Consider the following 57671-nt stretch of genomic DNA (forward strand, 5'->3'; position numbering starts at 1 on the left):
GACGACCAACGAATACCGACGCCGACACCAACCTTTGTCTCAGTATCAAAGTTTTCGTCATAAGCATTACCCACATCCGTAAAGAATGCTGCACGAAGACCCGGTTTGAACTCATAGTTATACTCTGCACTACCCACCGCGAGAATTTGACCACCTGTCAGATAGCCGTTCTCTAGTGGTGATAAGCTCTCATAGTCATAGCCACGGATACTCTGGTCACCACCTGCAAAGAAGCGTAATTTATAAGGCACTTCGTAAAAATCATCTGCCCAGATATATCCAGTATTCAGACTGCCCAATACTTGATGCTTATCGGCATCGCCGAAGCTATAAAGACCACTAACACCTGCACGAACGATTGCCATATTGGTATCACTAGCAACTGATTCACTGCCTGCTTCAATAGAGTAAGACTGACGTATGCCCTGAGTCGGGTTGGTCACACTATCTATACTGGTTTTACTCATGCCATAGCCAAATAACAACGCTTGCTGACTAGGGTTGGAAGACGTAAAACGTATAGGCAGATCATCCAACTCTGTTTCATCGACCCCTGTTTCTAACTCATCCAAACGGTAGCGCACAGAATAGCTACGATTCCATCCGTTATCTTGACGGATGTTACGTGCCAATGCTGCTTTTAGTGTTCTGGTAGACAGGTCAAAGTTACCTTCACCTTGGTCGATCACCTCTTCCTCATAAGTCAAACGCGCATCTAGCTTATCATTGAGTGGATGCTTCCAAGGTCTACTGGCATAAACCGCCACATTTTTAGCAATTCTTGAAACTTCTGTTTCCGCACCAGCCTGATAGCCTTGACGATTTATCAGGTTGTAATCTATTTTTGCCGTTGCTCTCACGCCAGTATCCGTACCGTAACCAAGACCGACTTGGGCGTCGCGCGGTTTGTCAGAGGCAACAAAAACATACAACGGCACTTTTTTACTTTCTGCCACTTCTTGCGGTGTTTTACGTCCTGCTAATGTCGGTGGTACAAAGCTTTCATCGGAAAGCAGGCTTTTTTCATCAGGCAGTATTTTTTGAGCGACATTACTGATTGAGTCACTGATTTTACCTAACAGGTTGTCTGCTTCTTGAGGTTTTTCATCTAATACCCGATCGTTTGGCAAACGGCTTAAACGATCTGCTTTTTGTTCAATGGCTTGCAGCTTATCTAGGGTTGCTTCATCAGCCTCGAACTCGATAGCAGCAATATCGTCTTCATTGACTGTGTTTTCGCTAACCACGCTGCCGTTATTAGAATCGCTGACGCCACTAACAAGTGCCTCGTTCGCCGTCATTAGAGAGTCATTACCATTATTAATAACATCAGTAATGCTACCGCTACTAACGTCTTCATCTGACTCTGACGTACCGTCGCTATTCACTGGGGTATTATCAAAAGCCAATGTACTGGCTTCACTACTCTCATTTGGTGGTAGTATCGACTCAACGTTCACTGTATTAAAGTAACGAGTCGCTGATAAATCATTACTAAATTTGGTCACATCAGGCGCATAAAATGGATCGCCGGGTTTGAAATCAAGCAACTGCTGCAATAATGGCAGCTCAACAGGCAGCTTATCAGGGTCTTCCGTTAACGTATTAGTCTCTCGGTCATAGGTAAAAAACACAACGTCATCAAATTGGTAACGACTGCCCGTGTCATAAACTAAAGAAACATCTGCTGTGTTGTCCGGCAAGATAATATCAACCGATTTGTTTAGCCAATATTGGTCAAAATAGCCATAGGTATTACTCAGTGACTCTAGCGCAGCTTTGCTGTTTTTGTAGACACGGTGATTGAAGATATCTTCTTCTTGTGGTGGGAGTTCTTTTTCAAAGTTTGCAAACTCCTCTTGCTCACTACCCTCGCCACGAATCTCAATAATACGGCTATCGACACGTACTGGCTCACCCAACTCTTCAATAACCACATCCAAAGTATCGCTACTAGGCTGGCGCAGACTCAACGTAACCTCATAGTAGCCCACGGCTTTTGCAGCATCCAGTGCCGTCTGACGCAAGCGTGGTAAAGCAGCAGTAAAGTCAGCAACGGACTGAACCGTGGTGTTATCCAGTGCGGCTTTAATGTTTTTCATTGGCTGGATATCGTTATCCGCCTTGGTTTCTTTTGGTTCGCTATCGTCCGTATTTTCAGACGTGGCTTCCTGTAAGTAGATGGTCGTTTCAACATTAGGTATAGCAATGGCGCCATCATTAAAGAAACGATTATAAAGGCGCTTTACGATGTTGCCTTTGTTACGTTCCCGAGGCCCAGGTCTATTGGTTTGTTCGACATTTTCAACGGCTACCTGAGTATCTGTTTGATAATCTGGCAGATAATCACCTGGATCGATAATATTTGCTGTCGCATCCTTTACATCCGTCACATCACTAGTATTCGCGACTAGCTCATTACTATTATCAAGAGCATCGCTGTCGCTATTATCATCACTATCACTGTCACCATCCACACTTTCAGCACTGACAGAGCCGCTGACATTTATCGGATTCGACACCGATTCAGTCGTGTCTGTTGATTCAGTGGCGTTTTCACTCTTACCCAATGTATCAAGATTACTAGGTAATGGTAGGCTGTCAGCATCAAGATCCACATCTAAGCCAATAGGCGGTGCGGTATCATTCAACGTCGCGATTGGCGCTGTAAAATCGCTATCAACATCACTATTACTGATGCCATTGGCATTATTACGGTTATTACCGCTATCTATCGTATTAATGTCTTGGGTATTTTGCGTATTCAATTCAGCCAGTTCACGATCTATCTGCGCAGGCGTCATCATCTGATAACCCTGCTGCTGTATCGCTGTGGCTTGTTGCAACAACTCATCATCCGAACTATCAAAAATATTGCGCTGAGCATCATCATTTGAATCTAAAAGTGTGGCTAACTGACTGGCCGCTACTTGATTGGTCATGGATTGAGCAGGAGTATTTGCATTGATAGCAGTATCAGCCAAAGCTGCAGGTGCGATACCAAAACCGACAAAGCTGGTTGCTAAAGCAGAAAAAATCGCAGAGCGTGTAAAGTGAGTGCGCGGCGTATCACACGTAGCCATACGAGGGCGGTTTTGAGTTTGGCAAGTTTGAGTATGGCAAGGTTGAATATCGCAAGCTTGAGCATGGCAAGTTTGCATGCGTTGGGCACTGATACTATCTGACACATTTATAGGAGTATCACACGGATTAACCGATACAGGACGCGCTAGAGTTGAAGGCTGGTGGTTCATGTTTATTTCCTATCACCTCACGCGGCACAATGTCATTAACGAGGGCAATCGCTAAGTCTTACCGGTGAATAAACTTATTAACAGTTGGCTGAGATTCTGATTGACTACCTTTGTTCTTGATAATGACAGTCTACGGCCTATAGTGCAAACTTTAGCCCTGAGTGACGTTATCGTATCAATAGGTAGGTAGACTGTATTGATAGCGGGGCTTGCCATCACTTATATATGACAGTAAAACCCTGTAAAATTCACAAATCATAACGTAGATAATTATGAAATCATAGCGTCGGGCGCATGTATTTATACCAAAGCCTTGCTATTATACGTCCTAATATTGATAAAACCTATGCTATATTTCGATAAGTTTTTGATACTATTAATAATTACCTTTATCTTAAAAGCCGCACTCCGTATGTCCTTTTAATCTATCAGCCGCGATCTATCTGTAGGAACTTTCATGGCAAATCAGTTTCAGTTATTTAAGCACCGCCGGTTTAATGCCATGTTTTTTACCCAGTTTTTGGGCGCGTTTAATGACAATGTTTTTAAGCAAGCGCTCATACTGGTTCTGACTTACACCGCTGCAAGTCAGTTGGGGATGGAAGTCAGTATTTTAAATAACTTAGCCGCGATGTTATTTATCTTGCCCTATTTTTTGTTTTCAGCACTGGCAGGGCAAATTGCGGATAAATACGAAAAGTCAAAGCTAACGCAATTGATCAAACTGCTTGAGCTTGTGATCATGGCAATCGCTGCGGTTGGTTTCGTGTTTGAGTGGTATGCTCTATTATTTGTAGCATTGTTTTTAATGGGTACCCATTCAACTTTTTTTGGACCGATTAAATACGCCTACTTGCCGCAAGCGATGAAAGAAGACGAGTTGGTTGGTGCCAATGGTTTGTTTCAAATGGGCACCTCATTAGCTATTCTGCTGGGGATGATTATCGCGGGCGTCCTCACACAACTGTCGCAGTCGCTGTATTGGATTAGTGTGACCGTTCTGATCGTAGCCGTGTTGGGCTATTTGGCAGCACGTTACATTCCAACCATGCCAGCGATGCAGCCCAGTCTAAAAATCAACTGGAATATTTTTACCACCAGTTTGGCCACGGTTCGCTACTTATATTCATTACCTTTTCTATTCTGCGTCATCCTTGGCAACAGCTGGTTTTGGTTTTATGGTGCGACGTTCTTGACCCAAATGCCAGAGCTTAGCAAAGTCATTTTGCATGGTGATGAGTCAGTGGTGATTTTCCTATTGACGCTATTTTCGGTTGGCGTATCGATTGGTTCATTACTGTGTAAATCATTGACCAAAAACCAAGTCAGTTTGCGGTTATTACCTTTTGGTATTGCTGGATTAAGTATTTTTGCAATCGATTTATATTTCTCACTATCAGGTCTCAATATCAACGTGAGCAATGGCACTTTCCTCAGTGTCGGTGATTTAGTGGGTATGAGTGGTAGCTGGCGAGTATTTGCAGACTTGTTCTTTTTGGGCTTTAGTGGCGGTCTATATATTGTGCCTTTGTATGCGTCTATGCAGGCGTATGCACCCAAAAGCCATCGTGCGCGTATCATTGGTGCTAATAATATCTTTAATGCGATATTTATGGTTACCTCAGCGATTTTCGCGATTGTTATCTTAAATACGTTGGCGTTGAGCATGCCTCAACTGTTTTTGGCAACAGGACTGCTCAATATTGCATTTGGCGCGTTTTTATACATCAAGCTCAATAGACATATTAAAAGCGCTGTGATTCAAACGCATGATGAAGTCGTTCCTTAAGTATGCTAAAGCTGAATTGAGTATTACTATAGTAATCAGTATGTTTTGAGCCGATAATATTCGTGCTGATAATTTAGATTGTTTGCTATAGTAATGCTTGTGAAGCTGAGACTATAATTGTCTTAGAAAAACGGACAACCTTATTTTTTGATAGTGCTTTTTAACAATAGCACCTTTTAACAGCAGTATTTTTTAATAACAATATCTTTTAATAACAATATCTTTTAATAACAGTATCTTTTGATAGTACATAAAGCCATTAGGAGTGAATTATGGCCCTACGTCCCTTATCCAAAATCGACCAGTTGTTACTCGGCGTCGATAAGGCATTACGAGCTGTCGTACCGCACTCAAACCCTAGTACGCGTCCATTACCAGTCAGCAACGACGAGATTCCTGAGCTGACCATCACTGAAGCACGGCATGTCGCAGGGTTGATGCGTATCAATCATACTGGTGAAGTATGTGCGCAAGGGCTTTATCACGGTCAAGCCTTTGCGGCGAAAGACCACGGCGTCAAGCAAGCCATGCAACACTCTGCCGAAGAGGAAGTTGACCATCTGGTTTGGTGTGAGACTCGTCTAAGTGAGCTTGGCAGCCACGCCAGTCTCTTTACGCCACTATGGTACGGCATGTCTTTTAGTCTTGGGGCAGTAGCTGGTGCTATCTCTAATGAATTCAGCTTGGGGTTTGTCGCAGAGACAGAAGCACAAGTCAGTGAGCACTTGCAAGATCATATCCAGCAACTGCCTGAGCATGACAAACGCTCAAAGGAGATACTGGCACAAATGGATATCGAAGAGTTGCACCATCGTGAGCTAGCACTTGCCAGCGGCGGCGCTGCATTGTCACCGCCTGTACGCAAGACGATGCGCTGGATGGCCAACCGTATGAAAGCCACTGCTTATCATTTGTAGTAGTAAACGATGTAGTTGCCAGCTCTAGATTAATAGAGACTATAAGCTTGATTATTGCATCTACTATCGAGTTTTTGACGTTTATTATTAACAATCCTACTACTGATAGCGTAAAGCTTAATTTGCTACGGTATGAGAAATTTGTACGATTTTGCAGCAAAGACACAACCTATATGACCATTTAATTGCTAAATAACGACTAAATAAACAAGGTAACAATATTTATGAAAACCATTAAAAAATCAATGCTCTCTAGCAGTGTGTCTACCAAGTCTTCGAAACTGGTCACGATGACCGCACTGGCAGCCGCATGCACAATGTTGCTATCAGCGCCTGTCAATGCAGCTGAAACCAATGCAGCAGCCACATCCGTCCCGAGTGCTGTAGACTCTAGCAAACGCGTGATTCGTTTGGCACAGCCTAAAGCTGCTAGTACAGCTCAATCAAGCACTCAACCAGCGCCACAAACTAATGCACCTGTCGCTGCTACTCAACAAAGCGCTCCTACGCAAAGTCTTTTTCCAATGAGTTCTGGGCAGCCACAAACCGTCACACCTGCCCCAACCAAGCCGGTGTACACAGGTAGCACTCATGTCTATGAGCCAGGTCCAATGACGACATCTGGTATCGACCTGCGTAGTGGTCAACTTGCAAACATTCCAACGCCGAAAGTGCAATTGTCAGACGTGAGCTTTTTAAAGACCGTATTGATTCCACAACAAACAACCGCTAACTCTGACAAATTAGATGTGAGTCTGCTTGATGACTTTATCCAAGAGGCGTCACCTAATGCCCGCCATTATCCACCAAACTTCCCTAACCGTACACAACGATATAATGTTCGTGAAAAAATCAAAGTATTAGCTGAATGGATTGAACCTTATGCCCTGTCACCAAATGCCTCTTATGATGTACTGCTTCGTGCAGCAAAGCTTAACGGCATGGGACGTAACCTAGATTTGGGTTCAGACTATACGATACGCGGTGGAAAATATGTAGACCGTGCCATCAAGCTCCAGCCTGATAGCGGTGAAGCTAACTTCTTGTATGGCATGATGCTATCAGAAGGCGGTGGTTTTAAAGAAGGTCAAAAATACTTAGATAAAGCCGTCTCTCTAGGCTATACCGAAGCAGAGCAAAGCTTGGCACAGTCAGACGTCTTAAGTGACCGTCGTGATAGCGCGTTAGAGCGTCTGCGTCGCCTTGAGAGTAAAAACCCCAACAATGCTATGATTGGTCAGCAGATAAAACTTGTTGAAGAAGGTAAGTTCTACATTTGGGACATACCAGCACCTGACATCAACGTTAAACCAGGTGTCTAAAATGGTTTTATGTATTAATCAAAATGATTGATACATAATCTACGACCAAAGCAGTCAGCGTCTTCATTTTATATCGATATTATTTCAATATAAAATGGAGACGCTTTTTTGTATCCACTAATAAACCAGTTATTCTAATTAGCCTCTTATCCCGCTTAAATGAATAATATATTCAATTAATGAGATGTAAATATGATTAGGCAATATCGATAGTAGTATCAATGACAGATAGTCTTATTCCTTCGATATTACTTAATGACAAAGCCCTAACGACAAAGCCTAAAATAAAAAAGCTTAATCGCAAAAGTTACGCTACACTCTCTCTTGTACACCGCTTACTGACTCATACCTTGATGACTAACTGGACTGAACTATGACTTTCGTTAACCCTATAAAAAATATGGTAACGCACGCCAATAAAAAAAGCATACCGATCGCTTTAATAGCAGCGATGGCATTATTGCCTGCATGTAGTACAGTCTCGGTGAATAAACAAGCTTCAGCAAAGACCATTACGGCACAGCGTGGCAACATTGTCACGGACAACAAGCTCAGTAGTGATACCGCATCAGCACTTCTATCAGCAGGGCTCAATGAGCAAGCTTGTATGCAGCAGTTTGATTTATGTTTGACCCAGCTCACCGATAGCATCTTAGATGAACACCACCGTTCCTCACTGGCTATTTTTTCTGAACTACATTACGCAAAGGCTCGACAGCTTGCCAAATCGCAAGACTGCCTCAATGCGCTTTCTCGCCCGCCACTCGACCCTTATTATGCCAATGCACCGTTAAGTGATACCGAGGCCAATACTCAACAAGAAAACACCAGTCGTTGCCTAACTGGCTACCAAGAGCGATTGTTTAATGCGATAAAATACAGTTATACCTATCTATTTTATGACAGCTTAGCGCATGATTTTGAAGGTAGCGCTCAGGATAGTAGCCATTCTAGTACACCAAACCGCATTCCAAACGATACCGATATTCAGACCCAAGATATTTATAATGCCGCGAGCAATGATGTCATCACTCAGCTCTACAAGGCAGTGGATGGTTCAGATAAACTGATGGGCGACCCACAGATAGAACATTTACCAATAGCCTCCACTGAACGTGATAACAGCACACAGGCGGCTATTGCCAATCGTGCACCTCTAGAAGGCAAGACTACCGACCAAGTCAAAGTCATGAAGATACAAGTCGATGGCTATGATCTAGGCGTTTATTTGCCCAATGAAAACAGCTATCTGCAAAATGCACATAAGCAAACCTCTGCTCTAGCAGACTTGGTCTCCACTTATGACTTACGTCTCTCTGGGCTCAACTCAATCAGTAAACGTCCAGGCTTGGGCATTAGCTTGGTTGCGTCATTGGATGATCGCTACACCACCACGATTCGCCAATTATTGGTATCCTCACTGTCAGGTCAATCGGATGATAAAAAAGACAATATCGACGATAGCAAACCAAGTTCGCGCATTTATCCCACAGGCCATTTACTATTAACGGGTCTGATTGAACCCAGTGGCGATAGCGTGCTAGAAGTACTAGACAGTCGTAAACTCGACATCCACCTGTATAATCCGTATCAAAGCGAAAGCGTTAACATCCTCAATAATGACTATCCACTGGCAGCCAACTTCTCTGCCGGTTATGGCTTGTGGCTATCAGAGAACCAATTAGATGGCGTCGGCTATCTAAATTTGATTACTCGCCAACCAGAGGAGAGACTGCCCAAACTGTTTATGCTAGAGCCTTATGACCCCAATAAGCGTGTGCTGATTATGCTGCATGGCTTGGCCTCTAGCCCTGCAACGTGGGTGAACTTGACCAACGATATTCTCAATGATGATAAGTTACGTGACAACTATCAGGTTTGGCAAATATTTTATCCAACCAACTTACCTATTTTAGAAAACCGTTACCAAATCCAACGTCTGATTGACAGCACTTATCAGCAGACGGATCCGACAGGACAAAATCTCGCCAGCAAAAATAGCGTGATTATCAGTCATAGTATGGGTGCTGTGATCGCTCGCATGATGCTTTCTGATGAAAACTTAGTCGATGACTTAGACAATCTCGATGATCAAAACATACTCTCTAGTAGCGAAAAACGTAAAGTCCGCGACGCACTCAAAGCTTCTTTTGGTGAAGCACAACTACAAGAACGTTTTAAGCTAAAAACATTACCACAAGTAGATACCGCTGTCTTTTTGTCTGCGCCGTTTCGTGGTACTGATTATGCAGACCGCTGGTTCACGCGTGCCCTACGCCGTGTTGTCTACTTACCCGTTGGTTTAGTGAAAACCGTCACTGAAAATTTAGCGACGATTGCAACGAAAGGCGATTTGGCAGACAACCCATTAGGCGCGCTATATCTACAAAACGGTGCTAGCCAGCTCAGCGATAAATCTTCCTTTATACAGCTCACCAAAGATCTCGCCATCAATGACCGCATTACTTATCACTCAATTATTGCCAATAACGATGCTGACATCACCAAAGGACTGGCAGAAATGCAGCCGGGTGGTGCCAGAATCGACTTGTCACAAGCGATAGAAGAAGAAGACGCAAGAGGTGAGGCTATCAGTGCAAGTGAAAACGCTGATTCTGATAACGCTAAACTGACAGATGAATCGCTTGTAGCGGCCGTTACCATCGATGAAAATATCAGTCAGGCATTAACTGAACGCTTGTCTGACGGTATCGTACCTTATACCAGTGCCCATCTAGACGGTGCTGCCTCTGAGACAGTCATTAACGGTGGTCACAGCATTCAAGAAAACCCTCAAACTATTTTAACTTTAAGGCGTATACTGCATCAGCAGCTCAATCAATAGTTTAAGGTCTTTTGAACATTGATAATATTGAACACTGCTGAGTACGATAAAACACCTTCTTTATACTTTATTACAATATATAATATTGTATAAGGAATATAGCATTAACTTATTCTTACTAATTTATATTTACTAGTAAGTATGCGTTACATGGCCTTACTTGTAGCGATAAAGCTGCAGGCGCATAATGAAGCATCAGTAACAGTAATTGAATGAACGACTATTTCTTAATTTGTATGGATATAAATTATTTATTCAGTTGAATCGCTTTAGTCATAGCATAAATAAAACGGTTTAACTCGCTAATATTCACAGCTAAAGAAAACCTGATTATTGACCGCGATACTCGTATAAAAGGTTGCGGGCAGTTACTTGAGCGTATCATGGAAGCTTGCGCTACTTGGCTAACAAATAAAGGTAAGCGCTTATGTTCGCTGCATTTATGATCGACCAAATGGACGCGTTGTTACTCGCGCGTATTCAATTCGCTTTTGTTATCTCATTTCATATTGTATTTCCTGCTTTTTCTATTGGACTAGCCAGTTGGTTGACGGTGCTTGAGTTCCGTTGGCTTCGAACGGGCGATCCTATCTATGCCGAAGTTTATAAGCATTGGATTAAGATATTCGCTGTCGTCTTCGGTATGGGTGTCGTATCCGGTGTGGTAATGTCTTACCAGTTCGGCACTAACTGGGCGGTATTCTCTGACAAAGCCGGTAACGTCTTAGGCCCACTACTCGCCTATGAAGTATTGACTGCATTCTTCTTAGAGGCCTCTTTCCTAGGGATTATGCTGTTCGGTTGGGGACGTGTGAGCAAACGCATGCATTTTGCTGCAACCGCTATCGTCGCCATCGGTACGCTGATTTCAGGTTTTTGGATTTTAGCTGCAAACAGCTTTATGCAAACGCCGCAGGGCTTTATGGTGGGCGCAGATGGCTTGCTATACCCAACCAACTGGCTTGAGATTATCTTCAATCCATCTTTCCCTTACCGTTATGCTCATATGATGACAGCAGCATTTTTGACAACTGCATTCGTCATTGGTGGTATCGGTGCTTATTATTTACAATCCAAAAAACATACCGAGCACCGTAAGCACGGCCGTGTCATGCTAGGCATGGCGATGATTATGGCCATATTTGTAGCGCCAGCTCAGGTGTTGATTGGTGATGAGCATGGTCTAAATACTTTAGAGCATCAACCAGCCAAAGTCGCTGCGATGGAAGGTATCTGGGAAGATGAGCGTGGCGCAGCATTACGGTTATTTGCGATTCCCGACCAAGAAAACCAAACCAATAAATATGAAGTTAAGATTCCATATGTCTCTGGTTTGATTCTGACACATTCATTAGATGGTGAAATCAAAGGTCTCAAAAACTGGGCACCCGAAGACCAACCGCACGTTATGATTGTGTTTTGGGCGTTCCGTATCATGGTCGCTATTGGTATGTTAATGGTGCTGGTCGGTTTATTCAGCATATACAAATACTTCAAAAAACAGCAATTCAATCCCGAAAGTGTCTGGTTCCACCGTGCGTGGATGATGATGACACCGCTTGGTTTTATTGCATTATTGTCTGGTTGGTTTGTGACTGAAACGGGTCGCCAACCATGGACCGTGTATGGCGTGATTCGTACAGCTGAGAGTATGTCACCAGTCGCTGCACAGCAGGTCGCCACCACATTGATTGGTTTCATTGTGTTGTATATCTTTGTCTTTGGTGCAGGCAGTTTCTATATCCTACGCTTGATTGCTCAAGGGCCAAAACCCTACTCAGACCCTTCTGAAGATAACTTCTATGAGCATTCTGTCACAGAAGGTCAAGGTCGCACGTTGACTGGCGATACCAGTGCTGGCGACAGAATGAGAACAGACCTTGATGAACCTGCAGATGACATCGATGAAGGAGGGTTACGCTAATGTTTAACTACGGTGATGTATTAGACTTACCTTTGATCTGGGGCGGACTTATCGCTCTCGCAGTCTTCGTCTATGTTTTACTGGACGGCTTCGATTTAGGCTGTGGTATTTTATTTCCATTTGCAGGCTCCGATAAAAATCGTAGCCGCATCATGAACTCTATCGCACCGTTTTGGGATGGTAATGAGACATGGTTGGTATTGGGCGGTGGTGGCTTGTTTGCCGCTTTCCCAGTCGCCTACGGCATCATTATGACGGGTCTTTATTTACCTGTGACAGCGATGTTATTTGGTCTTATCTTGCGCGGCATAGCATTTGAGTTTCGATTTAAATCCTCGACACGTCGTCATGTTTGGGATACTTGCTTTTTTGTCGGTTCAGTGCTTGCTACTTTTTCTCAAGGGATTATGCTTGGGGCATTGGTACAAGGCCTTGAAGCGAGCAATCGCTTATACTCTGGTGGACCGTTTGACTGGCTAACACCTTTCTCTATCGTCTGCGGTTTTGCAATGATTATCGGTTATGCCCTACTTGGCTCTACTTGGCTGATTATCAAGACAGAACACAAACTACAAGTTTGGGCACGCAGAGTTTCTGGCTGGATGCTATCTGCTTTAGTCGTCGCCATGATTGTCGTGACAGTATTTATGTATTTTTCAGATATCAATGCACTCGACGGATGGTTTCATTTCCCAGATTTATTATATCTGGCTCCCATGCCTATTATCGTCATGGTGTTATTCTTTATTATGCGTAAAGACTTGAACACTGAACGTGAATATCGTCCATTCTTATTGACTGTCGCGCTATTTTTGATGGGTTATATCGGTGTTTGTTCTGCCATGTTCCCTTATATCGTACCGTATCAAATGACGATTTATGAAGCAGCCGCAGCAGATACGTCACTGTCCTTTATGCTCGTTGGTGCCGGTATTATGCTACCCATTATTTTGAGTTACACCGCTTTTGCGTATTACACCTTTAAGGGTAAGACGGATCATGAGCATATGTACTGATAAATAAGAACGTTAAGCATGGACATGTGAATTGATAAAACAGTCACTGGCTATTGCTGTCCTTAGCAGTAGCTATACTGATGTTCAAAAGCGTATCAACACGCAAATGGGAGACGAGCATGAAAAAGCTCAGTAAGAAAAAGTCACAATGGCTATGGTTTGTCGGTCTATATGTGGCAGGATTTTTGGTCGTGTTTACCATTGCACAGCTAATCAAACTAGCAATGGGTGTTTAATATTCATTGAGATACACGTATAAAAAAGCAGCGTTGATTAAATCAACGCTGCTTTTTTATGCATACTTATATAAGAATTTATCGAGCTTATACACCTAAATGGTTTTTAGCACCTTTACTTTCAATAAAATCGTTTACCTGTTCCAAGCGCTCAGGCGTGCCCACATCTATCCAATTGTCAGTAATAACTTCAGCGGTAATCTGAAACTTGAGCATCGCTTGTTTAAGCAATGGTGCCAACGCTGCTGGCTGACCTGATATCAAGCCATCAACCAATCTAGGTGACATCACACTGATGCCAGCAAAGGTATATTTATCACCATCACCTACGGGTTGCTCACTAGCAAGACCATTATTAATCGCAAAATCTCCGCTATCATTGTGCGCCGGATTATCAATCAAGAGTAAATGCGCACGCTGATCAGCACCCAGTGTATAGTCTTGCAACTGAGTAAAATCATATGTCGTCCAAACATCAGAGTTCACTAAGATAAACGGCTCATCACGCAACTTACCAGTTTGTAATGCTTGAAAGATACCACCCGCTGTTTCTAAAGGTTCATCGCCTTCTACTGACCAATGCAATTTTACGCCATATTGTGTGCCATCGCCCAACGTATCGATGAGCTTATCAGCCAACCACGACGCATTGATCGTAATGTCAGTGATACCTGCCGCCTGTAGCGCTTTGATATGCCAAACAATCAGTGGCTGACTCGCAACTTCCACCAAAGGCTTGGGCGTCTCAAGCGTCAACGGGCGTAGACGAGTACCCTTGCCCGCTGCCAAAATCATGGCCTGTGTAATCGTAGAGGTAGACATGTACACTCCTATAATGTGTGAGTTTTAAGCTCTTAAAAGACTAATATGATAAATAGATTTAGATATACTGCTGTGCAAACTTATGCTGATATGCAGGCAGCACGGTATCCACAAACCATTTATTAAATGGTAGTAGTGCTTGTTGCAAGCTATCATTACCATGTTTGCCAAGCCACTCTAGCTCAAAAACTAAATCACTCATCACTTTAGGAATATCTGCTAAATAGCGATCTTTGCCATCACGTTCAGACAAACGGATAAAAATTCCCAGTACTTTTAGATGACGCTGTACGCCCATTACATTGACATCATTTTCAAACTGTTGCGCACTAGCAGCTGTGGTTAGTCCTGCTTGCTGCTGTAATTGCCAAAAGTCTTTCATCCATTCAGATATTTGACGCTCCGGCCATTCAACATAAGCATCACGTACCAATGACACCAAATCATAGGTGTAAGAGCCAACCACTGCATCTTGAAAATCAATCACACCCAAGCGCGAATGGTCTGCTTGATCTTGCATCAGATTTCGGCTGTGATAATCACGATGAACGATGACTTGTGGCTGCTGCAAAATCTCTTTCGTCAATGCTACTTTTAAATTGTCCCACAACGTTTGATCAAGCGCTATTCCGACATACGGTATAAACCAATCCGTAAACAGCTCCATTTCACGATCTAATAACGCCGTATCATAATCTGGCAATTGGTGCTGAGATTTTGCTGTCTCAACAGGTACGGTCTGTAGTGCGACCAACGTCTGCATTGCCAATTGATAGTACTCGTTCACTTGAGTAGAGGGTGTATCAACAAGCAAATGGGCGAACTCTACCGCACCAAAGTCTTGTAAGACTAAAAAGCCTTTGGTCACATCTTGTGCGACAATCGCTGGTACATTAATAGCAGGTGCCATCAATTTTGCGACGTTAATGAACTGACGCATGGCTTCTTGTTCGTCAGCAGAATCCATGACAATGTAATTCAACGCTCCATTACCATCATCTTTTGGTAGTTGAATACGGTGATATTGGCGGGCGCTGGCATCACCAGGCAGGCTATCTAAGTTAAATCTTTTACCTGTAAATATCTGCTGCAACCAGCTCTCTAGCTGCTGTAGGCGACTATTGGTTTCGGTATCAGTCATGTTCGGCTCTAAAGTTAGTTTGTCAGTCATAATGGGCATCGCAGGTTAAATATAAGTCGTAAACAATTAAAGTAGTGATAAGTCAGGCAAAACCTTGTTAAAATGGTGAAATCTTGAGCCACAATAACTGCTATAACAAGTATATTGAGTTATCATTCAATATTTAGCGCTAAGCATAATCTCGGCAATCATTCGAAAAGCAGCCTAGCTATATTATAAATTTTGGTAAATAGTGTAGCTGATTTGGTTTTTTTTGACTATGATTAGTCGTCATTATATGTAAAACACTCAAATTCTTGAGATCGCTATTAGCAATTAGTGATTTTTTAGTCGTTTATTAACTGCTATACCTTGTTCAATAATGCGGCTACTAAGCTCAGTATCGCAATCCAATAGGCTCTGCAATCATAGGTGTGCCCTTGTTATATTCTCCGCTTTACCAAAGCATTCGCGTGATCTTATTTGGCGCCTTAGGCTTATCTAGCCTAGCCGTTAATGCTGCAATCAGCGATGCTGACACACAAAAAACTGCGCCGATCCTCACCGATAGTAGTACACGTTACATATCTAAAGCAGCGCCTAATGCTAATAGCAATATCAATCAAACGCCTGATTATAGTGATATTAACTATCAAGCGAGTCAGAGTCCAAAGACTACTGCTGCAACCAAACAATCGCAACAGGCAGCCGTCGCCGCTAAAGCTACTATTGATGACTCAACGTTAACCAACGGCATTAATAGTATTGATACGGCTGCAAGTGTTAGCACTTTAGATAGCAGCTCTTTTAACGATAGCGACTTCAATGATAGCTCTGTCAATAATGACAGCTTTTTCAATACTGAGAGCGCCATTAGTAAAGACACCCTAGATGACAGCTCTCTAGAAGTCACTGCCATTAAAGATAGCGACAATAAAGACGGCGATAATCAAGACAGTAACAATTCAGCTTTTGTACCAGCACTCGATACTCAGAAAAGCATTGCCGCTACACAAAGTAATGATACCAGCACGCCTAAAGCTGCAAAAAACACCAACAAGCTTGATTTAAATGATGAAAGCATTCAAGACAGCTTAATGCGCTTGGCAGAGTTCTATGAGCTAACACCTGATACTGAGGTTCCAACCGCTGACAGTATGGTCGACACAACCAGTCCTCAAGTCATTCCTAAAGTCGGTAAGAACTTACAGATACCGATACGTACTGTAGATAGCTCACAACGCTGTGAAGGTCAATGGGTATATCCACATAGCAACCCTAATTATCAGCGTGCTGTCAATGAGGCTGGAGCAACTAATAGCCTCGAAAATAACCGAGCACCTCTGTTTACAGAATCGGACTATGGTTATTACGACAGCGTTGACTACGCTGAGCTCTCGGGTAATGTCATCATTAATCAAGGCACTCAGCAAATAGCAGCAGAAAAAGTCTCGCTAGATTTGAGCAAAGGTGTGGCAGCAGCCCAAGGCAGCGTCATGTTTACTGACCAAGCGACAGGGCAAAAAGTACCACTGAACAATGTACCCAATCAGGCTATGAATAATACTCAAGCCAGTTTAAGTGAAAGAGCGTCACAAGGCGGCCTAATTGGCGTCGCTGACAGCTTGAACTACAACACGGAAACGGGACAATCAACCGCTGAGAATGTGGCTTTTGCTAGTGTCGACCTACAAGCACATGGCTATGCTAAGCGCTTAAATAGACCCAATGACAGTCACTATGAATTAGATAATGTCATGTTTAGCACCTGCCCGCCCATGAATCGAAAATGGCAGTTTGATGCCAAAACTATTGATTTAGATACAGAAACAGGGCGCGGTGAAGCTTACGACACAACGTTCCGTATCGCTGACATACCAGTATTCTATCTGCCCTATTTTAACTTCCCAATAGACAGTCGCCGCAGTAGTGGCTTCTTATTACCGAATGTCGGTATTAGTAGTGAAACTGGTCTTGAAGTTGATGTACCTTATTATTTAAATTTGGCACCCAATTACGATGCCACGCTCAATACCCATATTTATACTGATCGCAATCCCATGTTATCAGGTGAGTTTCGTTATTTGACCGAAAACTATGGGAAAGGTACGGTAACTGGTTCATACCTCCCTAATGATAACGAGTACGATGACGAAAATCGTAGCAGTCTGTTTTATGATCATACTTGGGAATCCAAGAGTATTCCGCGTTTGAGCGGAGATCTCAAATACAGCTATGTATCAGATTCGGACTATCTGGATGACTTTGATACCCTTGGTTTATCCGATAGTACGGTAAATTTACCGAGACGTGCCCGCCTCAACTATTATAACGACTATGTCACTGGTGAGCTAAAACTCGAGACCTTTCAAACACTGGATGCTTTTGATAGCGATGGTGACGCACTAGAGGATAAAGACAAACCTTACTCTCGCCTGCCACAACTGACTCTGAACTACCGTATACCGACAAATAATAACTTTGAAATTACGGGTGTTAGTGATTCAGCATACTTTAAAAAATCTATCGACGATGGTTCTGAGACTGAAAAAAGCGGTACACGTCTTTATAATAAAATTAGTGCCTCTTACCCGATCGAATCTTCGTGGGGCTATATCAAACCAAAGCTGAGCCTACAGCATCTCTATACAGCATACGACGAAGACAGCTTAGAAGATAACTCGCTAAGTGCAGAAGATGGCAGTCTATCAGCGTTTGTACCGCAAGCCAGCATTGATGCTGGATTGCACCTATACCGTGCCGGTTCACCATTTGGTGCGTTTGACGATACCATGGGTGGCTATCAGTTGCTCAATCCGCGATTGAAGTACACTTATGCACCATACGAAGACCAGAATGACATTCCTAACTTTAATACCCGTATTGCCTCAACCAACTATGAGCAGCTATTTTCAGACAGTTGGTTTTTAGGTCATGACCGCTTGCAAGACTTGCATGCTGTTACGCCAGGGATTAATTATCGTTACATCGATGCAACGGGTGTGACACGTTTCGATGGTAGTATTGCAGAGCAGTTTTATATCGATGATGGTCGCGTCACGCTTGCTGATGATGAACCTGTGTTTACGACGTCATCATCAGGCATGGTTTGGGATGCGAGCATCCAACCATATAATAACGTTTGGGTTGATGTGAACGGTGCATTGAGCAATAGCTATGACTTAAACTTTATCACAACCGAGCTACGTTACCAGCCAACAGACAACAGCTTATTTAATGTCGGCTTCGTAAAGCGTCAAAGTGATACAAACACCAATCAGCTACCATTATCTGCCATTACTGCATCGGCTATATTCCCCATCAATAGCAAATGGCGAATATTGACACAAGGCCAATATGATTATCGCAACAGTAAGATGCTTGATGCGCTTGTTGGTGTCGATTACGAAGACTGCTGCTTTGGTTTTGCCGTTTATGGCCGTCGTTATTATAATGACTTGGATGTTACCAATGAGCCGACACAAGCAATTATGGCAGAGCTTAGACTAAGTGGTCTTGGCAGCGGTAATGGTAGTTTGACGCGTTTGCTGTCTGAGAAGATACGTGGCTTTGATACTGTGCAAACTGCGTGGAAAAACTAGGATTTCTTACAAGGTCTGTTATAAAGCCAAAATTTATGACAGACAGATAAGCTATTTAGCTAGACAAATTAAGAATGAGCGGCTAAATACAGTCAGCCTATCCCATTACTCGCGTAGCTATCTATTTACGTGATACTATTTATCACATTATTATGGACAAGATTATTCAGTATATGATTATTAAAATATAATGGATATGGTTGACCAACTACCATCCGATGCGATGACATTGATGAGGAGCATCATGAGATTTTTTTCTGTACGTCAAACCAGCCGTGCTGTACTGTTTTCGATGGGTATGAGTGCAGGCCTTGTGCTTAGTCTCAGTGCCCAAGCTGCCACCGTAAAGCCTGCAGCGGCTAAAGCAACAACCAATGCTGAACAAAGCAACGTGAATCGCCTGACCCCAGCCAATAGCACAGACGGCATCATTGCATTGGTCAATGAAAATGCTATCTTAAAAAGTGAATTGGTTGCTGCTATTACGCAAGCTCAAGCACGTGCTCAAGCTGCTGGCGAGCCAATTGCCAACTCAGCTCAACTACAGTCTGAAGTGTTAAATGCACTTATCTTACGCGAGCTACAGCTGTCTATGATCAAGCGCTCAGGCCTAAAACCTGACGATGCCGCTATCAATCAGCGCCTAGGTCAAATTGCACAAGCAGAAGGACTGGGTAGCATCTCAGCATTGCAGCAACGTCTAGATGCAGCAAGACCCGGTAGCTATGCTGCTCTGCGCGCTCAGTTGATCGAAGATGCCTCTATTCAAGCATTGCAGCAACGTCAAATCAGTGATCGTGTCCGCATCAGCGAGCAGGATATCGATGCATTTTTGGCATCGCCTGAAGCCAAGCGTTTGAACCAAAGTGACTATCAAACCATTCATGTACGCGTGCCTTACATCGATGACTATAGCCGTTTATCAGAGGCGCAGCGTGCAGAAGCATTAAAGGTAGCGGAAGCATTACGCACTCGCCTGCTCGTATCAGATGTCAATGTCACGGAAGCTGTGGCTGCTAGCCAAGGTAGCTATCCTATCCCACTACAAGGTGGCGATATGGGCTTTCACAAGGCGGCCTCATTGCCTACAGAACTATCAAGCCAAATTACCAAGCTTGACGTCGGTGCGGTTAGCGAGCCATTAGTTACCCCTGAAGGCATCGATATCATTAAGCTTGCTAATAAAAAAGCCAGTGATACCATGCTGATACCGCAGTGGCAAACTCGTCACATCTTGGTGAAAGTTGATGAGCTCCAGACTGATGCGCTTGCTGAACAAAAAATCAATGACTTATATGAGCAGCTACGCAGTGGCGCTGACTTTGCGGGTTTAGCATCGACCTATTCAGATGATCCAGGTTCAGCTGGTCGCGGCGGTGATCTTGATTGGGTTAGTGAAGAGGACATGGTCGGTCCGTTTGAAGCTGTTATGAAAAATACAGCAGTCGGTGATTATTCTGCTCCCTTCAAGACCCAGTTCGGTTGGCATATCTTAAAAGTTGACGGTAAGCGTGATCAAGATGTTAGTGAGCAATATCGTCGCAGTATGGCACGTCAAGCACTGTACCAACGCCTAGCACCACAAGCTCAAGAAGACTGGCTACAAGAGTTACGTTCTAGCGCTTATATCCAAGTACTTGGATAAGAAGCTACCGAATAGATTAACAACATAAATAGTCTTTTTGAAAAAGGGTACATGCCAATGCATGTACCCTTTTTTATTGATAAGCTCCCATTTTTAAACGCTATAGTCAAAGAACTCTAAAATGGGTACAAGGCAGCCGACTGCAGATTGTACAAGTAGTACATCTAAGGATGGGTAACACCGTAGCGGTTTAGTAGTTCACCGACTATATCGTTTGAGAATATTTTCTGATTCCTGATATTCTAATTTTTTATCAAACCCAAAATTTAATCTTTAACGAATGAATTTGACACACAAAGAAAAGCCCCGAACCTAGGGCGATTGGTTCGAGGCTTTAACGCTTCATGTTGTTATTATTATCTCTTCCATGTTGACTCATCCTAAGTCATGAACAGTAACCTATAAGACAGCGGGCTGACCTGAACTTTTATTGATACTGTCTCAACACTGCATCCTTGCATATCCTTGTGTTGATGGTCGTATTGTAGGGCAATCAGTTTGATACAACTAGAGGCTAAAGACCTTATTTGACGTAAGCATATGCTTACGCTTTTAGAGGAAGCTTAACAGCGCAATAAGCTATCAAACTAGTATCTGTTGGCCCAAAACTCTTCATTCTTTTGCGTGTTCTTTTGATACCTTCTTACCTTCTTTTTTACCTTCTTCTATTTTGTGATCTGTCTCTCTAATATCTTCTGCGTCCTTAGTAGGCGCGTTTTGCGCTTGTTGGCTGGTCTTTTCTGGCTCATATTGTAGCGTTGTCATAACAGGAAAGTGGTCAGAGCCAATAGAAGGCATACGCTTAATATCTACGACGGTAAAGCAGGCGCTATGAAAGATATGATCCAACGCCCAACGTAAAAACGGGTAGTTGACATGGAAAGTATTGATAAAATGTCTGCCGATACGCGGGTCTAGTAACCCAGATATACGCTGAAAACGTCGAGTCGTCTTTGACCATGCCACATCATTGAGGTCACCTGCCAATATCGCCGTTTGGTCGTTCTCTTTTATGTGTTTTCCGACCATGAGCAGCTCGGCATCTCGAGTGGTAGATTTGTCTGCTTCGGTTGGACTGGGCGGCATAGGATGCAAGCAATACAACCAAATGACGCGACCACTTTGCAGGCGCAGCTGCGCATGAATGGAAGGAATATCATCAATCATCAAATATTTGACTTCAGGATCAATCAATTCAAGCTTAGAATAGAGATGCATACCATATAAGTTATCTAATGGAACTTTTACGGTATAAGGATAATCTGATTCGATTTGGTGTAAGGCCCTTTCCCATTTTTTATCGCTTTCTAACGTAATCAAGATATCAGGCTGTTTTTGCTCGACTAAATCGACCAATTTCTGGGTGTCATCATTTGGTGTTAGTACATTTGAAACCATTATTTTCAGATGGTTCTCCTGCCCTTCTGGCTTGTCTTTTGCTTTCTCGACTTCTTTTTTCCACAGTCTGGTATAAGGCAGTATCATTCTCAGCTGAAACGCTAAAGTGATACTTAAGACTGAGAATAGCACCCACTGACCTAACTGCCATTCTGACCAAAACAACAGCATACCAATCCAAGCAATAGCACCTAGCACCATGATCTGAATGCGTGGAAACTCAACACCGCGCACCCACCAATTATCAAGTGGTATCCAACCCCAAATCGTTACGAAGGCGATGAATCCTGCTAGCCCCTGTAGGCTGTAATATAATAGTGAGAGATCCATAGTGTGTATTAACCGTCTATTAGGATGATGACTGAAGAAATGGCCCTGCTCATGACTTATTCGATGACAAAATATTGCATGGCTTGGTCTGAATTAAGGTTCGCTTCTAACCTTAGCATTTCACAATATTATAGACTACTAATGAGCAATCATGATGCGACACCTATCATAAAACATTACAATATTTACAAGCTCATAATAACCATCATTGTATATGTCTTTTCGATAGTCATGATTGCCAGATATTATTAATATACGATGAGTTGTCTAAGGCATCGTGAGTATCACTATTATTCTAATAACTTAAAGTTATAACGAACATAGTTAATAGTATATAGAAAACCGCTAAAACGCCTTGCTTTTTAGTGCTATTCACGGCATTGTTATCGGTTGGTGATGCAACAAATAATTGTAAATAGGATTGGATTTCATGAGTAATTTAACAGTAGGCTTGGTAGGCTGGCGCGGTATGGTTGGGTCAGTATTGATACAACGTATGCAAGAAGAAAATGACTTCAATGGCATCACACCTGTGTTCTTTTCAACCAGCAATGCAGGCGGAGATGCGCCAAGCTTTGAAGGTATTGAAACTAGCCAATTAAAAGATGCTCATGATATTGACGCACTTGCTGCTTGTGATGTCGTTATTACTTGCCAAGGTGGTGATTACACGTCAAAAGTACATCAACCATTACGTGATGGCGGTTGGAATGGTTATTGGGTTGATGCAGCGAGCACATTGCGAATGAAAGATGACAGCATCATCATTCTTGATCCGGTCAATCGCGCTGTCATCGATAGTGCCTTAGCCAATGGTAAAAAAGACTTTATCGGTGGTAACTGTACCGTTTCATTGATGCTGATGGCTATCGGTGAGTTGTTTAATAAGGGCTGGGTTGAATGGGTCAGCGCCATGACATACCAAGCCGCTAGCGGCTCTGGTGCTAATAACATGCGCGAGCTCATCAGTGGTATGGGCGTATTACATGATGCCGTCCAAGACGAATTGGCTGATCCTGCTAGCGCGATTCTTGAAATTGATAAAAAAATCGCTCAGACTCAGCGTTCAGCAGACTTTCCTACTCAGTACTTCGGTGTGCCTTTGGCTGGTAGCTTAATCCCATATATTGATGTTCAACTAGAGAACAAACAGTCAAAAGAAGAATGGAAAGGTGGTGTTGAAACCAACAAAATCCTTGGTAATTCTGAAGCTGATAAGATTGCTATCGACGGTATGTGTGTTCGCGTTGGTGCCATGCGCTGCCATGCACAAGGGCTGACTATCAAGCTCAAAAAAGACATTCCACTAGAAGAAATCGAAGCAGCACTTAAAAACAGCGGCAACGAATGGTTGGACTTGGTAGAAGATGACAAAGAAGCAACCATGAACCGTTTAACGCCAGTAGCTGTCACTGGTACTTTGACTGTTGCGTTAGGTCGTTTGCGTAAGCTGAATATGGGTCCTGAGTATCTAGGTGCATTTACCGTCGGCGACCAACTGCTATGGGGCGCAGCTGAACCATTACGCCGTATGCTTAATATCATCCGCGAGCAAAAAAACTAGACCAACTATCCAAAAATTTGAATACAAAAAAGACAGCGATTGCTGTCTTTTTTTATGAGCTTAGTTTTTATAACCCTATGAATTGTTAAAACAGATAAACAACATACTCATTAAAAATGATATCTTTGAACTGCGGCTACTATTTTGACTCGTAGGCGATCATCACCTCATTGCGGCGCAAAAATGGTAACGTCCAAGGTGGGTTATAACGTGCCAATTCGGGCTCACCTGTAGGCGTCAGATTCTGGTCTTGCATCCATGTTTGCAACGCTTCAGTTTTTTCCGCTACTTTGTCCTCTCCTGCGAGCCAAGAGAACTTAATCACACCATAAGTCTGTGCAGGCACTTCAATAATCTCAACATTTGGATTATTAGGCTTTGGTAACGTTTGCATGGTGTATTGACTTGGCATAGTGAACTGCACACGCCACTTTCCATTCTCCTGCTGCATGCTCACTGGTGCTGTCATCGCGATTTTCTGTGAGTCAGTCTCACTTTTTTTATTATTAGGCTGCATGGTAACAGGCGCTGTCATGTTAATTTTACTACTGCCGCCCGTTGGTGCTGTATTATTACCAAAAATGTAATCAGCTAAAATCTTAAACCCTTCTCGACTGGCGGCGTCTTGGTCACCACTCACCCACGTTTGCGCCACGAGCTGATCGTCATAACGACGCAGCTCAAAGTCGCCTGTTTGCGTCAATAACGTGTACTTTGGTTCTTCTGTCTCAGCGGCCATCGCCCCTTTTGAGATCAACAATAATCCGCCCATTAATAATAAACAACCTGTCTTTTTCATATTGTTTCCCTAGTTTCTTAAAATAAGTCTGATGACTCTGACTGCCTCACCTGTATGATTGGTACTTTATCAATGACGCTACTTGCTGTCTGTGTCTTTTGGGGTGCTATCTGTGTTTTTTGGTTATGACGAAGCGATATTGACCAAAGTGTATATCGACCGTATACCGATGACACCCAATATCTATAGTCAAAGAACACTAAAATGGGTACAAGGCAGCCGACTGAAGATGGTACAAGTAGTACATTTAGGGAGAGTAACACCGTAGCAGTTCAGTGATTCTCTGACTATATGTCCAAAAAAACTGCTAACAATGCTATAATTATCGCCATTTTCATAGCGTAAATAGCGATAATCATATGCAATTTGTCTTACATAAAACGGCCAGCGGTGACACGCGTGCACGCCGTGGTACCGTTCATCTCAATCATGGCGACGTGCAAACGCCTGCCTTTATGCCTGTTGGTACTTATGGTACGGTCAAGGGTATGCTGCCACGTGATATCGAGGCCATCGGTGCGGATATTATTTTGGGCAATACCTTTCATCTATGGTTGCGTCCAGGTACCGAGGTGATTGATAAGTTTGGCGGCTTGCATAAGTTCATGCATTGGGACAAGCCTATCCTAACTGATTCAGGTGGTTTCCAAGTATTCAGTCTGGGTGCCATGCGTAAAATCACCGAAGAAGGTGTCGACTTCAAATCTCCTATCGATGGTGCTAAGGTATTTTTGTCTCCAGAAAAATCTATGCAAATTCAGTACAGCTTAAACTCAGACATCGTCATGCAGTTCGATGAGTGTACGCCCTATCCTGCCACTCATGACGAAGCCCAAAAGTCTTTAGAGTTGTCGCTACGTTGGGGACAACGCTGCGTGGATGAGCATAACAGACTGGGCAGTACCAATGCCTTATTTGGTATCGTACAAGGCAGTATGTATCCTGATTTGCGTCAGCAATCACTAGAAGGTCTGCTAAATATTGGCTTTGATGGTTATGCCATCGGTGGTCTGTCTGTTGGTGAGCCAAAAGATGAGATGATGGATGTCTTAGACTACCTCCCTGATGATATGCCAGCAGATAAGCCGCGCTACCTGATGGGTGTTGGTAAGCCTGAGGATTTAGTTGAAGGCGTACGCCGCGGCGTCGATATGTTTGATTGTGTCATGCCAACTCGTAACGCGCGTAACGGTCACTATTTTGTCACAGGCGATACAGACAATGCTGGTGTGGTACGTATCCGTAATAGCCAGTATCGCAACGATGAAGGCCCATTAGATCCTGAATGCGACTGCTACACCTGTCAGAACTTCAGCCGAGCTTATCTCTATCATCTTAATAAATGTAAAGAGATGCTAGGTGCTCAGCTAGCCACCATTCATAACTTGCGTTACTACCAGCGTTTGATGCAGGGCATGAGAGATGCCATTGAACAAGACAAGTTTGATGAGTTTGTCGTCGAGTTCTATACTAAGCGTGGTCAAACAGTACCTGAGCTAAACTTGCGCTAATCATCGCAATTATTTATCGATAGACATACAAAAGGGCTTAAGAATTATCTTAAGCCCTTTTGTATGTCTATTACTTTTAAAGCAGAGCAATCGAATGCCCTGCTTTAAATTTATTAGATTAACGCATTAACAAATACGACCACGACTGCAATTGGGGCAACGAATTTAGCAACGATTTGCCAAACCTGGAATGCACCATTAGACAGTCCAAGCTCTTGTTGAATACTACGCTGATCCATTCTCCAAGCAAGGAATATAATCGCTGCAAGGCCCGTTAAAGGTAGAATGAATTTACTGGTCAGTTTATCTAGAGCGTCGAAAATATTGTTGTCCAAGATAGTAACGTCAGACCATAGATTGAACGATAGTAATGCTGCAATACCTAACAACCAAATGATAGTACTCGAAACGATCGTCGCTACGGTACGGCTCATAGAAGTACGCTCTTCTAAAAACTCAACCGTTGGCTCAAGCAATGAGATTGCTGATGTAACAGCAGCGAAGGTAATAAGTAAGAAGAACAAAGTACCAATAATTGTACCAGCACCCATGCTACCAAAAGCAATTGGTAAGCTAACAAAAATCAAACCAGGACCTGAAGCAGGATCTAGACCATTACTAAAGATAATTGGGAAAATAGCTAGACCAGCAGCCAAAGCAATCACAGTATCTAGAATCACAACCGTACGCGCCGTCTTAAGCAAGTTCACTTCACGACCCAAATATGAGCCATAAGCAACCATGATACCCATACCAATTGATAGTGTGAAAAAAGCATGGCCTAATGCGGCAATCATAACATCTTCGGTCAGCTTGCTTAGATCAGGAGTAAACAGATAAGCCACTGCCTCACCAAAGCCACCATTCATGACGTTATAACCAACGATAACGAATAGAATCAAACCTAATAATGGCATTAAAATCTTAGCTGTTCTTTCGATACCGCTCGTCACACCAATACCAACGATAACAGCGGTAAAGAACATGAATACTGTATGCCATATTGTTAATGTACCAGCAGAAGCTAGCATAGCATCAAATGTAGCACCAACAGCATCGCTATCTTGTCCAACGAACTGACCTGTCGCTATTTTAGTCACATAGTTGAGTGCCCAACCACCGATGACACTATAGAACGATAGAATTAAGAAACCACCCAAAATACCTGAAGCCCCAATAATTCCCCAGCTGCGAGACTTGCCTTCACTTGTGGCAACATCAACGAAGGTATTGACTGGGTTCTTTTGTCCGCGGCGACCAATCAGCCATTCAGCAACCAAGATTGGAAAGCCAACTAACGCAATACAAAATAAATAAGCGATAACGAAAGCTGAACCACCACTTTCACCTACCATGTATGGAAATTTCCATATATTTCCCAAACCAACTGCTGAGCCTACTGCTGCCAACACGAAGCCAAAACTTGAGCTCCACTGTGCATGTTCTTGTTTATTGATAGCCATTTTTCCATCCTCGTGCTTCAATTAATGTCACTGATAATCTTCCTTGATTATCATAAACGCCATTTATAATAGTAGGCTATTTAGTAAGCGCATCAATGCGAAACGCCCAGTAACATTAAGAAAGAATTGATTACAATACCGTAAACGCTCAGTTTCTGCTAAGCGACCAAAAAAGTCAAGTACTCATAAACATAAAAAACCATAACTAATAGTTATGGTTTTTTATGTTTTATTTAAAGTTGACAAGCGTTTGTTCGATTAGAATATTCAGACTATTACTAACTTTAAGCGGATTTTATCCTGCTTTTAACGTACCACGCCGCGACGGCTTTTCTGTAATGAGTCAATGAGCAGTTGAATTTTTGGCTCTTGTGGCAACAGCTCATTATTCAAAACTTCTAGCGCTTTTACGGTCGTCAAACCTGATCTGAAAATTGTACGATAGGCTTCGCGTAAAAAGTTGATAGTCTCTTTTGACCAGCCTTTACGGCGCATACCTTCGATATTCAGACCATGCGCTTTTGCCGGATTGCCAGATACCATCGTAAAGGCAGCCACGTCTTTTAGAATTAAGCTCGCCCCACCGATCAAACTATAGTCGTCAACCGTACAAAATTGATGAATACCTGAGTTACCACCGATAATCGTATGATCACCAATCGTGACATGGCCTGCCACACCGACATTATTCGCCAACACATTATGATCGCCAATCACACAATCATGAGCCACATGCGTATTGACCATTAGCAGATTGTGGCTACCAATTTTGGTCAGCTCACCATCTTGTGCTGTACCACGGTGTAAGCTACATGCCTCACGAATGGTATTATGATCGCCAATCTCAAGCCAGGTGCGTTCACCTGCGTACTTCAAATCTTGTGGATCTTCACCAATGCTGGCAAACTGGTAAATCTGATTGTGCTGACCGATACGAGTTAATTTAGTGACGACTACATGTCGGTGCAAAACAGTATGTGCACCAATGGATACCTCATCACCAACGATACAATATGGACCAATGGTGGCAGTCTCATCAATCTGAGCGGACGGTGAGATGAGTGCTGTTGAATGGATCTGACTCATAATGTGGGCCTTTGTATCATCTGATGCGAGTAAATGGTAAAAATACAGCCAATTTAGCGGTGTTTAAAAAGCTAAAACTGGCTCTGCTATTATATAAAATATTCAATGGTCATTCTGATTGTCCATTTTGAGCTAGCTATTTAGATGCTATCGCTTAGTATGGACGCTATCATTATCAATTAGTGCTATTGCTCTTGACGAGCAATCATTATTTGAGCGCTAGCTGCCAGCTCATCGTCGACATGTACGGTACAGTCGAACTTATAAATGCCACGCTTTTGCATGACTGTTTTGGCACGAATAGTTAGCTGATCACCAGGGATAACACGGCGCTTAAAGCGAACCTTGTCTACGCCTGCAAACAGATATAGATAACCATCTTCTGCCGTAAGCCCCGCACTAATAAATCCAAGAACGCCTGAAACTTGAGCCATGCACTCTACCATTAATACCCCTGGCATAATCGGCTCATCAGGAAAATGACCATTAAAGAATTCTTCATTAATCGTCACGTTCTTCACGCCAGTAATGCATTCTCCAGGTGTACAGTCAATAATCTTGTCTACCAAGAGAAAAGGATAACGGTGTGGCAAATAATGCTTAAGCGTATGATAAGTTAATGGTAACTTAAGACCTTGCTCATCTAAACTTTTGATATTGTCATCATTTAAAATATTTACGTCTTGGCTGCTCATAATGGCGCTTCCTTGCTATGTGTTGAATCTTTATGATTTGTTTGTAATGGCGCTAATCATGGCCAAGCTGACGAAAACGTACCGCAGCACGTCGCCAGTTGGCCGTCGGCATCGCAGCCGTTCCAGAGGAGTATGAACCAGCAGTTTTGATAGATTTAGTTACCATCGTCATTCCAGACAAAGTCACATCATCTGTGATCTCAATATGACCAGTAATGCCAACAGCACCACCAATGATGCAGCGTTTACCTATTCGAGTACTACCAGCGATAGCCGTTTGGGCAGCAATCGCACTACCGTCACCGATATGCACGTTATGAGCAACTTGCACTAGGTTATCAATAATCACATGATTACCGATAACCGTATCATCGATGGCACCGCGATCGATACAGGTCTGGCTACCAATTCGTACATAGTCACCGATCGTTACACGCCCTAATTGAGCGATACGCTCCCAGCCTGTGGTGCTAGGATCAGTGGTTGGTGCAAAACCAAACCCTTCTGAGCCTACGCTTACACCTGCATGCAATCTGACATGATTACCAATAATACAATCATGTCCAATAACCACGTGTGATTTTATAATACAATCAGTGCCTACTGTAGTATTTGCCTCAACGACCACATGAGCAGCCAATGAACTACGCTCACCAATATGCACATGGTCACCGATCACACAAAAAGGACCGATGCTGACATTATTACCAATAATCGCACTATCAGCAATCACTGCACTAGGATGAATCTCGTTACACCGTAGTTCTCGACTGAATAGCTGACTGGCACTCGCATAAGCTAAATATGGGCTTGCAACCACTAGCGCTACCGCTGATGACGGTACTTGATCACCATACTCTGCAGTGACTAGCACTACTCCTGCCTGACTACTAGCAAGACTAGAAACATATCGAGCACCTGCCAAAAAACTCAACTGATGATGATTAGCAGTGGTCAGACTACCCACACCATTAAGCTCTTGACGTAATTGTTCAGCGTTGATTTCAGTCTTGTTGGTAATCGGCTGACGCTGCTCAATCCGAGTGATAATTTGCTCTATCGTTATCATAGTGATTATTAATATTGTTATGAATAAGGCAATTGCCAAGCTGAAAAATCATCTTAGCAATCCACTACTGTCTAACGGATATGGCGTTAGAACGTACTACCAATCTGGAACTGAACCTTTTCAGTCTCATCGCCTTCTTTATCACCGAAAGGCACTGCATAGCTGAGTGATATCGGTCCAATTGGCGTATACCAAGTAATACCTGCACCCGCACTATAGCGTAAGCTATTGTCTTGAGTGATTAAAGACACACCTGTATCCTCAAAGGTTTCATCTTCTTTACCAGTGGTATCAAAGACTTGACCACCTTCAGCAAACAATACTGGACGTACTTGATCTGCCCAGTCGCCTTTAAATGGCATTGGTAAAATCAGCTCAGCACCGAAAGTTGCTAATGCATTACCGCCGACCTCTTCATCAGTACTGTCTGTACCAGTAACAGCCTCGTTGTACGTTTGTGATTTTGGTCCAAGCGTTGAAGACTCATAGCCACGCACCGAACCATAACCACCAGCGTAGAAGTTCTCATAGAAAGGTAGATCATTACCATAACCAAGCTTGGTATAGCCACGTGCGATAATATCTTTATAAACAGGATAATATATATTGCCCGTATAAGTTAGTTTCTGATAGTTAGAATCACCAACACCAATCGTTGCATCAATGGCATGACTCATACCTTTTGTCGGAAATACTGGGCGATCTAAAGTGCTAGAATCCCAACCAAATAGTAAGTTGTAAGTCGTATAGTCATTTTTAAAACTTGCAGTGCCATCAGTGTCGGGATCAGGTGTTTGTGTACCACCATCATCTAACAACTCCTGAGCATTGGACACACCAAGGTATCTACCACCACGTACGGTTGTATTGTCAACATTCAAACCAGCACTGACTCGCTTGGTTTCGTCAATTGGATAGCTGTAATTAAGCGTAGCACCAAGAGAATCAGTTACATAGTTACTGACGTTATCATCATCATATTTGGTCTTACGATAATAAGCACTAAGACCTTGAGAAACACCATTTTCCGTAAAGTACGGATCGGTATACCCTAAGCTATAAGAGTCAACGGTTTCTGAGCGTGACAACGCAGCTTTTACACGGTTACCAGTACCCATAAAGTTATTTTGCGTCAAATCTAACTGGAATGTTACACCGCCGCTTTGTGAATAACCCGCAGCAATAGTTGAGCTACCAGAAGGCTGCTCTTCAACCACATAGTTCACATCAACTTGGTCTGGCTGATTAGGTACTGGCTTGACATCGACAGTCACACTTTTAAAGAAACCAGTACGCATCAAACGTGTGCGTGACAGCTGAATCTTGTCATTAGAAGACAGTGTGCCTTCTAGCTGACGCATTTCACGGCGAAGTACTTCATCTTGGGTTTTAATGTTACCCGTAAAGTTAATGCGGCGAACATAAATAGGACGTGCAGGATCGATGAAGTAATCAATCTCAACCATTTTGGTATCATCATTGATACGTGGCACAGGTCTGACCTGCGCTAGATAGTAACCTTCATTACCATAACGACTCTTAAGTGCTGCAGTAGTCGCATCTAACTTAGCTTGCGAGTATTTTTCGTTAGGGGCAAAAGTAACCAGCTCTTTTAGCTCATCGTTATCAAACGTTGGCTTACCTAAGAAATTAACGTCGCCAAACTGATATTGTTCACCTTCATTAAGACTCACTTCAATAAAGATGCTATTTTTATCTTCACTGATATTAAGCACTGCATTGTCTACTGCAAAACGCACATAACCATCATTTTGATAGAGCGCTTTTAGGTTTTCTAAACTAGCGGCCAGCTTCTCTTGAGCATAGCGGTCAGATTTAGAGATCAGATTTTTCCAAGACGATTCTTTTACCGCAAATACGTCTTTGATTTCTTCATCGCTGAAGTGTTTATTACCAATAACATTGATATCAACAACTTTAGCAGGATCACCTTCAACGAAGCGCACCTCTAACTTGACACGATTGCCGTCAAGTACCGTTTGATCCACTTCAATATTACTATTGTAGTAACCTTGGCTGATGTATTGCTGCTGTAACTCGTTAGCGACGCCCTGTAGTGTGGCTTGTTTAAGCACATCACCTGCAGTTAGGCCAGCATTCTTCAGTCCCTGCTCAAGCCCTTCTTTTGGAATAAGCTTATTGCCTTCAAAAGTCACCTCAGCAATGGTTGGACGCTCAACGACATCAAATCGTAGCTGACCACCTTCGACACGGCTTTGAATGTCAGCAAAATTTTCAGTCGCATATAGCGCCTTAATACTCGCTGCCAAGCTACTGTCACTCACCGTGTCTCCTACCGAAATAGGCAGAACCGGATAGAGGCTATCGGGGGTTAGGCGTTGTAGACCATTAAAACCGATGTCAGTGACTACAAACTCTGCAGCATGTACTGGCATACTCATCATCGCTACAACTAACGGCAACCCTGCCGCGCTCATAAATAAAGGCGTACGCATAAACACTATCCGTCAATAAAAAACTTGCTTAAGTTAAGTTAAAAAGCACGTATTGTCTAGCCCATTGCATATGAAATTTTCAACTCACATTAGGAAGACTCAGAACACTTTATATAAAATGCATCACAAAATAAACTAAAAATTACGATTAGTACAGAGACCATGAGATGAAGCACTATCATTTATCATAGCAACAATCAGCCTATGATAGGCGTAAAGCCATTAGTACATAATGCCTTATCATTTATATTAGCTATCATTTAATCAAAATAGCCGACTGATATCATTACCAATTGCTAACACCATGAAACCTGCCAGCAAGAGTAAACCGATATTTAGACCGACCATTTGCACGCCTTCTGAAAGCGGCTTACCGCGAACCAGTTCAATGAAATGATAGACGATATGACCACCATCCAATACAGGGATAGGTAAAAGATTCAATACCGCCAGACTCAAGCTAATCAAAGCCGCAGTGGACAATACCATCTGCCAACTGATATCAAAACTCTGTTTGGCAACTTTGGCAATCGTGATAGGACCTGACAAATTATCCAATCCAATCATACCCGACAGCATTTTTCCCATTGAGCTAACCGTCATTACTGCTAGCTGTTCTGTCTTCTCAAATGACTTTACTAACGACTCGCCAGGACCATAGACGACTGTGGTTTTATACGCATCAGGGACCACAATCTCAGACTGTACCACCATAGCACCAATTTGGCCATAATCGTTACCTAAGTTATCTTTTTTACCTTGCGGCATAATCTGCAATTGCACAGATTTTCCGTCACGTAGGACGGTAAAATTAAGCAGCGTTTCAGGACTATCGCGGATGATACGGGTAGCACTGATCCAGTCTTTTATTTCTGTATCATTGATAGCCGTAATGCGATCACCGACTTTTAGCCCCTGCCGACTGGCAGCACCATCAGCACTCAGATCACCCACTATCGGGGCAATATCTGGTTGCCACGGCAGCATGCCAAAGCTGGTCAATGCATCTTTGCCTTGTGCGGCGCCTTGCATAAATTGCTGCACGGGCGCTTGATACGTTTTGGTCGAGTTATCAGTTTGGACAGCTGATTGCACCGTGATACTCACATCATCTGTTTCGCCCATACGTCCAGCCAAACGATAGTTGATACCTTCCCACGTTTGCACGTCATGACCATCAATCGCCACAATCTTACCACCAACGGGTAGCTGTGCCGTAGCAGCAGGCGTATCAGGCAATACGCTGCCAATTTTAGTCGCTAGCTGCTCTGATGGGGTCATAAACAGTACCCAAAACAGCGCGATAGCAATAACAAAATTCATGATAGGACCAGCAGCGGCAATCGCGATTTTCTTTAGCGGATGCTGATGATTAAACGCCAAGTGTTGCTCATCTTTGGCCACCTCACCTTCACGCTCGTCGAGCATTTTGACATAACCACCCAGTGGCAATGCAGAAATGCGGTAATCAATACCGCTTTTCTTACTGGTCCAACCAAACAGCTTGGGCCCAAAACCAATAGAGTAAGTCAATACCTTAACGCCGCACATACGTGCCACGATATAGTGACCCCACTCATGCAAAGCAATAAGCGGACCCAAGACAAATATTGCTGCAAGGAGCGTTAATAAAAACGTCATGATCTTTTCTCAGTATGATTTCTTAGCATCTTTTATCAACATCTTTGCTAGGGCATGCTATAAATTGTCTTTTGACTAAAAGCTTTTTCTGCGATTATACTAATTACGATTAAGCCAACTTTGCTACAAGCTTGTCAGTAAGATGGCGCGCTATCTTATCAATGGTTAATATATCTTCTATGTCAGCTGTTTCGGTCAATGGCGGTACTTGTATGTCATTTAATGCTTGCTCATTGATATCCGCAATATCAGTCAAACGAATTTGTCCATCCAAGAAGGCAGCAACCGCAATTTCGTTCGCAGCATTGAGTACAATAGTCGCTTGCGTACCCGTTTGCATTGCTTGACGTGCCAGACGTAAACAAGCGAATTTTTGCAAGTCTGGTTTGATAAATTCTAATCCGCTGAGCGCATATAAATCCAATGGCTGCGAGCCACTCTCAATTCGATTGGGATAGCTGAGTGCATGCGCAATAGGCGTTTTCATATCTGGGCTGCCCAGCTGCGCTAAGAAGCTGCCATCGCTATATTCTACCATTGAGTGGATGATACTTTGTGGATGAATGACCACATTTATCCTATCTTCAGTCAAATCAAATAAATGACAAGCTTCTATCAATTCCAAGCCTTTATTCATCATCGTTGCAGAGTCGACGGATATCTTTTGACCCATTGACCAGTTTGGATGTTTGACCGCCTGAGCGACACTTGCCTGTTGCATCTGCTCAAATGACTGGTGCAAAAATGGCCCACCAGAGGCGGTTAACCATAACTTACGTACGCCATGCTCTGACTGATGGATTTGGGTATTGTCTTGCTGAATAGCGAGTGGTAAGCACTGAAAGATAGCATTGTGTTCTGAATCAAGCGGTAGCAAAGTGGCATTATGCATTTTGACAGCGTTAATCATCACCTGCCCTGCCATCACCAGCGCTTCTTTGTTAGCAAGTAAAATACGCTTGCCTGCACGAGCGGCTGCTAAAGTAGAAGGCAGGCCCGCAGCACCCACAATCGCGGCGACCACGGTATCAGTTTGCGAGTCAACGGCAATATCTATCAGCCCTTGTTCGCCGCCCACGACATCGATATTAAGACCTGCCGCACTGAGGCGCTGAGCAAAGTCATCAACGGCTGCTGTCGGTACGCTGACACGTTTAGGTAAAAACTGTTTGCAAAGTTCGAATAACTTGTCTAAACGGTGATAGCCGGACAAAGCATAGACCGTATACTGTGGTTGTGCTGCTAAGATTGCTAACGTACTATCGCCAATCGAACCTGTTGCGCCTAGTACGGCGATGCGTTGCGTCATAACCATTGATGCCTATGAAGGATACTGTGAGAAATAAAAATAAATAAATGCTCTGATTTTTAAGCACTTTTGTTTTTAAGCACTTTTGTTTTTAAGCACTTTGATTTTTGAACGCTCTGACGTTGATGCCTTATACGACGATCAAGCCAAATTGTTGTATCGCCCAAAAACCAAGTGCAAATATTGGTGTGGCAGACAATAGCGAATCGATACGATCCAGTATGCCACCATGACCCGGAAGAATCGTTCCCGAGTCTTTGACATCAGCACGGCGTTTGAGCATTGACTCAAATAGGTCACCAAGCACCGACGCTAAAATCGTTATCGCTGATAATGCCACAAATGCGACTAATGGCACACCAGTCAATTGTAGCTTAAAGACACTAATCCCAATGACGACTAGCAAGCCTGTGACCAATCCGCCAGCCAGCCCTTCCATGCTCTTATTAGGTGAGACATTTGGTGCCATCTTGCGACGACCGAGCTTGCGCCCTACAAAATAAGCGCCGCTGTCCGCACACCAGACCAATAAGAATACATAGAGCAACCACCATGCCGATAGTTGCCATAAATAAAACATAGCTGTAATCGATGCCGTCAATATAACAGCACCCATCAACGCCAGTTTCTTTCCATACCAATTGGTGTGCGTTGGGAATACCCTGACCCAAGACAGCGCCATCAGCCATATAGCGAGTGATGCCACCCACCAAAACAACCAAGTCACTTTAAATATAAGAGAGACTAAAGTTAGCACCAAGACTAGCAACACAAATACAGCAGGCTGACGCCACTTAGGCATCAGCTTCGTCCATTCATGAGCCGCAATAATCACGCCAACGGCTAAAAGAGGTGCAAATAAAACAGGGGTTTGGCTCGCAAACATTGCAATACCAACGATAATAACGAGAACAATTGCCGTCTTAATTCGTTGCCACATACTTATTGAGCCTTATAATAATGAATAATGCATGGTCAAAAAGTGCATTATAGCAGCTAATCTACAATAGCCCACTAATAGCAATTAACACTCATTGAAGCGGTTTATTATTTCATAAACAACCAATATTAACTACTCATACGATAACGGCTTTGCAAAATGCTAAGTAAAGGCTTAAAGAAACAACAGTTTTAGGGCCTGTCTTGCTCTGTCACTATCTGCTCACTGGTTTTGCCAAAGCGGCGTTGACGTTGAGCAAACTCTGTTACCATCGTCGCCAACTCATCTGCTGCAAAATTCGGCCATAACGTTTGGGTGAAGAACAACTCAGCGTAGGCTGATTGCCACAATAAGAAATTGGAGATTCGGTATTCACCGCCCGTACGTACTAACATGTCTACGGCTGGTTCGTCTGCTAACTGAACATACTCACCGAGCATTTCTTTATTGATATCATCAGTACGTAACTGTCCTGACTCTATTTGCTGCGCCAACTGTTTTGCAGCATTCGCAATATCCCACTGTCCACCATAACTGATAGCGATAACTAAGGTCATGGCTTCAAAGTCTGCCGTTTTTGCTTCAGCATCTGCCATCAATGCTTGTAAGTCAGCACTCAGCTGACTTCGATCGCCAATGAAACGTAAGCGTATACGGTACTCATACATGCGTGGTATTTGTTCATGAATAGTCGAGGCTAACAGCTGCATTAACAGTGCTACTTCACTAGGCGGACGTTGCCAGTTCTCACTAGAAAAGGCAAATACCGTCAACACTTCGATACCAGCATCCACACAATACTCAACGATGGGATCTAGTGCGTCTTTGCCAGCGACATGCCCTTGGCCTTTTCCTAAGTCATTGGCTTTGCCATACCGATTGTTACCATCCATAATGATAGCGATATGACGAGGAAGAATAGCAGGAGCCAAAACGGCTGAAGTGGACATAGGCGAGCTTGCTTATTGTTGAGGTAAGATAATGATAACGTGTGCGAGGGCGATTAAAAAGCGTCAGACAGACAATTCATAAATTTATCATAATGCAGTCATCAGGTGCTTAGCACTCACGCAATAATAAGCAGCCAATAGCGTTGGCACATTGGCTGCTTATTATTAGAGCGATGACTTAACTAACTATTGTCATAAACAACAATAAAATTAGTTTTTAGACGTCCATCAAATCGCTTTCTTTTTTGGTCAAACTTTTATCGATAATTTCGATATATTTGTCAGTGATTTTTTGGATATCATCACTGGCGCGGCGCTCGTCATCTTCTGATATTTCTTTTTCTTTTGCTAAGTCTTTAATATCATTCATCATGTCGCGGCGAATATTACGGATAGAGACTCGGCTGTTCTCAGCTTCTCCACGCGCAAGCTTTTGCATGTCGCGGCGTGTTTCTTCCGTCAATGCTGGCATCGGTACACGAATCACATCAGCAGTCATTGGGTTTAGACCCAAATCTGCTTCACGGATAGCTTTATCAATCGCTTGTACCATAGTACGGTCAAACGGTTGAACAAGCAGTGTACGTGAGTCTTCAACGTTTACACTCGCCACTTGATTGAGGGCGGTATCAGCACCGTAGTAGCTGACCATCACACCTGACAACATACCTGGGTGGGCACGGCCTGTACGAACTTTACTGAAAGTATTCTGCAGCGCTTCCAACGTTTTTTGCATGCGTGCTTCGCCGTCTTGCTTAATCTCTTTAATCATCATGTGTCCTTATTTATCGCTACCGACAAATCATTCATTGTTGTGAGTTATATCAGTAGTCGCTATTAATCATTAGTATTGATTATCAGCGACTGACGTAACTTTAATTATTTACGTTGTGATATTAATGCTGGGCATATCAGAGCAGATTAGTGATAAACACGTGTGCCTTCATTTTCACCCATAATGACATTTAATAACGCGTTAGGCTTGGTCATATCGAAAACTTGTAGCGGTACGTTGTGTTCACGGCACAAGGCAATAGCAGTTAAATCCATAACGCCAAGCTTTTGCTCTAACACTTCGTCAAACGTTAAACCGTCGTATTTGACCGCATCAGCATGCAGGCTTGGGTCTTTGTCATAAACGCCATCGACTTTGGTCGCTTTTAAAATCAAGCCCGCTTCGATTTCGATACCGCGCAAGCAAGCAGCGGTATCAGTGGTGAAGAATGGATTGCCTGTACCCGCCACAAAGATGCAGACATCGCCGTTTTTCAGATAACGAATCGCGTTACGACTGCTATAGCTTTCGGTCACTTCGCCAATAGGAAGTGCTGACATCAGGCGCGTTTTAATGTTACGGCGCTCAAGGGCATCACGCATCGCTAAACCATTCATAACTGTCGCTAGCATACCCATTTGATCGCCTGTAACGCGGCCAACCAATCCTTCTTTTTGCAATTGGGCACCGCGATATAAGTTACCACCGCCGACCACGATACCAACTTGGACACCAAGTCCACGCAAATGGGCAATAGACAAACTCATTTTATCAAGCACTTCGGTATCAATACCCATGTCTTTGCCACCAGCTAAGGCTTCGCCAGAGAGTTTTAGCAAAATACGAGAGTAACGCGGGTTTTTGTCAGACATGAGATCACCTTGTTATCATTAAATTATAATTAAAGTTATCGGTAAAATACAAATGGAGTTTGCCTTTGGTCTTGACGACACCGACATACTTGATGATAAGCATGCCAAAAGGCTAAATTGCGCTAATTGTAGCAAAAACTGCCCTTTGTGGGGCAATTTTCACTTGTCTATCGTGTTAGGCTTTTAACCTTTATAGCTGCCAAACAAGTCATATTCGCTAGCATCGTCAATAGTGACGGTTAAGAACTGCCCGACTTTGACTTGTGCAGTGATGTCATCAACGTAGACGTGACCATCAATTTCAGGTGCATCCGCATAGCTACGGCAAATCGCAATACCTTCTTCACTATCAATCTCATCGACCAATACCATCAAGGTTCTGCCGATTTTTTCTTGTAGCTTTTGCGCTGAGATATCTTGTTGTAACGTCATCAAACGCTCGTAACGAGATTTTTTAACGTCTTCAGGCACTTGATCTGGCAAATCATTGGCCACGGCACCTTCAACTTCTGAATAGGTAAAAGCACCAACACGATCAAGGCGCGCTTCAACCAGCCAATCAAGCAAGCATTGAAAGTCTTCTTCTGTCTCACCAGGGAAGCCAACAACGAAAGTTGAGCGAATAACGATATCAGGGCAAATCTCACGCCATGCTTTGATACGTGCCAAAGTGTTTTCGCTATGTGCTGGACGTTTCATCGCTTTTAGGATGCGATGACTGGCATGCTGGAAAGGAATGTCCAAATAAGGCAAGAGTTTCTTTTCGCCCATTAATTCAACGACTTTGTCTACATGTGGATATGGGTAGACATAATGCAAGCGTACCCAAATACCCAAGTCATTCAGTGCTTTGCATAAGTCGTAGAACTTCGACTTCAGCGGCATACCATTCCAAAAACTGGTCCTATACTTTAGATCCAGTCCATAAGCGGAAGTGTCTTGCGAGATAATTAATAATTCTTTCACGCCAGCATTTTTCAGCGCTAGTGCTTCATTCATGACGTTATCAATTGGACGTGAGTCCAAGTCGCCACGTAAGCTTGGAATAATGCAGAAAGTACAACGATGGTTACAACCTTCAGATATTTTTAGATAGGCATAATGACTTGGGGTCAATTTGATACCCGCCTCATTGATCAAATCTATTTTAGGATCGTAGTTTGCATCCTTACTGCGATTTGGCTTGGGCACGTGCTGGGCAACTGCCGTAATAACTTCGTCATAGGCATGAGCACCCGTCACTGCGAGTACCGCTGGGTGCATTGCACGAATTTTATCCGCTTCCTTACCCAAACAACCCGTCACGATGACCTTGCCGTTTTTGCTAATGGCTTCACCGATTGCATCAAGCGACTCTTGTACCGCTGATTCAATAAAACCGCAAGTATTGACCACGACCAAATCCGCACCTTCATAGTCGCTGGCTACTTGATAACCATCACGGCTCAACTCGGTGATGATACGCTCGCTATCCACCAAAGCTTTTGGACAACCTAACGATACAAAACCAATTTTTGGCGCTGCACTAACTGGCATCGTAGCAGTCGTTAAATCACTACTTTGCTCAATACTGCGGTTTTGGTTATGATTGGCTTTATGATGGTAAGGTTGTTTAGTATCTGTTTGACTAACATCTGCCTGACTATCTTGCGCTATATTTGGCTTGGCAGGATTAAAAATAGTGGCAGTGTCTTTTGGAGCGCTAGAAGCTGACGGTGAGGTAGTAATAGTCGGATTGACCGACTCGGTAGAAGTTTTGGGCATGGCTAACCTTGCTAGAGATAAAGTGGCTGTGCGCATTGTACGTTTTTTTTGCAAAAATCGCCAGTTTTGCCGCTCTATAGTGTTGATTTATGGTTAAATATTATATTGAGTATTTTTTTGTAGGCGCCGACCCATGACAACCCATTTGACAACCGCAAAATCGACACCTGATTTGGCATTCATCTCACAGCATTTGTTCACAGCCATCTTGTGGGTCAATGAAGATCTTTGTATCACTTGGCTAAACGCTCAAGCCGAACAACTACTGGCTATCAGTAGTGGCAGACTGCTCAAGCAACCTATATTGTCATTACTCGCACCCGAAGAGTTAAAACCCAAAGACAGCACTACCATCAATAGTGACGAAGTCTATGAGCAAAACTGCTCTTTAGCTGAAAGGTTTGAGCTCGCAAGACAATATCAGCAACCATTCATTGATCATGACCACATCATAAATACGCAACTGAATGGTAATTTATCATTTTCAGTCGATTATAGCGTGACGCCGCTCATCTACGAGCAGAAGACGTATTTTATCATCGAAATGTGGGGCAAAGATCGCCAAAGTCGCATATCAGAAGAGCAACGTCAGCAGCAGCAATATGGTGTGGCACGTCATATGCTACGCTCAGTCGCCCATGAGATAAAAAACCCGCTGGCTGGCATTCGCGGTGCTGCACAACTATTACAACGAAAATTTATCAAATTCAGCGATGACGCTACTCTTAACAGAGAGCCTTCGACTTCTATAAGCAGCAAAAACTCTGGTTCGAATCACAATGACGAACTACAAAAGACCACCGAAAAACTACGTGGCTATACCGATATCATTATTTCAGAGACGGATCGCTTAACCCATTTGGTAGGACAGTTCCTCGGATCTAATCAGCTGCCAAACTGGCAAACTCTGAACATCCATGAACCACTAGAGCATGTACTGTCATTAGTCATCAACCAGTACCCGCAATTGACGCTACAGCGAGATTATGATTTATCGTTGCCTGAGCTATGCGCTGATAAAGACCAATTAATTCAAGTATTTTTAAACCTGATTAATAATGCTTGTGAGTCCATGACTGAGTTCGAACAGACGCTGCAACAGCAAGAGCTATCGGAAGCCAAAAAGTTGCAATCTACCGATTCAGAGACTGACAGTGATGGCCATATAAATTACCAGCCAACCCTACATATCCAAACGCGGGTCGCCTTTCAGCATACCATTATTGGACACCAGCACAAACAAGTCTTACAAGTAAACATTACCGATAATGGATCAGGGATTGATCCAGAATTGATTGGACAAATATTTTTCCCAATGGTAACCAGCCGTGCTGCAGGGACTGGTCTAGGATTATCTATTGTGCAAGATATCATCAGCCATCATCGTGGTATGATTGATGTCAGCTCCACACAGGTACAAGGCCAGCAGCAGACACGCTTTACACTTTACCTGCCATTTCACTAACCAATGATTGCAGTGTAAACAATAGGTATTACTAAAAACGATTAAATCACAAATACGATATTACAATCCTGAACTAACTCATTGCTCATTAGGCCTAATACATGACTGAATATAGCGAAAAACACAAACCTAAAAGCGATAATCAAACGGTAGCCGAGCCACTGCCAAGTGAACCAAGCATAAAAGTAACAGTCAATAATAATCCCAATGTTGACCCAGCAACGTTATGGCTGATCGATGATGATGCCGCATTAAGAATGGTGTTAGCAGATACTTTTGAGGATGCAGGGCTTACGGTTATTAGCTTTACCCAAGCGCAAGCAGCATGGGGACGCCTTAATGATATCTTGCAAGAAACTGAGTCGGTCGCGCAGTTACCCGATGTGATATTGACTGATATTCGTATGCCGATGATGGATGGGTTGTCCTTTAGCGACTGGGTACATCAGCACTTTCCTAAGCTGCCTATTGTCATCATGACTGCTCACTCTGACCTCACCTCTGCTATCAATAGTTATCAAACAGGTGCATTTGAATATCTACCCAAACCATTCGATCTAGATGATGCCGTTGCCACAATCTATAAAGCGATTAACTACCAACCTAATCTGGTGATCGAGAGTAAGGCAACTAAATCTAATACATCTGAAGCGAAAGTAACGGCTGATATAACAGCGAATATTAAGACAAAGTCTGACAATAAACCCAAACCTATTAATCAGGCTAATACGGTCAGCAAAGTCAGTAAAAACCCCAAACTTAAAGCTGATGTCAAAGTAGACACTAGCGCGAATGACAATCCTAGTGGCATTATTGGTCAATCACAAGCCATGCAAACAGTATTTCGTGCTATTGGCAGATTGGCACACTCACCTATTACTGTTTTAATCACAGGTGAATCAGGGACAGGAAAAGAATTGGTCGCCAGTGCCTTACATCAGCATTCTCCGCGTCACCAGCAGCCTTTTATTGCACTCAATATGGCAGCCATTCCGCACGATCTGATTGAGTCTGAGTTATTCGGTCATGCAAAAGGTGCCTTCACTGGTGCGACGACGACCAGACCAGGGCGTTTCGAACAAGCTGATGGTGGGACATTGTTTCTGGATGAAATCGGTGACATGCCGTTTAGCACTCAAACACGACTGCTACGCGTACTCGCCAATGGAGAGTTTTATCGTGTAGGTGGTCAGCAACCCATTAAAGTAAATGTGCGCATCATTGCTGCTACTCACCAAAATTTAGAAGAACTGGTTAAGCAAGGTAAATTCCGCGAGGATTTATTTTATCGCCTTAACGTGATTCGCTTACCCCTTCCGCCATTACGGACACGACGCGAAGACATCCCTGCACTAGCAACTTACTTTATGAAGCGTGCTGCCGAACAAATGGATACTGCACCCAAGCAGCTACATCCGATGGCCGTGCAGATCATGCAGTCTTTTGAGTGGCGCGGTAATGTGCGTCAGCTTGAAAACGTCTGCCTATGGTTGACCGTGATGGCGACTGGCGACACGGTCATGGCGGAGGACTTGCCACCAGAGCTGCTCGAAAACATCCCTTCTAATCTAGAGCCACATCTAGAACAAGATTTGTATAGTGAGGATACGAATAGCCAAGACCATATTCCACAAAGTCAGCTGACCTCTAACACGACAAGTTGGCAGCAAGCACTGGCTATTTGGGCCACACAATCTTTGCAAACCGGAGAAACGGATATTTTGCAGACAGCCACACCTGAGTTTGAGCGTGTTCTACTGACAGCTGCACTCAACCATAGCGGTGGCAAAAAGATAGCTGCTGCCAACTTACTCGGTTGGGGACGCAATACATTGACCCGTAAATTGCAGCAATTAGATGTCACAGCATCAGAAGTGCAAAGAAATCTTGAATAAGGACGTAAAAATCCCAATAAAAAATAATATTAATATCAATTACTTATAATATTTAGACAAAAAAAACGTTAATTAATTAAAAATAATTGCAAATAGGGGTTGCCAAACTATTCAAACTCTATATAATAGCCAACCACTGAGACGCACTACCGAATCAGTTAACTGTCTATATTGTGTTTGATTTTAAACGCTAATAATGATAGAGTAACGGAAAATGGGGCTGTGGCGGAATTGGTAGACGCACCAGATTTAGGTTCTGGCGCCGCAAGGTGTGAGAGTTCGAGTCTCTCCAGCCCCACCATTTTCGGATAGTACATCTTAGACCAAATATCAAAGCCTGCTTTTAGCAGGTTTTTTTACGTCTGGAATTTGTATAAAAAACCCCCGCTAATTAGCGGGAATCATATCAAAGGTATAGTACTGACTCACTGGCGATATACAACGATTATAGATTTGGATTGACGATGATTTTTACTGCTGATTCATTGTTATGAATCAGTGTCTCAAAGCCTTTGGATATCAGATCATCTAAAGCGATGCGCTGAGTAATAAATGGCTCAAGATTGACCAAACCATCTTCAACCAGTTGGATTGTATCTTTATGATTGTTCACGTAGCCAATCGTGCCACGTACATCAAGCTCTTTCATCACCACACTATGTACGTTTATAGTAGCTGGGTGGCTCCAAATAGAAACAATCACGACCACACCAGTCGGTTTACTCAGCTCAACCAATGAATCCAACACCTTATTCACACTAGTACATTCAAAGGCCACATCCACACCGCGATTATCAGTGATGCTCATGACTTCTTTTTTCAAATCAACTTCTGTAGGATCTAATATATAATCAGCAACCCCGCTTTCTTTGGCTTTCTCTTTACGCTTAACACTTAGCTCCGTCAGAATTACAGTGATACCTTTGGCTTTTAGCACCGCAGATAATAATAGACCAATAGGGCCACCGCCACCAACCAATGCCACATCACCTGCTTTAGCACCACTACGCATATACGCGTGATAGCCAACAGCCAACGGCTCAATCAAAGCAGCTTGATCTAATGGAATATTATTGGCGATAGGATGTACCCAGCGGCGTTTCACAGCAATTTTTTCAGACAAACCACCACCACGACCACCCAAACCAATAAAGTTCATGTCTTTTGATAAGTGATAATCGTCACCAAGGCCTGTTGGTACATCATCAGAGATGATATATGGTTCGACCACTACATGCTGACCGACTTCAATATCATTAATACCCTCACCAACGGCATACACAACCCCTGAGAACTCATGCCCCATCGTAATGGGTGCCGACTCGCCTGAAATAGGATGAGGATGACCACACGGCGGAATAAAGATAGGGCCTTCCATAAACTCATGCAAATCAGTACCACAAATACCACACCATGCGACATCAATACCAACTGTGCCTGGTTCTACTGTAGGCTCTGGAATATCTTCAATACGAATATCACCTTTATCATAAAAACGTGCTGCTTTCATATAAAACTCCTTTGTTTATAATCAACATACTCTTGATTGGTATAGTCAATTCTAAATAAAATAGATGCATTTTATATGACACGCGACCGAGTTAAGTTTTTATTTCAGGCTGTGCCTATGCAGACAAAATTGACAAAAATTTCGTCCTCGTCTGGATAACTATTTTTTGTATTGAACTGACTATACAGTTAAAAAACAGGCTAACAATGAGAGTTAATAAAGAATCTATACTTCATTATCCGACTCTAAAAACCCCTTAAAGTATTAGTACTGTTAAGTATTGTTAAATACTGTTAAAAAATAAATTATACTATCCAGTATAACATTTGAGGCAGTTAATACATCCATCATACTCTGACATTTCCTCTCTACACGCTTCGCCAATGCCTTATCAATCATACATTGATAATGACTATCATTTTGATGGCAACTTTAGAATCAGATATTTGCAATATAGAACCCCAATCATGCATCACAAGCGTAATATTCTTTAATACAAGATTTTAAATAAGGGTTTCTTAATAAAAGCTTTTAAGTATAGATATTGGTTACCAAAACCAGTAGAAGAACTTGCTGTCTGAATATGATTATGCACTTGCTATAGGCATAACTAGGGTGTGTCCTAATTTCAGAAATGAGGATGGAAATAAGATAAATTGTCGTCAAACGAGAAAACAATGCTGATAATATCGAGATATTGGCTAGCTATTTGGCAAAATTTAGCCCAGCTAGATAACTATCGTTTGAATTGAGGAAATACCTTAGCCTAATGAACAGATGGATTTCCCTCACTATCATTGAATAAGGCACTACGTTGTTTTTTACGAAAGGTTTCACGTTCAATGATATTTTTTGCATCGACTTTTTCTAAAGGTAATGCTGTTTCGCGAGAAAGATCGCCATCGGCTATTAAGGATAAATAGCGAGAACAACAAACTCTTAAAAAAGAGGTGAAATTGCCAATATCATGATCAGCATCGAGAGATTCTAGGTATAGCTTAGTGATCAGCTGATTCACCGTCATTTGATCCCGAAATGACAACTCTTCTAATATATCCCAAAAAAACACTTCTAAACGAATTGAGGTGACTACTCCCTGAATTCGAAGTGATTTGGTTTTAGAGCTCCACAAGCTGTCGTCAGCCCTGATAAAAAGTTGACACATATAATATCCTCTCTCGACACTAATTAAAGCTTATAGCAAGGCAACAAACTGCTTCAGCATAGCTGGGTGGGCAGGCCATGCAGGAGCCGTTACCAGTTGACCATCTGTAATAGCGCCATCCATAGGTAACTTGACATACTCAGCGCCCGCCATTTCTATTTCTGGCTGACACGAAGGATAAGCAGATACTTTTTTACCCTTTAATACGCCAGCAGCCGTCAGCATTTGTGGTCCATGGCAAACCGATGCAATCGGTTTATTAGTATTTGCGAAATGCTGAATCATTGCAATGACCTTAGCATTCAAACGCAAATATTCTGGCGCACGTCCACCTGGTAAATACAACGCATCGTAATCTGCGACATTGATATCAGCAAAAGACGCGTTAAGGACAAAGTTATGACCGCGTTTTTCGGTATAAGTTTGGTCACCTTCAAAGTCGTGTATGGAGGTCGCGATGCTATCACCTGCCACTTTATCTGGGCAGACCGCATCAACCTCATGTCCCATCGCTAGTAGCGCTTGGAACGGCACCATGTTTTCATAGTCTTCAACAAAATCACCGGTAATGATAAGTACTTTAGCCATGATATTCTCACTGTATTGTAATAAAACATTGTAATGAAATACGGAAACCCAAATTAGTTTATAGCGACTGAGCTTAAAATGAGCCTGAATATCCATTCAAACATAAAAAACAACGACTAGGTAACATGTACATACTACAAACAATCACTTTTTGAAAATTAAATCATAAACTTAGCGATTGTCTAATGACATTAAATCCTTCAAAATATCCTCCATACTCTGATACCGTCTCTCTATCCGCTTCGCCAATGCCTTATTGATCATACATTGATAGTAACTATATTCTAATGGTAACTTTGGAATAGGTTGCTGGCAATGCTCAATAGCCCACGCTTTCAGTTTATCATTGCTATTGCTACTTACCTGAAACGGTCGCTTGCCTGTCAGTATTTCAACCATCATGACGCCAAACGCATAGATATCACTTTGCACCGTTGCACGCTGCCCTTGCCAGCGCTCAGGTGCGAGATATGCGGGTGTACCAGCAGCATTTAATTGGCTATAGGCTAAAGTTATACGTTGTGCTAGAGCAAAATCAGTCAATAATAAATTCGGCATTATGCTGCTATTATCTGCACTATTCAGCAAGGAGCTATCGCAAGAAGTATCCAGCAAAATATTGCTAGGCTTAATATCATTATGCAGCCAGCCAGCATGATGCAAGTTGGCTATCAAATGTGCTGATTGGGTGATGAAATGATGCTTTTGTGACATTATTAGTGATAGATATTTTCGCACATCCAATTGACTCGCCAAGCTACCGTTAGAGTAATAAGGTATAACGATGATTATCAGCTTTTGAGGCTGTTCTGGTATCTGAACGTTTACGCAATGATGCGCCAATAGTGGCGGTGCGATAGCATTATCTTTGATTTTCAATGAAGTATTTACAGCAGCTAAAACGTCTGCTTCATGAGCTAAATCGGGAGAGATAGGATAAGAATCAGCACTCAACTGCCATTTAATCATGACTTGACCAAACTGCGGATGTTGGGCGCGCGTGAATCCTTGATAAGAAGTATTTTCGATATTTTGCGTTTGTTCTGTGCTTTGCTGAGCAATCCGCTGGTGTACTATCTCACTAAAATGTTGTGCGACTAACTCTTGCGTAATAATGGGCAATAATTGCTGAGATTGTCTCTGCAACACTTGTATAGTAAATAAATTACTGGCACTATTTCCCATGGTATTGTTTCTCATAATAGGGTGAGATCACTGCCTTCCCGTTCGTATCATTTCCAAAAATAATAATAGCGCGAATAATTTTGACTAGGGCGTGTTATCAATTAGATTGTGAGACTTAAAATGAGAAAAATTGTAGATAAACAAGAAAGAAATTGCCGTTAATACGAACATATTGACAAAATTTCTGACGATGTTTAGCAAAATTTAGCCATTTTAAGGCCACTAAATGTATTGATGTGCTAATTGATGACACACCCTAATACTACGCTCAGTAGGCGCCAAAAGTTTAGCCACGTTAATGATATTTTTGGGTATGGTATTAAAAACAACCTTAATTACTAGAGCCACTATGTCACAACCAATAATCCCAACCACGCCCTCTAATCAGCCTACTTATGCCCTACCCGCACCTTTGTTAGACTTACTCAGTCAGTACTTAAAAGAGCAGGTTACACCGACGATTGAAATCGATCCGAACCAACTTGCTTATCGCTGGGTTGGTGGACGCACTGGTAATTTAGAGCCTTTGTCGGTCAACTTGTTTTTGAGCTTAGATGACTTGCATGGTATCGATACGCAAAAGTCTAAACTGGTACAAAACACCCGTCAGTTTATTAAGGGTTATCCTGCCAATCACGTCTTAATGTCGGGGACACGCGGTGCCGGTAAATCATCATTAATTCGCGCTTTGCTTCAAGCCCATCATAGTGAAGGCTTGCGTATTATTGAAGTTGCTCGCGATGATCTGCAAATATTAGATAAGATTCGCGCTGCCATTAATGCCCTACCAGCAGATTCTAATTGCCGCTACATCGTATACTGTGATGATCTTGCATTTGACGGTCAAGATGAAAGCTATCGTACGCTAAAGAGCGTGCTTGATGGCTCGCTAGACTCTGAGCAAGACAAGCTACTGGTCTATGCCACCAGTAATCGCCGTCGCCTGCTACCGCAAATGATGAAAGACAATATTAATATCTACAATGGTCAGACGGATGAAGTCAATCCTTATGAAGCCATTGATGAAACCGTGTCATTGTCAGATAGATTCGGTTTATCACTCACTTTCCATCCTATGGATCAGCAGACTTATCTGCATATCGTTCAGCATTATCTGAATTTAGAGCAGCAGAAAATTTCAGCTGATATGGATAGCGATGCTAAGAATGCTTTGGAAAGTCAGACCATGCCTGACAAGATCAAAAAGGATGCGCTACGTTGGGCCTCTGAACGTGGTGGTCGCTCAGGACGAGTTGCTTACCAGTTCAGTCGATACTGGAGCGGTATAACGCAATTGGAAATTGAAGACAGTAAGCCCTAAGCCATGTCTAATCACTGCGTGCAGAGCCTATATACTGCACGCGGTTCTTCTCTTGACTGTCCTTTTGATTGCTTACCGACTCAACTGCGCCATCGACCATATATTGGTCAAAATCTGCCGCCAGCCATAGATTGCCTTTGTAAACGCTCTCAGCATCTAAACGAATGTATGCCATATTTGGTGTCTTGCTATTAGGATTATCAAAACCCTGATAACGCGCGCTAAAGTGCGTCAATATTAGATTATTTACGCCACTTTTTTCCACAAAATCTGCCACCAATTGCGCACTACTATGCATCGGATCAAACTCTGGATTTTTGGCTTGAATCTTAGTCAGTACCTCATGTGTATACGTTGCTTCATGCACCAATAAATCCGTATCAATCAGTGCAGCCGTGAGACACGCTGGCGTATCGTTATCACCAGCCACCACTACTCGCGTTCGTGATAGATCATCATTGACATAATCTACTGCACATAATTGCTGACCCTCTTCAGTGATGACATCGTGACCTTGCTGCAATTTACCCCACAGTGCACTTGCAGGAATGCCTTCTGCCAGCAGTTTATCTGTATCAAGCGTACGACGATGAATGGTCTGCGTGATACCAAAGGCATGAGATGCGACCCGATGTGATAGTGGAATGATATCTATATCAAGCTGATGCTGGTCGCTTAAGCGAATATTGACCTTATTGGTGTTACCTTGCTCAGACAGCACTTCTTCAATCGCTACAAAATTGAGAGCAAAGGGTAAATACAATTCCGTGGTTAAGGTAATGGCTTCAAGTAATGTCGCGATGGCTCTTGGTGCAATGAGCGTCAATGGCTCGCGGCGTCCTGACATGGCTGCACTCGCTAATAGACCTGGCAGGCCATAGCAATGATCACCATGCACATGAGTGATACAGATGGCGGCGAGCTGATGCAAAGAGAGTTTGATATGTAACAGTTGCTGCTGCGTCCCTTCACCGCAATCTATCAGCAGCCATGGGCGCGACTTTTTATTCTGATTATTGTGATTGGCAGCCCGTGACTGACCATTTGGCTGAGCACCATGCGCATTCAGACATTCGATCGCTAGTGCGGTCACATTACGCTGTTTGGTCGGCACACCGGCAGAGGTACCCAAAAAAGTCAACCTCAACATAGATTACCTCTCTTACACATGATATTTATTCGCTATGATACTTATCTACTATGACAATTGGCACATCATAGTTTTTTGCGCTTCAACCATCTGCCCACCATTGGCCGTACACTCATTGACCATATTGGACTCATAAGATTTCCAACCACCATAAAAGCTCGCTGCGCATAGTATTACAACCAAAATTTTCTGCGACCAAGATTTGATAGAGACTTGCTGGCTATTCACAGCGGCTCTATCAATTTGAGAGTCAGCAGTGTTGTCTGTATCAATTTTTTTGGTGTTTAATTTATTCGAATCTGTCATTTGTAATCCTAAAAAAGGTTTTGTCTATAAATAAACAAAACCTTTCATTTTACTATCAAATTAGTTATTTATCATTGATTAAATATAGCTCGTCTAAAACTGCAAACGACCGCCTTTGGCTTCTGCACGTTTAAAGGCATCACGCTCTTCACATCGTTTTAGCCAGTTCAGAATATTGGCATATTTGCGGCTGTCCAATCCTGCACCCGCATTGGCCCCAGCAATCGCAAGGTGCATCTGGATATCGGCCGCACTGAACTCACTGCCTGCAAACCAATGATTATCTTGCAAGCGCTGCTCGATCATATACAGCATTTTTTCTAGACCGCTGCTGATCATGTTTTTTTCGACTTGACCCTGTATTTTTTTACTAATGGGCCTGATCAGCATTGGGGACTGTTGAACCACTTTGGTGAATACCAAACGCATTACTAGCAGTGGCATCAGTGATGACTCAGCAAAATGTAACCAAAAAGTATAAGCTTCCCATGCTGCTTCGTTGTCATCGGCAGGTTTAAACTGCTGCTCCTTATCATAATGCTTGAGTAGATATTCAATGATAAATCCTGACTCAATCAGCGCGCGATCGTTCACCTCTAGTATTGGTACGTTGCCAAGTGGGTGCACTTTTTTTAGACTTTCTGGCGCGCGATATGCTTTATTACGCTCATAGCTCGTCAAGTTGTAATCGATGTTCAACTCTTCTAACAGCCATAAAATACGGAACGAGCGTGAGTTTGCTAAATGATGAAGATGCAACATAAACCATCCTAGTTATAGTGTGAATGAGCAGTAATATTTTATATAGGGTGTGCTGCATTTATCTAAGTCTGGCAGCACTGCTCTTGATAATAGCGTAATTACCTCATCTTTGACACAGAAACTGTATCGCGTTATGCCAAAAGATATAGCCCGCCAAGTCAGACTCAACCTACGACCACTAGCAATGTTTACTTTAAATGCAATGCTTCGATTTTGCGTGTCATCTTATCTATTTTTTGCTGATACTTTTTAATTTTACGAAACCGATGCGCGGCTAATACGCCTTTAATACGGCGATTTTTGAGACGACGGCGCGGAGGGAAGCTACCCACTTGTGGCTCATTGTAGCCATGTAGTCGGTCGTCACGTTTGCGTGCCATATAACCAAGTGCACTATCCGCAATCATAATAAGCAATGCGACAAAAATCATGCTGTACATCAGCATCGAGCCTTCTTCGACATTATGATCCAAAATAGCAATGGAAAATATAAACAAGAATATCGGCTCAAGGTAGCATAAAGTACCAAACAACGAGACTGGCAATTTCCGACTCGCTATCATCGTCAACGACATCGCAGCGGTACTAATAATGCCAAGTAAAGGCAACAGATACCACAGTTTATGGTTGGTTATCGCTACTTCAAAGCCACCATTCATATACAGCGCAACCAATACGACTGGTAACAGCAATACAAGATCCGATATAAGACCAGTGATGGGCGGCACTGCCAAATAACGACGCAATAAATAATAAGGTGGGTAACCCAAGCAGACAAACAACGTCGCCCAAGAAATAGCACCATATTGAAAGATATCATAAGCAATACCAAAGCCTGCACATCCGATGGCAACCCACTGGAGTAGGCTCATGTCTTCATTATAGAAGAAGCGACCAACCACAATCATAAGCATCGGATATAAGAAGTAGCCTAACGTTACTTCCAGCCCCAAGCCATTGACAGGTGCCCACATGAATATCCAGATTTGCGCACCTAAAATCGGTGTGGGTAGTATGAATAAAAACCACTCTTTCGCGTTTTTTAGTGTTTTTAGATAATCAAAAATATGCTGCCACTGCTTTAGTAAAGTGACTAGCAACACCAAGCTAAAAAACATCGTCAGCACGCGCCACGACGCAACCTGTGTGCCTGATAATGGTTGCAGTAGTAAGCCAAATAAGAACAGCAGTGAATACAAAAAATTTGCAGCCACGGCAGTGATTGTACCCTGCGAGGTTTGGTTAGTAGTCATCATGGCAGCGGCCTTTAACGATTGGTGCACATCCTTGGCAATTTTAAAAAAAAACAAAAGCCTCAGACGAGAACGTCTGAGGCTTTTGCAAATAAGGTCGTCGCGCAATCTAAGATAAACGCTTTAAATGTATGGTGCTTACATCATGGTCGGCATTATGTCAAAGTCAAAACAGATAAGCAATACCAGTGTTCACCTATTGACTCAACTTCTTCATTGAGTCAATTAAATGCACCTAACTGATTATTTTAAATCAAGTTTCTCTATTTTTTGCTGTATCTTATTCATCTTTTTTTGATAGCGGCGTTTCTTACGAAAACGATGTGCTGTTAGCACGCCATCGATGCGCTGATTGATAAAATGACGCCGTGGAGGAAAGCCCCCTATTTGCGGTTCTCTATAACCATGCAAATGATCATCACGGCGACGAACCATATAGCCTGTTGCACTATCAGCCATCATAACCAGTAGCGCAAGCGTAATCATGCCGTACATAAAGAGAGAGCCGCCCTCCTCAAGACTTTGGCTGAGAACAGTAATAGATAACACAAATAGCAGCATAGGCTCTACATAGCTTAATGCCCCAAATAATGACACGGGCAGCTTACTACTAGCAATCATTGTCAATGACATCGCAAGCGCACTAAAAGCACCAAGTAATGGTAATAGATACCAAAATTTCATGTCCTGTGTTGCCACACTAAAGCCACCACTAAAATATAGCATGGTGAGTACCACTGGCGTGAGCAACGTCAAATCAAACAACAGCCCCGTCACTGGTGGCACAGACAGTGTACGCCGTAGTAGATAGTACGGTGGATAACCCAAGCATACAAACAGCGTCACCCAAGATATCGACCCATATTGGAATATATCATAACCAATACCCATCGCGGCAAATAGTGCTGCCGCCCACTGCAACGCACTCATATACTCATGATAAAAAAACCGACCCAGTACTATCATCACTAGCGGCAATAGAAAGTAGCCCAAAGTGACATCCAAACCAAAGCCGTTAACCGGTGCCCACATAAACAACCAAATCTGTCCACCCAAAATTGGTGCGGGTAATATAAATATTAACCATTCTTTAATCGTCTTGAGCGTCTTTATATAGTCAAAAACATGCTGCCACTGCTTGGTAAAACTGACTAGTAACATCAGACTCAACAGCATCATCAACACACGCCATGACGCTACTTGTGTGCCAGTTAGAGGCAGCATAAAAAGCCCGAACAAAAACATCATCGCGAATAAAAAGCTCGATGATATCGATGCAAGGGTACCTTGAAAGGTTTGATTGGTCGTAAGCATAACAACAGCCTTAAAAATATAACTTTATGGGCGTAATTTATAAAAAATTATAGAAGCTGAGGTTTATATAACTTAAGAGCTAACAGCAGACCTCAAAATTAATAATCCTCAGAAAAACAAAAAAGCCTCCGACGATAACGTCAGAGGCTTTTCTAGAACAATCATATAAGACTAGATCAAAAAGCTAACTACTGAGGCACTTACTCGCCGTCTAATTCATCACTGTTTGCAATATCAATAACATCACTGACGTCGGTTGACACTGCATCACCAGTCGCCGCACCAGTCGCCGCATCAATATCTATCTGCTCTTGACCTTCTACATCGAACGTACCATCTTCTTTCATGGCATCGATAAGCTCATCATCGCCTTCTTGGTGCTCAACACGTGCCATAGCGACCAGCTTTTCATCTTTTGACAGACGAATCAGCGTGACACCTTGAGTATTACGACCAGAACTGGCCACATGCTCAACTGGCGTACGAACTAACGTGCCTTTGTCAGAGATTAAGATGATGTCATCTTCAGGATCAACCTTAGTGGCACGAACCAGCGCACCATTACGCTCACTGGTTTTGATAGCGATAACACCGCCACCGCCACGATTTTGTGTGTTGAACTCATCAATGAGTGTACGTTTACCAAAGCCATTTTCACAAGCAATCAGAATTTCACGTACATCATCTTCGATAACGACTAATGATTTGATAAATTCATCAGTAGCCAGACGCATACCACGGACGCCTTTCGCAGTACGGCCCATCGCACGAGCGTCATTCTCATCAAAACGAATGGCTTTACCACTTGAGGCAAACAACATGACTTCTTGGCTACCATCAGTGATACGAGCGCTGACCAGTTTATCGCCGTCTTCTAGACCAACTGCAATAAGACCGTTCGAGCGAATATTTGCAAACTGCTTGAGCTCTACGCGTTTCACGGTACCATTGGCCGTTGCAAAGAAGACAAAAGGCGCCTCTGCTTGGTTGCTGCCCTCTAATGAGTCATCATCACTATCTATTAAGATATCTGCGTCTGATATCTCACCTGTGACCGATGTGTCCTCTACGATTTTTGGAATCGGTAATATCGTCGTAACGGTTTCATCACCATTTAAGCCGATTAGATTGACCAACGGACGACCACGTGCACCGCGGCTGGCGATAGGCACTTCAAAACCACGTAAGCTAAAGACGCGCCCACTATCCGTGAAGCACAATACGGTAGAGTGAGTGGATGTCACGACTAAATGATCAATCACATCATCTTCTTTCATTGCCGTTGCTGACTTGCCTTTACCGCCACGTTTTTGCGCGACATAATCGTCAATTGGCTGAGTCTTAGCATAACCCGTACGTGACACTGTCATCACGACCGTTTGCTCTGGAATGAGGTCTTCACGGCTGAAGTCAGTACGTGAGTCAATAATATCCGTACGGCGCTCATCACCAAAGTTATCACGAATCTCAATCATCTCATTAGAGATAATGGTCATTAACTTATCGAAATCACCTAAGATAGATTCTAAATGCGCAATCTCACGCAATAGGTCTTGGTATTCTTCAGTTAATTTGTCTTGCTCAAGACCAGTCAGACGATGCAACTGCATATCTAAAATGGCATTGACCTGCTCAAGAGACAAGCGATAACGCTCTTCGCCTTCGATCAGACCAAATGGCGCTTTAGGATCTTCGCCTTCGATAAACTCAGGACGCACTGACTGACTGCCAGCAGCGGTAAGCATAGCAACGACGCTGCCTGAGCCCCACGTATTATTCAATAAGCTTTCACGTGCCAAGCCACGGTTTGCCGATGCTTTAATTGTCGCAATAATTTCGTCGATATTGGCCAGTGCAACGGTTAAGCCTTCAAGCAAATGACCACGGACGCGCGCTTTGTTCAATTCGTAAATAGTACGACGTGTCACCACTTCTTGACGATGACGGACAAATGCAGCAATCAACTGACGCAAGGTCAATATCTTTGGCTGACCGTTATCTAGCGCGACCATATTGATACTAAAGCTAGACTCGAGTGGCGTTTGTAGAAACAGGTTATTAACAATAACTTCAGCAGTCTCACCGCGGCGCAAGTCAATAGCGATACGCATACCGTCTTTGTCAGACTCATCACGAATTTCGCTAATGCCTTCGATTTTTTTATCACGTACGAGTTCTGCGATACGCTCAATCAGTTTGGCTTTATTGGCTTGATAAGGTACTTCTGTGAATACGATACGCTCGCGATCACGGTTGACGCCAGCATTGCTCATCGGCTCGATATGATAACGACCACGGATGTGCAAACGGCCTTTACCTGTGCGATAGGCATCTAAGATACCGGCACGGCCATAGATGATACCGCCCGTAGGAAAGTCAGGACCTGAGATATGTGACATCAGCTCTTCAGCTGATACTTGCGGGTTTTCGGCATACGCCAAACACGCATTAATCACTTCGGTCAAGTTATGTGGCGCCATGTTGGTCGCCATGCCGACAGCAATACCCGTTGCACCATTGACCAACAGGTTAGGAATACGCGCTGGCATGACGCTTGGCATGCGCTCAGAGCCGTCGTAGTTGTCTTCCCAATCGACCGTGTCTTTGTCCAAATCAGCAAGC

At 43.0% G+C, this 57671-nt stretch carries 42 protein-coding genes and 1 tRNA gene (2 of these 43 cut by a window edge); 16 read left to right on the plus strand and 27 right to left on the minus strand.

The features are described 5' to 3' along the window. A protein-coding gene (locus tag JMW61_RS00225) for an autotransporter assembly complex protein TamA (protein ID WP_201548341.1) crosses the window boundary here: on the minus strand, positions 1-3254 show its 5' portion. It extends 94 nt beyond the left edge of the window; only the first 3254 of its 3348 coding nucleotides appear in the window; its start codon is at positions 3252-3254; its stop codon lies off the left edge, out of view. A gap of 457 nt (positions 3255-3711) precedes the next feature. Here JMW61_RS00225 and JMW61_RS00230 point away from each other — a divergent pair, with 457 nt between their 5' ends. From JMW61_RS00230 to JMW61_RS14395, 7 genes are all read left to right on the plus strand, one after another. After that, entirely contained in the window at positions 3712-5043 is a 1332-nt protein-coding gene (locus JMW61_RS00230) for an MFS transporter (protein WP_201548344.1), read from the plus strand. Positions 5044-5315: 272 nt separating this feature from the next. Next, the gene (gene coq7, locus JMW61_RS00235) at positions 5316-5960 is read left to right on the plus strand and encodes a 2-polyprenyl-3-methyl-6-methoxy-1,4-benzoquinone monooxygenase (protein WP_197218421.1); all 645 of its coding nucleotides are present in this window, start codon (positions 5316-5318) and stop codon (positions 5958-5960) included. A 224-nt stretch (positions 5961-6184) separates the two neighbouring features. Next, positions 6185-7282, plus strand: coding sequence for a tetratricopeptide repeat protein (locus JMW61_RS00240; protein WP_201548346.1), 1098 nt, complete (start codon positions 6185-6187; stop codon positions 7280-7282). Positions 7283-7655: 373 nt separating this feature from the next. Further along, positions 7656-10127, plus strand: a complete 2472-nt coding sequence (locus JMW61_RS00245; RefSeq protein ID WP_201548348.1) for an esterase/lipase family protein — start codon at positions 7656-7658, stop codon at positions 10125-10127. A gap of 427 nt (positions 10128-10554) precedes the next feature. Next, positions 10555-12051, plus strand: coding sequence for a cytochrome ubiquinol oxidase subunit I (locus JMW61_RS00250; protein ID WP_110922379.1), 1497 nt, complete (start codon positions 10555-10557; stop codon positions 12049-12051). After that, entirely contained in the window at positions 12051-13067 is a 1017-nt protein-coding gene (cydB, locus tag JMW61_RS00255) for a cytochrome d ubiquinol oxidase subunit II (RefSeq protein ID WP_201548350.1), read from the plus strand. Before JMW61_RS00250 ends, cydB begins: the two co-directional genes overlap by 1 nt. Positions 13068-13186: 119 nt before the next feature. Further along, on the plus strand, positions 13187-13303 hold the full coding sequence (locus JMW61_RS14395; protein WP_370463019.1) for a DUF2474 domain-containing protein: 117 nt from the start codon (positions 13187-13189) through the stop codon (positions 13301-13303). A gap of 87 nt (positions 13304-13390) precedes the next feature. Here JMW61_RS14395 and murU read toward each other — a convergent pair whose 3' ends face one another. Continuing rightward, positions 13391-14125, minus strand: a complete 735-nt coding sequence (gene murU / locus JMW61_RS00260) for an N-acetylmuramate alpha-1-phosphate uridylyltransferase MurU (protein ID WP_201548358.1) — start codon at positions 14123-14125, stop codon at positions 13391-13393. Between the two features lie 58 nt (positions 14126-14183). Further along, entirely contained in the window at positions 14184-15296 is a 1113-nt protein-coding gene (locus JMW61_RS00265; protein ID WP_201548367.1) for an aminoglycoside phosphotransferase family protein, read from the minus strand. A 389-nt stretch (positions 15297-15685) separates the two neighbouring features. Between JMW61_RS00265 and lptD the strand changes: the two genes are divergently transcribed. Continuing rightward, positions 15686-18847: an LPS assembly protein LptD gene (lptD, locus tag JMW61_RS00270; RefSeq protein ID WP_201548376.1), complete on the plus strand. Its 3162-nt coding sequence runs from the start codon at positions 15686-15688 to the stop codon at positions 18845-18847. Between the two features lie 244 nt (positions 18848-19091). Then, positions 19092-20492, plus strand: coding sequence for a peptidylprolyl isomerase (locus tag JMW61_RS00275; RefSeq protein ID WP_201548378.1), 1401 nt, complete (start codon positions 19092-19094; stop codon positions 20490-20492). A gap of 612 nt (positions 20493-21104) precedes the next feature. On the opposite strand, the gene JMW61_RS00280 is transcribed toward JMW61_RS00275, so the two are convergent. Then, on the minus strand, positions 21105-22220 hold the full coding sequence (locus JMW61_RS00280) for an endonuclease/exonuclease/phosphatase family protein (protein WP_201548387.1): 1116 nt from the start codon (positions 22218-22220) through the stop codon (positions 21105-21107). A 430-nt stretch (positions 22221-22650) separates the two neighbouring features. Between JMW61_RS00280 and asd the strand changes: the two genes are divergently transcribed. Then, the gene (gene asd, locus JMW61_RS00285; RefSeq protein ID WP_201548389.1) at positions 22651-23784 is read left to right on the plus strand and encodes an aspartate-semialdehyde dehydrogenase; all 1134 of its coding nucleotides are present in this window, start codon (positions 22651-22653) and stop codon (positions 23782-23784) included. Positions 23785-23923: 139 nt separating this feature from the next. On the opposite strand, the gene JMW61_RS00290 is transcribed toward asd, so the two are convergent. Further along, positions 23924-24583 (minus strand): SOUL family heme-binding protein, encoded by a 660-nt coding sequence (locus JMW61_RS00290; protein WP_201548391.1) that lies wholly within the window; start codon positions 24581-24583, stop codon positions 23924-23926. A gap of 82 nt (positions 24584-24665) precedes the next feature. Between JMW61_RS00290 and JMW61_RS00295 the strand changes: the two genes are divergently transcribed. Both JMW61_RS00295 and tgt read left to right on the plus strand, forming a co-directional pair. Next, complete coding sequence (locus tag JMW61_RS00295; RefSeq protein ID WP_201548393.1) at positions 24666-24851, plus strand: hypothetical protein; 186 nt, start codon at positions 24666-24668, stop codon at positions 24849-24851. Between the two features lie 91 nt (positions 24852-24942). Beyond that, positions 24943-26094 carry a tRNA guanosine(34) transglycosylase Tgt gene (gene tgt, locus JMW61_RS00300; RefSeq protein ID WP_201548395.1) on the plus strand — a complete coding sequence of 384 codons (1152 nt, stop codon included), beginning with the start codon at positions 24943-24945 and terminating at the stop codon, positions 26092-26094. Positions 26095-26207: 113 nt separating this feature from the next. On the opposite strand, the gene JMW61_RS00305 is transcribed toward tgt, so the two are convergent. The 12 genes from JMW61_RS00305 to rimO form a co-directional block, all read right to left on the minus strand. Continuing rightward, entirely contained in the window at positions 26208-27557 is a 1350-nt protein-coding gene (locus tag JMW61_RS00305) for a sodium-dependent transporter (RefSeq protein ID WP_197218410.1), read from the minus strand. A 306-nt stretch (positions 27558-27863) separates the two neighbouring features. Beyond that, entirely contained in the window at positions 27864-28643 is a 780-nt protein-coding gene (lpxA, locus tag JMW61_RS00310) for an acyl-ACP--UDP-N-acetylglucosamine O-acyltransferase (RefSeq protein ID WP_197100760.1), read from the minus strand. A 185-nt stretch (positions 28644-28828) separates the two neighbouring features. Continuing rightward, entirely contained in the window at positions 28829-29338 is a 510-nt protein-coding gene (gene fabZ, locus JMW61_RS00315) for a 3-hydroxyacyl-ACP dehydratase FabZ (protein ID WP_201548397.1), read from the minus strand. 52 nt (positions 29339-29390) lie between these two features. Then, a complete protein-coding gene (gene lpxD, locus JMW61_RS00320; protein ID WP_201548399.1) occupies positions 29391-30407 on the minus strand; it encodes a UDP-3-O-(3-hydroxymyristoyl)glucosamine N-acyltransferase in 1017 nt (338 codons plus the stop codon). 86 nt (positions 30408-30493) lie between these two features. Then, on the minus strand, positions 30494-32884 hold the full coding sequence (bamA, locus tag JMW61_RS00325; protein WP_201548401.1) for an outer membrane protein assembly factor BamA: 2391 nt from the start codon (positions 32882-32884) through the stop codon (positions 30494-30496). Between the two features lie 264 nt (positions 32885-33148). Then, entirely contained in the window at positions 33149-34525 is a 1377-nt protein-coding gene (gene rseP / locus JMW61_RS00330; RefSeq protein ID WP_201548403.1) for an RIP metalloprotease RseP, read from the minus strand. A gap of 109 nt (positions 34526-34634) precedes the next feature. Further along, positions 34635-35840 (minus strand): 1-deoxy-D-xylulose-5-phosphate reductoisomerase, encoded by a 1206-nt coding sequence (gene ispC / locus JMW61_RS00335; protein WP_201548405.1) that lies wholly within the window; start codon positions 35838-35840, stop codon positions 34635-34637. A 124-nt stretch (positions 35841-35964) separates the two neighbouring features. After that, on the minus strand, positions 35965-36774 hold the full coding sequence (locus JMW61_RS00340; RefSeq protein WP_201548407.1) for a phosphatidate cytidylyltransferase: 810 nt from the start codon (positions 36772-36774) through the stop codon (positions 35965-35967). Between the two features lie 191 nt (positions 36775-36965). Then, positions 36966-37724 carry a polyprenyl diphosphate synthase gene (gene uppS, locus JMW61_RS00345; protein ID WP_201548409.1) on the minus strand — a complete coding sequence of 253 codons (759 nt, stop codon included), beginning with the start codon at positions 37722-37724 and terminating at the stop codon, positions 36966-36968. 217 nt (positions 37725-37941) lie between these two features. Next, on the minus strand, positions 37942-38496 hold the full coding sequence (frr, locus tag JMW61_RS00350; RefSeq protein ID WP_201548411.1) for a ribosome recycling factor: 555 nt from the start codon (positions 38494-38496) through the stop codon (positions 37942-37944). A gap of 149 nt (positions 38497-38645) precedes the next feature. Continuing rightward, a complete protein-coding gene (gene pyrH, locus JMW61_RS00355; protein ID WP_110922359.1) occupies positions 38646-39371 on the minus strand; it encodes a UMP kinase in 726 nt (241 codons plus the stop codon). 183 nt (positions 39372-39554) lie between these two features. Next, positions 39555-41135: a 30S ribosomal protein S12 methylthiotransferase RimO gene (rimO, locus tag JMW61_RS00360; protein WP_201548413.1), complete on the minus strand. Its 1581-nt coding sequence runs from the start codon at positions 41133-41135 to the stop codon at positions 39555-39557. Between the two features lie 133 nt (positions 41136-41268). Here rimO and JMW61_RS00365 point away from each other — a divergent pair, with 133 nt between their 5' ends. The 3 genes from JMW61_RS00365 to JMW61_RS00375 all read left to right on the plus strand — a co-directional run bounded on the left by JMW61_RS00365 (position 41269) and on the right by JMW61_RS00375 (position 44796). Beyond that, the gene (locus tag JMW61_RS00365) at positions 41269-42600 is read left to right on the plus strand and encodes a two-component system sensor histidine kinase NtrB (RefSeq protein WP_194196959.1); all 1332 of its coding nucleotides are present in this window, start codon (positions 41269-41271) and stop codon (positions 42598-42600) included. Positions 42601-42701: 101 nt separating this feature from the next. Continuing rightward, the gene (locus JMW61_RS00370; protein WP_201548415.1) at positions 42702-44495 is read left to right on the plus strand and encodes a sigma 54-interacting transcriptional regulator; all 1794 of its coding nucleotides are present in this window, start codon (positions 42702-42704) and stop codon (positions 44493-44495) included. A gap of 216 nt (positions 44496-44711) precedes the next feature. Then, positions 44712-44796, plus strand: a tRNA-Leu gene (locus JMW61_RS00375). A 144-nt stretch (positions 44797-44940) separates the two neighbouring features. Here JMW61_RS00375 and JMW61_RS00380 read toward each other — a convergent pair. From JMW61_RS00380 to JMW61_RS00395, 4 genes are all read right to left on the minus strand, one after another. After that, entirely contained in the window at positions 44941-46005 is a 1065-nt protein-coding gene (locus JMW61_RS00380) for a 2,3-butanediol dehydrogenase (RefSeq protein ID WP_201548418.1), read from the minus strand. A gap of 766 nt (positions 46006-46771) precedes the next feature. After that, complete coding sequence (locus JMW61_RS00385) at positions 46772-47170, minus strand: ribbon-helix-helix domain-containing protein (RefSeq protein WP_201548420.1); 399 nt, start codon at positions 47168-47170, stop codon at positions 46772-46774. Between the two features lie 30 nt (positions 47171-47200). Further along, on the minus strand, positions 47201-47761 hold the full coding sequence (locus tag JMW61_RS00390) for a DJ-1/PfpI family protein (RefSeq protein WP_320158102.1): 561 nt from the start codon (positions 47759-47761) through the stop codon (positions 47201-47203). Positions 47762-47929: 168 nt separating this feature from the next. Continuing rightward, positions 47930-48958: a serine/threonine protein kinase gene (locus JMW61_RS00395; protein ID WP_201548424.1), complete on the minus strand. Its 1029-nt coding sequence runs from the start codon at positions 48956-48958 to the stop codon at positions 47930-47932. A 334-nt stretch (positions 48959-49292) separates the two neighbouring features. Between JMW61_RS00395 and JMW61_RS00400 the strand changes: the two genes are divergently transcribed. After that, positions 49293-50264: an ATP-binding protein gene (locus JMW61_RS00400; RefSeq protein ID WP_201548426.1), complete on the plus strand. Its 972-nt coding sequence runs from the start codon at positions 49293-49295 to the stop codon at positions 50262-50264. A 7-nt stretch (positions 50265-50271) separates the two neighbouring features. Here the strand turns inward: JMW61_RS00400 and JMW61_RS00405 are convergent, their stop codons facing one another. From JMW61_RS00405 to gyrA, 6 genes are all read right to left on the minus strand, one after another. Further along, positions 50272-51396 (minus strand): ribonuclease Z, encoded by a 1125-nt coding sequence (locus JMW61_RS00405; protein ID WP_406947797.1) that lies wholly within the window; start codon positions 51394-51396, stop codon positions 50272-50274. A gap of 66 nt (positions 51397-51462) precedes the next feature. Then, positions 51463-51720 carry a hypothetical protein gene (locus JMW61_RS00410; protein WP_197100739.1) on the minus strand — a complete coding sequence of 86 codons (258 nt, stop codon included), beginning with the start codon at positions 51718-51720 and terminating at the stop codon, positions 51463-51465. A gap of 93 nt (positions 51721-51813) precedes the next feature. Beyond that, positions 51814-52482, minus strand: coding sequence for a glutathione S-transferase (locus JMW61_RS00415; protein ID WP_201548430.1), 669 nt, complete (start codon positions 52480-52482; stop codon positions 51814-51816). Positions 52483-52670: 188 nt separating this feature from the next. After that, complete coding sequence (rarD, locus tag JMW61_RS00420; RefSeq protein WP_201548433.1) at positions 52671-53738, minus strand: EamA family transporter RarD; 1068 nt, start codon at positions 53736-53738, stop codon at positions 52671-52673. Between the two features lie 240 nt (positions 53739-53978). Further along, entirely contained in the window at positions 53979-55049 is a 1071-nt protein-coding gene (gene rarD, locus JMW61_RS00425; RefSeq protein ID WP_201548435.1) for an EamA family transporter RarD, read from the minus strand. Between the two features lie 200 nt (positions 55050-55249). Then, positions 55250-57671: the 3' portion of a DNA gyrase subunit A gene (gyrA, locus tag JMW61_RS00430; protein WP_201548437.1), read on the minus strand. The gene runs 392 nt beyond the window's last position; the window shows 2422 of its 2814 coding nt (coding positions 393-2814); the start codon falls outside the window, past its right edge; it ends in the stop codon at positions 55250-55252.

Source organism: Psychrobacter fjordensis (assembly GCF_904845995.1).
GTDB classification, from domain to species: Bacteria; Pseudomonadota; Gammaproteobacteria; order Pseudomonadales; family Moraxellaceae; genus Psychrobacter; species Psychrobacter fjordensis.

What these genes read in the sequence shown, in the direction of transcription:
- cydB (WP_201548350.1), top strand. Translation starts at nt 12,051, where the DNA reads ATGTTTAACTACGGTGATGTATTAGACTTACCTTTGATCTGGGGCGGA.
- JMW61_RS00265 (WP_201548367.1), bottom strand. Translation starts at nt 15,296, where the DNA reads ATGACTGACAAACTAACTTTAGAGCCGAACATGACTGATACCGAAACC.
- JMW61_RS00275 (WP_201548378.1), top strand. Translation starts at nt 19,092, where the DNA reads ATGAGATTTTTTTCTGTACGTCAAACCAGCCGTGCTGTACTGTTTTCG.
- JMW61_RS00380 (WP_201548418.1), bottom strand. Translation starts at nt 46,005, where the DNA reads ATGAAAGCAGCACGTTTTTATGATAAAGGTGATATTCGTATTGAAGAT.
- tgt (WP_201548395.1), top strand. Translation starts at nt 24,943, where the DNA reads ATGCAATTTGTCTTACATAAAACGGCCAGCGGTGACACGCGTGCACGC.
- rarD (WP_201548433.1), bottom strand. Translation starts at nt 53,738, where the DNA reads ATGATGACTACTAACCAAACCTCGCAGGGTACAATCACTGCCGTGGCT.
- JMW61_RS00370 (WP_201548415.1), top strand. Translation starts at nt 42,702, where the DNA reads ATGACTGAATATAGCGAAAAACACAAACCTAAAAGCGATAATCAAACG.
- JMW61_RS14395 (WP_370463019.1), top strand. Translation starts at nt 13,187, where the DNA reads ATGAAAAAGCTCAGTAAGAAAAAGTCACAATGGCTATGGTTTGTCGGT.
- JMW61_RS00250 (WP_110922379.1), top strand. Translation starts at nt 10,555, where the DNA reads ATGTTCGCTGCATTTATGATCGACCAAATGGACGCGTTGTTACTCGCG.
- rseP (WP_201548403.1), bottom strand. Translation starts at nt 34,525, where the DNA reads ATGACGTTTTTATTAACGCTCCTTGCAGCAATATTTGTCTTGGGTCCG.
- uppS (WP_201548409.1), bottom strand. Translation starts at nt 37,724, where the DNA reads ATGTCCACTTCAGCCGTTTTGGCTCCTGCTATTCTTCCTCGTCATATC.
- JMW61_RS00280 (WP_201548387.1), bottom strand. Translation starts at nt 22,220, where the DNA reads ATGGATCTCTCACTATTATATTACAGCCTACAGGGGCTAGCAGGATTC.
- JMW61_RS00290 (WP_201548391.1), bottom strand. Translation starts at nt 24,583, where the DNA reads ATGAAAAAGACAGGTTGTTTATTATTAATGGGCGGATTATTGTTGATC.
- fabZ (WP_201548397.1), bottom strand. Translation starts at nt 29,338, where the DNA reads ATGAGCAGCCAAGACGTAAATATTTTAAATGATGACAATATCAAAAGT.
- bamA (WP_201548401.1), bottom strand. Translation starts at nt 32,884, where the DNA reads ATGCGTACGCCTTTATTTATGAGCGCGGCAGGGTTGCCGTTAGTTGTA.
- JMW61_RS00400 (WP_201548426.1), top strand. Translation starts at nt 49,293, where the DNA reads ATGTCACAACCAATAATCCCAACCACGCCCTCTAATCAGCCTACTTAT.
- JMW61_RS00385 (WP_201548420.1), bottom strand. Translation starts at nt 47,170, where the DNA reads ATGTGTCAACTTTTTATCAGGGCTGACGACAGCTTGTGGAGCTCTAAA.
- asd (WP_201548389.1), top strand. Translation starts at nt 22,651, where the DNA reads ATGAGTAATTTAACAGTAGGCTTGGTAGGCTGGCGCGGTATGGTTGGG.
- murU (WP_201548358.1), bottom strand. Translation starts at nt 14,125, where the DNA reads ATGTCTACCTCTACGATTACACAGGCCATGATTTTGGCAGCGGGCAAG.
- JMW61_RS00305 (WP_197218410.1), bottom strand. Translation starts at nt 27,557, where the DNA reads ATGGCTATCAATAAACAAGAACATGCACAGTGGAGCTCAAGTTTTGGC.
- pyrH (WP_110922359.1), bottom strand. Translation starts at nt 39,371, where the DNA reads ATGTCTGACAAAAACCCGCGTTACTCTCGTATTTTGCTAAAACTCTCT.
- frr (WP_201548411.1), bottom strand. Translation starts at nt 38,496, where the DNA reads ATGATTAAAGAGATTAAGCAAGACGGCGAAGCACGCATGCAAAAAACG.
- coq7 (WP_197218421.1), top strand. Translation starts at nt 5,316, where the DNA reads ATGGCCCTACGTCCCTTATCCAAAATCGACCAGTTGTTACTCGGCGTC.
- ispC (WP_201548405.1), bottom strand. Translation starts at nt 35,840, where the DNA reads ATGGTTATGACGCAACGCATCGCCGTACTAGGCGCAACAGGTTCGATT.
- lpxA (WP_197100760.1), bottom strand. Translation starts at nt 28,643, where the DNA reads ATGAGTCAGATCCATTCAACAGCACTCATCTCACCGTCCGCTCAGATT.
- JMW61_RS00410 (WP_197100739.1), bottom strand. Translation starts at nt 51,720, where the DNA reads ATGACAGATTCGAATAAATTAAACACCAAAAAAATTGATACAGACAAC.
- JMW61_RS00245 (WP_201548348.1), top strand. Translation starts at nt 7,656, where the DNA reads ATGACTTTCGTTAACCCTATAAAAAATATGGTAACGCACGCCAATAAA.
- lpxD (WP_201548399.1), bottom strand. Translation starts at nt 30,407, where the DNA reads ATGATAACGATAGAGCAAATTATCACTCGGATTGAGCAGCGTCAGCCG.
- JMW61_RS00240 (WP_201548346.1), top strand. Translation starts at nt 6,185, where the DNA reads ATGAAAACCATTAAAAAATCAATGCTCTCTAGCAGTGTGTCTACCAAG.
- rarD (WP_201548435.1), bottom strand. Translation starts at nt 55,049, where the DNA reads ATGCTTACGACCAATCAAACCTTTCAAGGTACCCTTGCATCGATATCA.
- JMW61_RS00365 (WP_194196959.1), top strand. Translation starts at nt 41,269, where the DNA reads ATGACAACCCATTTGACAACCGCAAAATCGACACCTGATTTGGCATTC.
- JMW61_RS00395 (WP_201548424.1), bottom strand. Translation starts at nt 48,958, where the DNA reads ATGAGAAACAATACCATGGGAAATAGTGCCAGTAATTTATTTACTATA.
- JMW61_RS00415 (WP_201548430.1), bottom strand. Translation starts at nt 52,482, where the DNA reads ATGTTGCATCTTCATCATTTAGCAAACTCACGCTCGTTCCGTATTTTA.
- JMW61_RS00230 (WP_201548344.1), top strand. Translation starts at nt 3,712, where the DNA reads ATGGCAAATCAGTTTCAGTTATTTAAGCACCGCCGGTTTAATGCCATG.
- rimO (WP_201548413.1), bottom strand. Translation starts at nt 41,135, where the DNA reads ATGCCCAAAACTTCTACCGAGTCGGTCAATCCGACTATTACTACCTCA.
- JMW61_RS00340 (WP_201548407.1), bottom strand. Translation starts at nt 36,774, where the DNA reads ATGTGGCAACGAATTAAGACGGCAATTGTTCTCGTTATTATCGTTGGT.